Here is a 56902-nt window from a genome sequence, read left to right as displayed (position 1 = left end):
ATGAGGTTGTTTCACTCGATCTGATGGTGTCGGCGGCGCACGGTCCGTCGGCCCTGCCCCCGGAAGGGGTTGAGCGGGTCGATGTTCGCGATGGTGCGGCCCTCGATGGGGTGCTGCGTGGGATCGATGTCGTGTGTCATCAGGCGGCGGTGGTCGGTGCGGGGGTGAGTGCGCAGGACGCACCTGCGTATGCGAGCCACAATGACTTCGGGACTGCGGTTTTGCTGGCGGCAATGGATCGTGCCGGGTGTCGTCGGTTGGTGCTTGCGTCCTCGATGGTCGTGTATGGCGAGGGGCGCTATCGCGGCGAGAGTTGCGGACCGGTCGAGGTCGGTGTTCGTCGCGTGGCCGACCTCGATGCCGGGATGTTCGAGTATCGGTGCCCGGCGACCGGCGAGACGCTCACCTGGGACTCGGTGCATGAGGATGCGCCGTTGCGTCCGCGCAGTCTGTATGCGGCGAGCAAGCTCGCGCAGGAGAATTACGCGGCGGCGTGGGCGGCGGTGACCGGGTCCAGCGTCACGGCCTTGCGGTATCACAACGTCTATGGCGACGATATGCCCAGGGACACACCGTATTCCGGCGTGGCCGCCATCTTCCGATCGGCGTTGGAGGCGGGTCAGCCGCCACAGGTGTACGAGGATGGCAGGCAGGCACGGGATTTCGTGCACGTCACCGATATCGCGGCGGCCAATCTCGCCGCCGTCGAACAGCCGCTGTCCGGCTTCGTCCCGCTCAACATCTCCTCCGGTCGGCCCATCACCATCGGCGAGGTCGCGACCGCGCTGGCCACCGCGCGTGGCGGGCCGCAGCCGGTAGTAACCGGTCGCTACCGGCCGGGCGATGTCCGCCATATCGTCGCCGACCCCGACCAGGCCAGGCGCGCTTTGGGTTTCGCCGCGCAGGTGGATCCGATCGCCGGTCTCACCCAGTTCGCCTTCGCACCACTGCGGGACAGCGTCGGGACCTTCGCGCCGACGTTCTGATCGTGCGAATCAGTTGTCCGACAACGGCAGCCGCACCTCGAAGCGGCAACCCTGGTCCAGATTCTCGACGGTGATGTCGCCGTGGTGCGCCTCGACCAACCCGGCGGCGATCGCCAAACCCATGCCGCTGCCGGTGGGTACGCCATCGGCCGCGACCGGCGACCGTGCCGCGGTCCCGCGATAGGCGACCTCGAAGATGCGCGGCAGGTCCGCCTCGGCGATCCCGGGCCCGGTGTCGTCGACGCGAGCCCACGCCTGTCCATCGGACGCGCCCGCGGAGATCGCGACCTCGCCGCCGGGCGGGGTGTGCGCGATCGCGTTGGAGACGAGGTTGGTCAGCACCCGGCCGAGGGCTTGATCGCTGGCCGCCACCACGATTCGGCTGTCCGGCTGTTCCGCGCGCAACGCGACCTGCGCGCGATCGGCGGTCGGCCGGTTGGCGGCCAGCACCTCGTCGATCAGTTCGCGCAGATCCACCGGCTCCAGATCGAGGCGTAGCGCGCCCGCGTTGATCTTCGACATCTCGAACAGGTCGTCGACCATCCTGGCCAGCCGATTGGTTTCACAACCGATCTGCTCGGCATAACGAGCCACATCGGCCTGTCCGGTGACCACCCCATCCGAAAGTGCCTCGGCCATAGCGCGAATACCGGCCAGCGGGGTGCGTAGGTCGTGACTGACCCAGGCGACGAGCTCGCGCCGGGAACGCTCGGCGGCTCGCTCCTGCTCGCGGATCTGTTTCTCCCAGACCATCTTTCGTGCCTGTTCCCGGCCGAGCACGATCGCGGCGGGAACGGTGACCACCGCGACGACCGCGAGTACCACTGCGGTGCGCTGCAATTCGTGGGTGAACATCAGCCCGCTGACCCCGATGATGCCCGCCAGCGTCGACAGCGTCGGGATCAACACCAGCACAGCCATGCTCGTGGTGATCGAGCGATTCCTGGTGGCGCGCAGGATCACCGCGCCGACCAACACCACGGGCACCGAGCAGGCCAGCGTGTAGGCGATGAGCTGGGTGGTGTCCTCAGGCATCGGTGGCTCCGTTTCCGGCGTCGGTGCGCGCCCACGCATAGCCGCGGCCCCACACCGTCTCGATGCGGTGGCGGGTGCCGAGTTTCGCGCGTAATCGCTTGATGTGCACGGTGACCGTGGAGAGGTCGCCGAAATCCCAGCCCCACACCTGGGCGAGCAACTGCTCGCGGCTGAAGACCTGCTGCGGATGTTGCAGCAGGAAGACCAGCAGATCGAACTCGCGTGGCGTGAGGTCCACCGGCACGCCGTCGACCAGCGCGAGCCGGAAGGCGGGGCGCACTTCGATCGCGCCGTCCCGCAGCGTCGGATGGACGTTGTCGCGCACCACCTGCGCGCGCCGCAGCACCGACGCGACCCGCAGCGCGAGCTCGCGCGGACTGAACGGCTTGGTGACGTAGTCGTCGGCGCCCGCCTCCAGCCCGAGCACCCGGTCGTCCTCGTCGCCGAGCGCGGTGAGCAGGATGACCGGCGTCTGCGGGCGCGGCCCCGAGCGGATCGCGCGGCAGATCGCGATGCCGTCCGGCGCGGGCATCATCACGTCGAGCACGGCCAGCTCGATCGGGTCGTCGGTGTCCGCCAACGCCGCCAAAGTAGCTGTGCCGTCGGCGGTTTCGCGGACGGTCAGGCCGTCGCGTTCGAGGTAGCGCCGGACCACGTCCCGGACAACGGGATCGTCGTCGGCGATCAGGATGGACATCGTTTCACCAATTCGTCAGGATCGAGTGGGCCAGTACGAGCGTTCCGATGCCCTGCACCGCGAGCCAGCCGCGGGCGGTGGACCGGGGCAGGAACGCGGTGGCCGCGAGCAACCACATATCGAACGGTAACCAGATGCGTTCGGTTTCCGCCTTACTGAGCCCGCTGAGGTCCGCGGCCAGGATCGCGCACAGAGCGGCGGTCACCAGTAGCGCGGTCGGGTCGAGGGCGCGCAGCATGCGCGGGGATAGCGCGCGATGCAGCGCCGCCGCGGTCGCGAGGCCGACCGCGCAGACCGTCGCGGCCAGGTTGCCCCACCACCAATACACGTACGTCCGATCGCTGGCGATGCCCTGGTAGTAGCGCTGCACCACCAGGTGATAGCCGTCCAGCCACCAGAATCCGGCGATGGTGAACGCCGCGACGACCACCAGCGCACCGGCCAGCGCGGGCAGCAGCGGCCGGATGGTGCGGCCCGCGATGAGCACGGCCAGCGCCGGTATCGCCATCAAGACCAACCCGTAGCTGAGATACAGGCTGATCCCGAACAGGAGCCCCGCCGCAACGGCGGCCAGATGATTGGCGGTGGGCCGCACGGCGATGGCGAGCAAGGCGATCGCCCACGCGGTGACACCGGCGAACATCGCGTCGGCGGACACGGCGATCCAGATCGCCGCCGGTGCCAGCGCCAGGAACGGCAGCGCGGCCCGCGCCCGATCCTCGGCGCCGAGCGCCCGCAGCGCCACCGCGACCGCGACCACCGCGCTGGTGCCGATCAGCAGGCAGGCGGTGCCCGCCCACGCACCGCCGCCGAGACCGACCCGATCGAGCAGCACAAAGAACAGCAGCGCGCCGGGCGGATGGCCGGACACGTGCGTGGTCCAGGAGTCCGGCTCGAAATCGAGAATGCGGCCCGAGAAGTCGCGCAGCATCGCGCCGATATCGGTGACCCCGCCCACCTCGTGCAGGTATTCGTTGGAATCGGTGAGCCGACCGGCGAATCCGCGCTGCCAGCCGTCGACCATGGCCAGCGCGAACGCCCACGCGAGCGCGGCACCCCAGGACGCCGCCAGCAACGGCCGCCACGACAGTCGCCGCGCGAGCGTCGGGCCTTGCAGCACAACGAGAGTCGCGATGAGGATGGCGGGCACGGTGCCCCAGCCGACATGGGGCAGGAACACGCCGAAGATCGGCGCGGCACCCGCGAACAGCCTGCTCCGCCATTGTTCGCTGGCAATTCGCGGGACCACGAACGCTGCCAGCACCAATGCGGCGGCGATGCCCGCGCCGACCAGGTCGCCGCGGCTGCGGACACGCGGCGTTGTTGTGGTCGCGACCTCGGAGACGTCATGCACGGCTATCACGATAGGTCGACCATCGTTCTGTTATCGCAGTTCCTAACGCTTTTCTGACGATGTCACTGTTTCGTCACAGGTTTTTCGGCCGCGCGGGGAGTTCCACGGCATAGCGTCGTTGCCGTGACTCGAACCCAGGTTGATCCGGCCGGAGTGACCGTGGTGATTCCGTGCCGAGACGAAGCTGATGCGTTGCCGGATGTGCTCGCCGCCATCCCCGCCGGGTACCACGCCCTGGTGGTGGACAACGGCTCGACCGACCAGACCGCCGCCGTCGCCCGCGCCCGTGGTGCCACGGTGGTGCACGAGGGCAGACCGGGCTACGGCGCGGCGGTCCAGGCGGGCATCGCCGCGGCGCGCACCGAGATGGTCGCGGTGCTCGACGGTGACGGATCGATGGATCCGGCCGAACTGCCCGGCTTGGTCGAATTGGTCCGTGGCGGAGCCGATCTCGCGGTCGGACGGCGACGACCGACCCGATCCGGTGTCTGGCCGTGGCACGCGCGGCTCGGCAATCTGCTCATCGCCCGCAGGTTGCGCCGCAAATACGGTCTGCCCGTGCACGATATCGCCGCGATGCGAGTGGCGCGGCGGGCCAGGATGCTGTCGCTCGGCCCGCTGCACCTGCGCTCCGGGTATCCGCTCGAGCTGCTCGTCGGCGCGGCGGGCGCAGGCTGGCAGGTAGTCGAGCGGGACATCGCCTACCGGCCGCGAGCCGGGGGAGTGTCGAAGGTGTCCGGCTCCTGGCTCGGAACATTGCGCGCCACCAAAGATTTCCTGGCGGTGCTGCGATGAGTCCCTGTGCCACAACCCTGTTGGTGATCGCGAAGGCGCCGATCGCCGGATTCGCCAAGACGCGATTGACACCGCCGCTGACACCGCGAGAGGCGGCACGGGTGGCTGCTGCCGCACTGCTCGACACCCTCGACTCGGTGCTGCGCAGCGAGGTCACCCATCGGGTCGTCGCCTTTACCGGTGACCTCTCCGCCGCCGAGTGCAGTCATGAATTAGCCAGGGAGCTAGCCAAATTCGAGGTGATACCGCAGCGTGGTGCAGGCTTCGGTGCCCGCCTGGCCAACGCGCATGCCGACGCCGCGCGCTTCGGTGCGCCGGTGTTGCAGATCGGCATGGACACCCCGCAGATCGGTCCAGACGTACTGACCAGCGCAGCCAACCAGCTCGTCGACGACGAGGCCGCTCTACTCGGCCCAGCCGAGGACGGCGGCTGGTGGGCCCTCGGCCTGCCGACCCCTCAACCCGCCCGCGTGCTCGTCGACGTACCTATGTCGACTGACCGAACCGGCGAGCTAACCGGGAATGCATTGCAACACTGTGGGTATCGGGTCCGCTTGCTGCCGAAGTTCAGCGACGTCGACACCTTCGCAGACGCCACCCGAGTGGCAGCGCAATCCACCGGACGCTTCGCAGCGACGATCCACGAACTGAGCGACCGCGGGTTGGTGCTCCGATGATCGGCGCGGACTTCGACATCTTCGATCGGGCGCTGGCCGGTGAAAGATGTTGGATGCGTGCGGCGGACGGGACTCGTCAGAGCTTGCCGACTGGGCGTTGGCTCGGGCTCACGGGGGTCGGCGACCGTCGTGCTGATCGTGCGCTGACCCGCTGTTGCGACGGGCCGACTTTGGATCTCGGCTGTGGGCCTGGGCGGTTGGTCGCTGCCTTGTTGCAGCGTGGGGTGCTTGCGCTCGGGGTGGATATCTCGCCGACGGCGGTCGCTATCACCAGGTTTCGTGGTGCGCCCGCGCTACGCCGGGATCTGTTCGGGCCGTTGCCGGGAGCGGGGCGCTGGTCCTATGCGCTGCTGGCCGACGGCAATATCGGGATCGGCGGCGACCCGAAGCGCCTTCTCGCGCGCACTGCGGAACTGCTCGCCGCTGACGGGCTGGCGATCGTCGAATTCGGTCGTCCGGGTACCGGTTTGGTGACCAGGAAGATGCGACTGGAGTCCAGGTCGCACACCGGGGCCTGGTTTCCGTGGGCGTCGGTCGGCATCGAACACGCGGAGGCCCTCGCATCGGCCGCAGGTTTGCGCGTTGTCACCACCGCGGCGGTATCCGGCAGGCACATCGCCTGGTTGCAGCGTGAGCCCAGGCAGGCGGTTGCTTGATGAACGTGCATACTTCCGATGCCGAGGTTCGCGAACCGGCTCCCAGGCCTGCCTGGTATCGCATCTCGGGCGCACGAGGACCCGAGGTGGCCAGCCGCGTCGGCATCGCGCTCGGGTCCGCGATCCTGATCTGCTTCGTCACCGGCCTGCTGAGCCACTGGATCCAACACCCACCGACCTGGTTCTGGTGGCCAGCGCACCCGGTGTGGCTGTACCGGGTAACTCAAGGACTGCACGTCATTTCGGGTGTAGCCGCGATTCCACTACTGCTGGTGAAGCTGTGGGCTGTTTACCCGAAGCTGTTCCAGCGCCCGGTGATCGGATCACCACTGCGAATGCTGGAGCGCGGCTCGATTGCCCTGCTGGTCGGCGCGATCGTCTTCGAGCTCTCGACCGGCCTACTGAACATCGCCCAGTACTACCCATGGAAGTTCTTCTTCCCCACCGCCCACTACGCAATGGCCTTCGTCGCCATCGGCGCCCTGGCGGTGCACCTGGCCGTCAAGCTGCCCGTGATCCGAGAGGCATTGAGTCGTCCGATCGACTCGGACCCGGTGGGTGCCAGCGTCGACAGCACCGCCAAAGCCGGTGCCGATGGCGGTGCTGGTGCTGCTGGTCATGCTAATGCTGGGAGCGTTGCCGCTGGCGGTGGCGAGGTCAGGTCTGTTGCACAGCAGCATGTTTCGCGGCGTACGGTGCTGACCGCAGCCTGGGTTTCCGCGGGGGCGGCCACCTTGGCGGTCGCCGGTCAAACGGTTCCCTTTCTGCGCTGGGCAGCAGTGCTCGCGCCGCGCAGTGGGGAAGGGCCGCAGGGGCTTCCGGTCAACAGGTCGGCAGCGGCTGCTGGTGTCGGCGAGCTCGCGCGAGCTGCCGACTACCGGCTGACGGTGGTGGTGGGTGACCGGCAACGCAGTTTCAGCAGGGACGAACTGCTGGATATGCCGCAGACTCAGGCCCGTTTGCCGATCGCCTGCGTCGAGGGGTGGAGCGCGTCCGCCGAATGGTCGGGTGTGCGGCTGCGGGATCTACTTGCCGCCGTGGGTTCCTACCCTGGCGGCGACGTGCGATTCCGCTCGTTGGAGACCAGCGGGATCTATGCCAATTCGGTTCTGCCGCAACGGCATGCCGTCGATGCAGACACTCTCGTCGCGCTGTCGTTGAACGGGGAGACCCTCGACATCGATCACGGCTATCCGTGCCGTCTCATCGCACCGAGTCGGCCCGGAGTACTTCAGACGAAATGGCTTTCGATGATCGAGGCACGCTCATGACTGCGATCCGAATCCTGCTGGTACTGGCCGGGCTGTGGCTCGGCTGGTATGGAATCACCCTGCTCCTCGACTTCCCCCGAGCCGATCTGCTCTCGATCGCGCTGTGGTTCGCGGGCGGAATCCTCTTGCACGACGGGGTATTCGCGCCACTCTGCGCGGCCGTCGGCGCTACCGCCCGCCGTGTCCTGCCCGGCACCTGGTGGGCGCCAACGGCGTGCGGCGCGGTCTGCACCGTGGCGTTGGTCCTGATCGCCGCACCCGTACTCGACCGCGGCGACGCGATGCCGGACAACCCGACCGTCCTCGACCGGAACTACCCACTCGGCCTCGCCGTGGCCCTCATCCTGATCTGGGCGCTGGTACTCGCGGCAGCTGTGGCGAGGCTGGCCGACCACCACCGATCTCGCAAGCCCGGCACCGCGACACCAAGGAGCGCACCATGACCAGCTACGACGACCTGCGGGCAGTGTTCATCAACTGCACCCTCAAACGCTCGCCGGAGGTGAGCAACACCCAGGGACTCATCGACATCAGCGCCGCCATCATGGCGAAGAACGGTGTGCAGGTCTCGCACATTCGGGCGGTCGACCACGACATCGCCTTCGGCGTCTGGCCGGATATGACCGAGCACGGCTGGCCCACCGACGAGTGGCCCGCGTTGCAACGCCAGGTCATGGATGCCGACATCCTGGTGGTCGCGGGCCCGATCTGGTTGGGCGACAACAGCTCTGTCACCAAACAGGTCATCGAACGCCTCTACGCGAACTCGTCGATCCTCAACGACCGCGGCCAATACGCCTACTACGGCCGCGTCGGCGGCTGCCTGATCACCGGCAACGAAGACGGCGTCAAACACTGCGCCATGAACATCCTCTACAGCCTCCAGCACCTCGGCTACACCATCCCACCGCAAGCCGACGCGGGCTGGATCGGCGAAGTAGGCCCCGGCCCCTCCTACCTGGACCCGGGCTCCGGCGGCCCCGCCAACGACTTCACTAACCGCAACACCACCTTCATGACCTGGAACCTCCTGCACTTCGCCCGAATGCTGAAGGACGCCAACGGCATCCCCGCCCACGGCAACCAACGCTCCGAATGGGACGCAGGCTGCCGCTTCGACTTCCCCAACCCGGACTACCGCTAGCTCGCACCGAACGAGACATAGCGGCGCGACAGTGCGAGTAGCCCCGCCCTCATGTCCCGTTCGCGGCGTCGGTCGGCGGAGCTGGTGACCGCCCACCATCCGTAGGATCGGGACGTGGCTATCGCTCAGTTGAGTTTGATCACTTTGAACTGTGCCGACAAGGAGGAGCTGGCGGGGTTTTGGGCCGCGCTGCTCGGAGGGGAGATCGTTTATCGGGCCGATGATTTGGCCGTGGTGCACACCGAACGGGGGTCGCTGACCGCGCTGACGGTTCCGGATTACCGGCCGCCGACCTGGCCCGGGGGTGATACGCCGATGCACATCCATCTCGAACTCAAGGTGGATGATCTGGACGAAGCGCAGGCGGAGGCCGTTCGGTTGGGGGCGCGGGTCGCCGAGGTGCAACCGGGTCCGGACAAGTGGCGGGTGCTGCTCGATCCGGCCGGCCACCCGTTCTGCGTGGTCCTGAACGCCCCTTTGCTCCCGCTCGGTCCGCAGCCGAAAAAGGAAGAAGGGGCCTGAATTGCCGTTCAGTGGCACATGGTGGCGGCAAATCGCGAGTACGCCCCGCCATGGTGTGCCACTCGATGGCTCAGCGGGCGGTAAGAGTAGCGAAAGGGCCGATGACGTCGTTGTCACCGGCCCTCGTCAGCTTCAGATCAGCCGCGGAACGGGTATCGCTGGTCGAGGTCGAGGTTCAGTTCGACCACGTTGACGCGGGGCTCACCGAGGAAACCGAGGGTGCGGCCGGTGGTGTGTGCGTCCACCAGCTGACGCACCTGGTCGGCAGAGATGCTGCGGGCCTTGGCGATTCGCGCGACCTGGATGTCCGCGTACCTGGGGGAGATGTGCGGGTCCAGCCCACTGCCGCTCGCGGTGACGGCATCGGTCGGCACCGGGGTGTCGACGGGGGCGTCACCGAAGATCGGCACGATCCGGCCTGCCGCGTAATCCTCACCCGGCTTTGCGCACTCCACCTGAACACCCTTGTAGGTGGCCAGGAATGGCGTCGTCGGGCACGCTTCGTTGATGCTCACCACCTGCGTCGGATGCGAAACCTCACCGTCGGCGTCGCGCGGCCCGATCACCGAGAGGACCGCGCCCACACCGTCTTTGGTGCAGAACGGCCGACCGCCGTCGACCCCCTCACGGTCGCCGACCTCCTTGCTGCGTGCGCACACGGTGGACAGCAGGCTCAGCTTCACGTTCGCCGGGTCGGCATCGAGGGTGTCCACGATGCTCTCCGGGCCGAGGTTGCTGGCCGCGGTGGCCAACGGGTCGTAGCCGCTGCTACCCGCCGAGGACGGGCGGCTCTGGAAGTACTGCACCAGCGCCTTGCCGTCCGGATCGGTGAAGGACTGCCCGATCAGGCTGGAGCCGACGACCTTGTCGTCGACTTTGATCAGCGAGCCGTCCGCCTTGTCGTGCAGACCGGGTATCTGGGCGACCGCGAAAACGGCCAGGGGATAGACGATTCCGGTGATCGCGGTGAGCACGAGCAGCGCCCGCAGCGCGGCCAGGTGCTGCCGAATCCAAGTTGAGAACTGCATGTCAGGACATCCCAGGGAGGAGTTGGACGACGAGGTCGATGATCTTGATCCCGATGAACGGCGCGATGATGCCGCCGAGGCCGTAGATCAACAGGTTGCGGCTCAACAACTTCGACGCATTGGACGGCGTGTAGTTGACGCCGCGCAGCGACAGCGGGATCAGCGCCACGATGATGATCGCGTTGAAGATGACCGCGGACAGGATCGCCGACTGCGGGCTGTGCAGCCGCATGATGTTCAGCGCGTCCAGCCCGGGGAACAGCGCGATGAACAGCGCGGGCAGGATCGCGAAGTACTTGGCGATGTCGTTGGCGATCGAGAAGGTGGTCAGCGCGCCGCGGGTGATGAGCAGCTGCTTGCCGATCTCCACGATCTCGATGAGCTTGGTCGGATCGGAATCCAGATCGACCATGTTGCCCGCTTCTTTGGCCGCCGAGGTGCCGGTGTTCATGGCGACACCCACATCGGCCTGGGCCAGCGCCGGTGCGTCGTTGGTGCCGTCACCGGTCATCGCGACCAGCCGGCCGCCGTCCTGCTCCTTCTTGATCAGCGCCAGCTTGTCCTCCGGCGTGGCCTCGGCGAGGAAGTCGTCCACACCCGCCTCGTCGGCAATCGCCTTGGCGGTCAACGGATTATCGCCGGTGATCATGACGGTGCGGATGCCCATTCGACGCATCTCGTCGAAGCGTTCCCGCATGCCCTGCTTGACGACGTCCTTGAGGTGGATGACGCCGAGCAGCCGCGCGGTGCCGCCGCTGACCTCGCCGACGACCAGCGGCGTACCACCGGAGGCGGAGACGCCGTCGACGGTCACGCCGACCTCGGTCGGCACGTTGCCGCCTTGCGCGCGAACCCATTCGATGACCGCGCTGGCCGCGCCCTTGCGCAGCTGATGCCCGTCGTTCAGATCCACACCCGACATGCGGGTCTGCGCGGTGAACTCGACCCAGGTCGCGCCCTTCAGCTCGCCGGGCGTGCGCTCACGCTTGTTGAACGCCTGCTTGGCGTACACGACGATGGAGCGGCCCTCGGGCGTCTCGTCGGCGAGGCTGGACAGCTGCGCCGCGTCGGCCAGCTCGTCGGCCGAAATGCCCGGCATCGGAACGAATTCCGAGGCCTGCCGGTTGCCGAGGGTGATGGTGCCGGTCTTGTCCAGCAGCAGCGTGTTCACGTCGCCCGCGGCCTCGACCGCGCGGCCGGACATGGCGAGCACATTGCGTTGCACGAGGCGGTCCATGCCCGCGATGCCGATGGCCGAGAGCAGCGCGCCGATGGTGGTCGGGATGAGGCAGACCAGCAGCGAGACCATGACGATGCCGGTGATCCCGTAGGCGTTCAGCGCCGAAGTGTCGGGCACACCTGGGTTGTTGGCCTTGGAGAAGATGGCCAGCGGCTGCAGGGTGACCACCGCGAACACGAAGATGATCGTCAGCGAGGCAAGCAGGATGTTCAGCGCGATCTCGTTCGGCGTCTTCTGCCTGCTCGCGCCCTCGACCAGGGCGATCATCTTGTCGATGAAGCTCTTGCCGGGCTCCTGGGTGATCTTGACGACGATCCGGTCGGACAGCACCGTGGTGCCGCCGGTCACCGCGGAGCGGTCGCCACCGGATTCCCGGATCACCGGCGCGGATTCGCCGGTGATCGCCGATTCGTCCACGGAGGCAATGCCTTCCACGACGTCACCGTCACCGGGGATGACCTGTCCGGCCTCGACCACGACATGGTCGCCGCGCTGCAGTTCCGGTGCGGCGACACCTTCCTCGACGACCTGGCCGCCGGGCGTCCAGTCCACCAAACGCCGTGCGACGGTGTCGGTCTTGGCTTTGCGCAGGGTGTCCGCCTGCGCCTTGCCGCGACCCTCGGCCACCGCTTCGGCGAGATTGGCGAAGATCACTGTGAGCCACAGCCACACCACGATCGCCCAGGCGAAGAAGGTGGGATCGGTGATCGCGAGCACGGTGGACCAGACCGCGCCGATCTCGACGATGAACATCACCGGGTTGCGCCACATGGTGCGCGGGTCCAGCTTGCGCACCGCGTCGGGCAGCGAGGTCAGCAGCATCTTCGGATCGAGCGCGCCGCGCGGGACCCGGCCGGACTTGCTCTCCAGCTGCTTCTTCGACTCGTTGAACTCGTCCGGAACGGTGATTTCGGTAGTGGGAGTGGTCATTTCAGTGTATTCCTTCGGCGAGCGGCCCGAGCGCGAGTGCGGGCAGGAAGGTGAGCGCGACCAGGATCACGGTGGTGCCGACGACCATGCCGATGAACTGCGGCCGGTGCGTCGGCAGCGTGCCGATCGACTCGGGGGTGTTGCCCTGCTTGGCCAGCGAACCGGCGAGCGCGAGCACGAAGATGATCGGCAGGAACCGGCCGAAGACCATGGCCAGACCCAGTGCGGTGTTGTACCACTCGGTATTGCCGGTCAGACCCGCGAACGCGGAGCCGTTGTTGTTCGCCGCGGAAGTGAAGGCGTACAACACTTCCGAGAGGCCATGCGGTCCGGAGTTGGCCATTCCGGCGCGTTGTCCGGGCATGGCCATCGCAATGGCGGTGCCTATCAACACGATCAGCGGGCTGACCAGGAAATAGGAAGCGGCGAGCTTGATTTCGCGCGGCGTGATCTTCTTGCCGAGGTATTCCGGTGTGCGCCCGACCATCAGGCCCGCGACGAACACGGTGATCACCGCGAGGATGAGCATGCCGTAGAGCCCGGAACCCGTTCCGCCAGGGGCGACTTCGCCGAGCTGCATGTTGAACATCGTCATCATGCCGCCGAGGCTGGTGTAGGAGTCGTGGAACGAGTCGACGGCACCGGTGGACGTCAGCGTGGTCGCGCCGGAGAACGTCGCCGAATCGGCCACGCCGAAGCGGGTTTCGACGCCCTCCATGGAGGCGCCGATCGCGGTGGGCACGGTGCCGTGGTGCGCGAGCTGGAAGACATTGCTCAACGTCACGCTGATGATCGCGATGGTGCCCATCACGGCGGCGATGGCGACACCCTGCTTCTTGCTGCCGACCATCCGGCCGAAGGTGCGCGGCAGCGAGAAGCTGATCACCAGGATCAGGAAGATCTCGAGCCAGTTGGTCCAGGTGGTGGGGTTCTCGAACGGATGCGAGGAGTTCGCGTTGTAGAAGCCGCCGCCGTTGGTGCCGAGCTCCTTGATGACCTCCTGGCTGGCCACCGGCCCGCCGGGGATGGTCTGCTCGGTGCCGTTCAGCGCCTGCGCGACCTGGTCGTGCAGGTGGAAGTTCTGGATCACGCCACCGGCGATCAGCACGATCGCGAACACGAACGCGATCGGCAGCAGGATGCGGATGGTACCCCTCACCAGGTCCACCCAGAAGTTGCCGAGATCGCCGGTGTGCCTGCGGGCGAAGCCGCGCACCAGGGCGACCGCGACGGCCATACCGACGGCCGCGGAGACGAAGTTCTGCACCGCGAGCCCGGCCATCTGCACCAGGTGCCCCTGGGTGGACTCGCCGGAGTAGTTCTGCCAGTTCGTGTTCGTCACGAAGCTGACCGCGGTGTTCCAGGCCAGCGCCGGGGTCATCTCGGTGCCGGGGTCGTTCAGGTGCAGTGGCAGCTTGCCCTGGACCAACTGCAAGAAGAACAGGAACAGAATGCTGACTCCGGAGAACGCCAGCACACTGCGGGCATACACGCCCCAGGTCTGCTCGACCTCGGGCTGCACGCCGATGGCCTTGTAGAGGACGCGCTCGGCGCGGGAGTGCTTGGTGTTGTTGTAAACCCGGAACATGTAGTCGCCGAGCGGCACATGCACCAGGGCGAGCGCGATGATCAGGGACGCCGCGAACGCGATCCCCGCGGTAGTCGTGTTCACCTAGAACCTCTCGGGGAAAAGCAGCGCCGCGACCATGTAAACCGCGACGGAGATGGCGAGAACCAAACCGATCAGGTTCGCGATCACAGCTTCTCCACCCCTCGCTGGATCAGCCCCAACAGGGCGAAGATCGCCACGGTAAGCACCGTGAACACCACGACAGACATGATTGACCAACCTCCATCAAGCGCTCGTGTTGTGGAGCGCGCCTTGGCGAGTCAAGTCTTCGATCAGGCGCGTGCCGAGGTTCCTTACGACTCCTTAGCGCGAGGAATGCTTGCCTTTGCGCTTCGTTTACACCCCGGCCTGGGATAGCTGAAAGGATGCCGTCAAAGTGGGCGGCGATACCGTCAACACACCGTAAAGATCGGTCTGATCTTTCGCTGCGGCGGTATTAGTGGAGGGCCGGCCAGGCGGACGATTCCAGCGCAACCGGTTGTTCGGGTCGGTTGGAGAAAGGAACGTCATGTCGGCTGTCACCGTCGCCCTTCTTGTCGGGTTCGTGTGCTGCGCGCTGCTCATTCGCGCGCTGCGGACCCCGGGCGATGAGCTGGAGACACAGAGCGTTGTCATCGACAACGACCGTGTCCGGGGAATGCACGGCACGGAGCCGGTGCCGTTCGATGCCTGAGGTTCGAGCGCAGCGCGCCGCTACGTCCGAGGGGTACTCGGTTCCGGGGCCGCGACGCGCAATGATGGACGAGTGAAACGCGGACAACTCCGCATCTACCTCGGCGCCGCGCCGGGAGTCGGCAAGACCTACGCCATGCTCGGCGAGGCGCACCGGCGGATCGAGCGTGGCCGTGACGTGGTGGCTGCGGTAGTGGAGACACACGGGCGGGCCAAGACGGCCGCCCTGCTGGAGGGTATCGAGCGGATTCCACCCAAGCTGGTGGAGTACCGCGGTACCCAGCTGCCCGAGCTCGACGTGGACGCGGTGCTGCGCCGCCATCCGGCGGTGGCTTTGGTCGACGAGTTGGCGCACACCAACGCGCCGGGCGGCAGGAACGAAAAGCGTTGGCAGGATGTCGAAGAGCTCCTGGATGCGGGCATCGACGTGATCTCGACGGTCAATGTGCAGCACTTGGAAAGCCTCAACGATGTCGTCGAGCAGATCACCGGCATCCAGCAGCGCGAGACCGTGCCGGACGCGGTGGTGCGCGGCGCGGACCAGGTCGAGTTGGTCGACCTCACGCCGGAAGCGTTGCGGCGCAGGCTGTCTCACGGCAACGTGTACGCCGCCGACAAGGTGGATGCCGCGCTGCGCAACTACTTCCGACCCGGAAACCTCACCGCGCTAAGAGAATTGGCTTTGCTGTGGCTGGCCGATCAGGTCGACGCCGCGCTGGCGAAGTACCGGGCCGACCACAAGATCACCGATCTGTGGGAGGCCCGCGAACGCGTCGTCGTCGCGGTGACCGGGGGACCGGAGTCGGAAACGGTGGTGCGCCGGGCCAGCCGCATCGCGAGCAAGGCCAGCGCCGAACTCGTCCTGGTGCACGTCGTGCGCGGCGACGGGTTGGCCGGTGTGTCCACCGAACGGCTGGCCAGGCTGCGTGAACTCGCCGCCAGTCTCGATGCCTCGCTGCACACGATCACCGGCGACAATGTGCCGACCGCGCTGCTGGAATTCGCCCGCGAGGTGAACGCGACCCAGCTCGTCCTGGGCACCTCCCGCCGCTCCCGGTGGGCCCGCATGGTCGACGAGGGCATCGGCTCCACCGTGGTGCAGCAGTCCGGCAAGATCGACGTGCACATGGTCACGCACGAGGAAGCGCATCGTGGCCTGCGCAAGGGTTCGCTCATGCCGCGCCAGCCGATCCGGGCCTGGCTCGCGGCTGTTCTGGTGCCGTTGGTGGTGTGCGCGATCTGTGACGCGTTCCTCGACGGCTACCTGCAGCTCGGCGGACTCAGCGCGGTGTTCTTCATCGGCGTCGTCGCGGTCGCATTGCTCGGTGGTGTTGTCCCCGCGGCCTTTTCGGCGCTGCTGTCCGGGCTGCTGCTGAACTGGTTCTTCGCCGATCCGCGCTACAGCCTGACTATCGCCGCGCCAGACAGCTTCGTCACGGTGGTGGTGTTGCTGTTCGTCGCGGTCGCGGTGGCGGCGCTGGTCGATGTGGCCGCGCGGCAGACCCGGCAGGCACGGCGGGCCTCGCAGCAGGCCGAGTTGCTGACGCTGTTCGCCGGTGCCGTGCTGCACGGGGCGGATCTGCCGAAGCTGCTGGAACAGGTCAGGGAGACCTACGGGCTGCGCGCGGTCAGCATGGTCTGCGGCGAGCAGGTGGTCGCCGCGGTGGGGACGAACCCGCCGGAACGCGCTGCCGATGCCGAGACCGCGATTCAGGCGGGCGACGCGACGAGCTGGCTGCTGCTGGCCGGACGGCCGTTGGCCGCCGCGGATCGGCCGGTGCTCAACGCGGTCGCCAACCAGGCGGCTGGGCTGGTGCGCCAATCCAGGCTCGCCGAGGAGGCCAGCGCCGCCGCGGCACTGCTCGAGGCGGACCGGTTGCGCCGCGCGCTGCTCTCCGCGGTGAGCCACGACCTGCGCACGCCGCTGGCCGGGGCCAAGGCCGCCGTGTCCAGCCTGCGCAGCGACGACATCGAGTTCTCCGCCGAGGACACCACCGAATTGCTGGAAACCATCGAGGAATCGGTGGATCAGCTGACCGCGCTCGTCGGCAATCTGCTCGACTCGTCCCGGCTGGCCGTCGGCGTGGTGAAACCACAGCTGCACCGGGTGTACATGGACGAGGTGGTGCATCAGGCGCTGGTGAGCGTCGGCATGGGCGCGCGCGGGCTGCGGCGGGCGGCGATGGATCGGGTGAAGGTGGAGGTCGGCGACGTCTCCGTGCGCGCGGACGCCGGGCTGCTGGAACGGGTGGTGGCCAACCTGATCGACAATGCGCTGCGGCACGCCACCCGCGACACGCCGGTGCGGGTCACCGCCGAACGCGAGGGCGACCGCGTATCAATCGCAGTGGTGGATATCGGTCCCGGTGTGCCGCAGGGCACCGAGGAGCAACTGTTCGAGCCGTTCCAGCGGCTCGGCGACCGCGACAACACCACCGGCGTCGGGCTCGGCCTGTCGGTGGTGCGCGGTTTCGTCGAGGCGATGGGTGGCACCGTGCACGCCGAACCGACCCCTGGCGGAGGATTGACGATGATCGTGGACCTGCCTGCCGACGAAACGGAAGCGAGCAGCTGATGATGGATACATCGACAGTGGGAGCACCGCAGCCCCGGACCACACAGGAAGCCGTGATGACCGACAAGAAGCAGGACGCCCCGGCGATCAAGGTGCTGGTGGTCGACGACGAACCGCAGATCGTGCGTGCGCTGCGGATCAATCTGTCGGTCCGCGGGTACGAGGTGATCACCGCGGGGACCGGCGGCGCCGCGCTGCGTGCGGCCGCCGACAAGCACCCCGACGTGGTCATCCTCGATCTCGGGCTGCCCGACATCGACGGCATCGAGGTGCTGGCCGGGTTGCGCGGCTGGACCTCGGCGCCGGTGATCGTGCTGTCGGCGCGCACCGACTCGGCGGACAAGGTCGAGGCGCTGGACGCGGGCGCCGACGACTACGTCACCAAGCCGTTCGGGATGGACGAGCTGCTGGCCCGGCTGCGCGCCGCGGTCCGGCGCGGGGCCGCCGATACCGACTCGTCCGATCCGGTGGTGGTGACCTCGTCGTTCACCGTCGACCTGGCCGCCAAGAAGGTGACCAAGAACGACGAGACGGTGCATCTCACACCCACCGAGTGGGGCATGCTCGAGATGCTGGTGCGCAACAAGGGCAAGCTGGTCGGGCGCAAGGAGCTGCTACGCGAGGTGTGGGGTCCGTCGTACGCGACCGAAACCCATTACCTGCGGGTGTATTTGGCTCAACTGCGGCGCAAGCTCGAGGACGATCCGTCGCATCCCAAGCACCTGCTGACCGAGGCGGGAATGGGCTACCGCTTCCAGGAGTGAGTGGCCGGGATCGCGCTCTGTGCCGGAATGAGCGACCGCCCTCGCCGCGTTCCACGCGTGAGTGGACACCGACGAGAAATGGCAGGATCGAGCGCATGGCTGAACAGACACCCGCGACTGCGGCACAACAACCGACCGAACTATGGGTCGAGCGCACGGGAACGCGGGCGTACACCGGTCGCAGCTCGCGCGGCGCCGAAGTACTGATCGCTTCGCAGGGCGTGCCGGGCGCTTTCACCCCCGGCGAGTTGCTGAAGATCGCCCTGGCCGGTTGCTCGGGATTGAGCGCGGACTTCTCGATCGCGCGCAAGCTCGGTGATTCCTTCGACGCGACCATCCGCGTGTCCGGTGACGCGGATCGGGAGAACGAGCTGTACCCGCAGCTGGACGAGACGTTCCAGCTCGACCTCAGCGAACTGGACGACGAGGCGAGGGAGCGGTTGCTGGTTACCGTGCAGCGCGCAATCGACAAGGCGTGCACGGTGGGCCGGACGCTGCAGGCCGGGACGAAGGTGACTTTGTCCTTCGATATCGAGGCCTGATGGGCGAAACCGCTGAGCTGGTCAGGCTGAGCGCGTGGGTGCACGGCCGCGTCCAAGGTGTGGGATTTCGCTGGTGGACGCGGTCGCGGGCATTGGAGCTCGGGTTGACCGGGCACGCGACGAACGCCCGTGACGGGCGGGTACACGTCGTCGCGGAGGGGCTGCAGGACGACTGTGCGCGGTTGCTCGAACTGCTACGTTCCGGTGATACACCTGGTCGGGTGACCTTGGTTGTGGAAAGCTGGGAGCCCGCGCGGGGTGATTTGACCGGATTCGAGGAGCGGTAGTTGTGGGCCGGGATAGGACGAGGACTCGACAGTGAGCACGCACAATCCCGGTGACGAGCGTCCGGGAAACGAGCCGAATGAGCATTCCGCCGCGGCGGAGCAACCGTCGAGCACGGGCGGGGCGCACGAGGTAACAACTCCTCGGCCGGGCGATACGGCCGAATTCGCTATCAACGATCCGAACCCGGCGGTTCCCGGTCTGCCCACTGTCTTTCCGGAATCGTCCGCGCCGCAACCGGTCCCGCCACGGCAGGGGAGTGTGCAGCGGCAGGAGCCGGGCGTCACCCAGCCGCGCCCGCCGACGGTGGCCGAGGCGCGGGCCAGGGACAAGGCGCGTAAGCGGGCCGAGGAGGCCCAGCAGGCGGCTGTGGCGGCAGGCGAGGCCAAGAAACGCACGCGTAAGCGGGTGATGATCGGCGGAGTCGCCATCGTCGGTGTTGCGGCGCTGGTCGGCGGCGGGTACCTCGCCTACCGGGCGATCTCCGCGCCCGACAAGGTCACCGCGTCGTGTGTGAAGACCGAGAACGGTCAGGAAATCGTCGTCGATGACAGCTATTGCGGCGACGGTCGGCAGGGCTTCGTCAACGACGGTGGCATCGGACCGGGCCTGATCATCCTCGGCGGCGGCCCGCAGTACCGGTACTACTACGGCGGCACCCCCACCATCGGCAAGCCGCCGACCGGTGGCACCACCGTCAAACCCAAGAGCGCCGAGATAAAGACCAAGAGCGGCACCACAGTTCAGCGCGGCGGACTGGGTAGCAAGAGCACCGGCGGAGGATCGTAGTGCGGCGAGTGCGCAGTACGCCCCGGCCGGATTGGCAGCAGATCACCGAGAGTCAGGGCCTCGTCTACGGTGTGCCCGGTCGCGATGCCAGCGGGCAGCCGCGGCCGTACTGGGACGAGTCGGTGTACTACGAGTTCGAGATGGACGAAATCCTCGCGCTGGAAGCCGATGTCGAGCTGCTGCATTCGATGTGCCTGAACGCCGTCGAGCACGTCGTGCTGACCGGGCGGTTCAAGGATTTCGGTCTGCCCGAATGGAGTTGGGGGCCGATCGCCGAATCCTGGCGGCGCAGTGACCCTTACGTGTACGGGCGATTCGACCTGCGCTACGACGCGCGGCGGCCGGCGAAACTGCTGGAGTACAACGCGGATACACCGACCTCGCTGCTGGAGGCGGCGATTGTGCAGTGGCACTGGCTGACCGCGCTCTATCCCGGCGGCGATCAATGGAATTCGTTGCACGAGAAGCTCGTCGAGCGCTGGACCGAGCTGCGCGACACCCTGCCGACCGCGCAGCTGCACTTCAGCTGGTCCGGCGCGGACGCCACCGGTGAGGACAACGTCACCACCGCCTACATGCAGGAGACCGCGGCCGAGGCCGGGTTCGACACCATCGCGCTGCCGATCGAAGAGGTCGGATTCGACACGGAGCTGGCACGTTTCGTCGATCTGGCCGAGGCGCCGATCGAGGCGATCTTCAAGCTCTACCCGTGGGAGTGGGCGCTCGACGACGAGTTCGGCAAGCGGGTGGTGGGCAGCCTGCCGCAGACCATGTGGATCGAACCGTTGTGGAAGACGTTGCTCAGCAACAAGGCGATCCTCGCAGTGCTGTGGGAGATGTATCCGGGGCATCCGAATCTGTTGCCCGCCTACCTGGATCAGCCCAACGAGCTCACCGAGTACATCCGCAAGCCGAAGCTCGGCCGCGAGGGCGCCAACATGACCATCGTCGGCGCCGGCCTGGAGACCGCCACCGGCGGTGTCTACGGCGAAGAGGGCTACGTCTACCAATTGCTGGATCCGCTACCGGAATTCGACGACATGCGCCCCGTGCTCGGCGCCTGGATCGTCGGCGACACCGCCGCGGGCCTCGGTATCCGGGAGACCGCCGGACTGATCACCGACGACGGTTCCGCCTTCGTCCCGCACCGCATCGCCCAAAACACTCCGGAAGGATCATGATGACCACAGTCGCCCTCGAATCGGGGTACTGGAGCTCGCTCGGCGAGGGTGTGGGAGCGATCATCCTCTACGCCCTCATCGGTCTGGTGCTGATGCTCGTCGGGTTCTACGCCATCGACCTGACCACGCCGGGCAAGCTGCGCGCGCTGGTCGTCGAGGGCAAGCCCAACGCCATCATCGTCGCGGCCGCGGGCATGATCAGCATGGCCTTCATCGTCGTCCTCGCCATCCTCGCGGTAGGCAGTGGCGGCAAGCTCTCCGAGGGCCTCATCGCCGCCCTCATCTTCGGCCTGGTCGGCATCATCGCCCAGGTGATCTCGGTCCGCGTCATCGAAAAGGCCCTCGGCATAGACATCGGCGCCACCCTGCACGCCGACACCTACACCACCGAAGTCCTCGTAGTAGCCGCCGCCCACTTCGCCCTCGGCCTAGTAGTAGCCTTCGCCATCCTCTAGCCGCTACCTCCCGGCGGCGCTCGTCGCTGCTGGTCAAGCGCTACTTGTCGGACCCACGACCTAACCTGCAACCGCATTCGCTCGAGCAATCCTTGTTAAGGAAATCCTTGAATCGCGGACCAAGGGGAGGTACCGTCAATGGACGAGTGGGAGATCTTCATAACCGACGAGGTAGAGCAGTTCCTCGACACGTTATGGCAGACCGACCGCGCAACACACACGCTGGTGAACCAAGCGATTCTGCTGCTAGAGCGAACGGGGCCCGCACAGGGCAGGCCGCTTGTGGACAGCATCGTCGGATCGCGAATTGCGAACCTGAAGGAGCTGCGGCCGGGGTCCGCGGGCAACAGCGAGATCCGAATACTGTTCGCCTTCGACCCATGGAGATCGGCCATCATGCTGGTAGCAGGCGACAAGTCCGGCGCGTGGCAGCGGTGGTATCGAGACGCGATACCACGAGCCGAAAGACTGTACGACGCTTACCTGTCCGAGCGAGCTGAGGAGTTGCACCAATGACCACACATCGTCGCTGGCGCGACACCGGACACCTCGAGCGCGCAATCGACGCCGCGGGTGGGCCGGAAGCATTCGAAGAAGGCGTCGACCGTCTGAAAGACCGAGCCCGCGGTTGGCGGTTGGCGGAACTCCGCAAGCGCCGAGGCCTCAGTCAGAAGCAGGTCGCGGAGCAGATGGGCATATCCGTGGCGCGGGTGTCGCAGATCGAACAGGGCGAGGTTTCCACCCGAGACGTGTTGGACCGGTACGTATCCGCCCTCGGCGGCGTGCTGAAGCTCGTCGCCGACTTCGGTGACGAGCAACTGCGCGTGGGTTGACCGTGGGTGGTCCACACCATGGTGTGGACCACTTGGGCTGGGTCTGGACGCCTCTGGAGAAGTCGCGGGAGTCAGTGCCCGCGGGCTATCCAGTCTGCGAGAGAAGGCTTCTCGGTGCCGATGGTGGTGGTGTCGCCGTGGCCGGTGTGGACGGTTGTTTCGTCGGGGAGGGTGAGTAGGCGGTCGCGGATCGAGTCGATGATGGTGTCGAAGTCGGAGTAGGAGCGGCCGGTCGCGCCGGGGCCGCCGGAGAAGAGGGTGTCGCCGGTGAAGAGGGCGGCGGCTTCGGGGAGGTGCAGGGAGACCGAGCCGGGGGAGTGGCCGGGGGTGTGCAGGATATCGATGTCGGTGTCGGCCACGGTGATTCGGGGGGTGTCGGCCAGGGAGCGATAGTCGACGTCGGGGTGGGTCATGCGCCACAGCGGGTCGTCGGCGGGATGTAGGAGGATCGGGGCGTCGAGGCGGGTGCTCAGTTCCGGTGCGACGGTGACGTGGTCGTTGTGGCCGTGGGTGCACAGGATGGCGACGACGTTGCGGGTGCCGACGGCGTCGGCGATCGTGTCGGCGTTGTGCGCGGCGTCGATGACGAGGACTTCGTGGTCGTCGCCGATGAGCCAGACGTTGTTGTCGACGTCCCAGGTGCCGCCGTCGAGGGAGAAGGTGCCGGAGGTGACTACGCGCTCGATCTTCACAGGACCACCACCGAACGCAGCACGTCGCCCGCGTGCATCGCGGTGAACGCCGCCTCCACCTGATCAAGCGAAATGCGTTCGCTGACAAAGCGTTCCAGCGGCAGTCGACCCTGGAGGTGCAGGTCGATCAGCGTCGGGAAGTCGCGCTCGGGCAGGCAGTCGCCGTACCAGGAGGACTTGAGGGCGCCGCCGCGGGAGAACAGGTCGATCAGCGGCATCTCGATGGTCATGTCGGGCGTGGGGACGCCGACCAGGACCACGGTGCCCGCCAGGTCGCGGGCGTAGAACGCCTGCTTCCAGGTTTCCGGGCGGCCGACCGCCTCGATGACGACGTCGGCGCCGAAGCCGTCGGTGTACTCCTGGATCTTCTCGACCACGTCCTCGCTGGTCGCGTCGATGGTGTGGGTCGCGCCGAAGTCCTTGGCCCAGGCCAGCTTTCGGGCGTCGCGATCGACCGCGATGATGGTCTTCGCACCGGCCAGCCGGGCCCCGGCGATGGCCGCGTCGCCGACACCACCGCAGCCGAGCACCGCGACGGTATCGCCGCGGGACACGTTGCCGGTGTTCACCGCCGCGCCGATGCCCGCCATCACGCCGCAGCCGAGCAGCCCGGCCACCGCGGGGTCGGCCGCCGGATCGACCTTGGTGCACTGTCCTTCGTGCACGAGCGTCTTGTCGACGAAGGCGCCGATGCCGAGCGCGGGGCTCAGTTCGGTGCCGTCGGTGAGGGTCATCTTCTTGCTCGCGTTGTTGCTCGCGAAGCAGTACCAGGGGCGGCCGCGCTTACAGGCTCGGCATTCGCCGCACACGGCGCGCCAGTTCAGGATGACGAAATCGCCGACCTCGACGTGGGTGACCGCATCGCCGATGGTTTCCACGATGCCCGCGGCCTCGTGCCCGAGCAGGAACGGGTACTCGTCGTTGATGCCGCCCTCGCGGTAGTGCAGGTCGGTGTGGCAGACGCCGCAGGCCTGCACCCGCACGACCACGTCGTGGGCACCGGGGTCGGGGATCACCACGTCGACGATCTCGACCGGCGCGCCTTTGCTACGGGCGATGACACCGCGCACGGTTTCCGACACCTATGCCTCCTAGGAGTTTTCGTCGACGCGGACCCTGAGCGTCCGCGATCTGAGCACCGTCCATACTGCCGCGCCCGAGGTGGTGGCACCAGCGCCGGGTCTGGCCGGGTCGCCGATGGGTTGACATTCCACAGTGGAGGATGCATTCTGTGTGAACATTCCACTATGGAGGGTGGAACCGTCGACAAGGAACATCAGATGGAAATCTCGACTGGTACCCGCGCCTCGAACGCCGAACGCGACAAGGTGGTGCGCCTGCTCGCCAGGCACCTGGAGGACGGGCGAATCGACCTCGCCGAATACGACCAGCGCGCCGCTCAGGTGTACGCGACCACCACCACGGACGAACTGCAGTTGGTCCTGTCCGATCTGCCCAAGCTGTCGAAAGAGCCTGTCGGAAAGGCGGGCTCGGGCGCGCGCATCCCGATCTGGCAGAAGATCGAAGGCACCAGCTGGCTCGGGGTGAGCGTGCTGGTCGTGCTGATCTGGGGTGCGATCTCGCTGAGCGTTGGCGAATTCACCTACCCGTGGCCGATCTGGGTGATCGGGCCGTGGGGCGCGGTGCTCGTGTTCCGGATGCTGACCGGGTTCGAGTCCGGCCGGTATTCACGCCACATGGGCTGAGTGGCGGGTTGCCTTGAGCGGGTGCGCGAACCGCCTACTGCCAAGGCGGCGTTGCGCCCTGCGATGCTGAATGGCGGCCAGAGTCTGCCGAATTCGGTGGCTGGCTCGACCGACGGCGGCGAGCGGGCGGCGATTCGTCGTACTCGGCGGGCTGGTCGGTCCATGACCGGGGGTATTCGTCACGTTGGCGCGGTGGCTGAGCCGGGGGTGCCTCCCGCCGACGGGGCATGGATCGCTCGGGCCAGGACGGCTCGGCGGTCGGCGCGGGTCGTTGCCGAGGCGGCGAAAGTTGCTCGTATCGCCCCGCTTCCGCGTAATCGTGTGGCACCGCCGAACTGCCTCTGCGCTGCAAGGGCAGATCGGGTTCGCCGCGGCGCGAATCATATTGGGGCTGCGCGGCTTCCCTGCGGTACGACCGTGACGGCGGTTCCGCCGGTGCGTGTTGCTCCAACTGCGACTGGATGGCATCGAGGCGCTGACGCCGTGCCCAAGCATCCGCTGGATCCTCATAGGACGCCTGTGCGGGTTCGGACTCGTCGTGGCGGGACCACTCGTTCGCCGGTTGCGCGTGCGTAGAACGCTTCCGCCGCTCGAGCGGGGGTCGCGCGTTTTCGTCCCGGACCGGCCATCGGGGTTCGGGATCCGCATAGTGCGGTGCGGGCTCGTCCTCCCGCGGTGACCGGGCCGGTTCCTCGTATGTTGATCTGCCGCCTCCGAAGTCCTCGCGGAACGAGCGTGCGGGCGCGGCGTACTCCTGCTGCGAGCGTGCAGGTTCCGGCACACCGTGCGGCAACCGGTCAGGTACGGGATCTTCGTACGGCGATCGGGCGGGCCCGAAATCCTGGTGCGACGAACGGGCCGGTGCGCTGGAACGCCATTGTGCGCGCGCCGGTTCCGGCTCGTCGTGCGGTGACGGGGCGGCGTCCTCGTACGGTGACCGTGCAGGTCCGAAGTCTTCGGGTGACCAGCGCGCTGGCGCGGAGGAGTACCGCTGTGCGGGTGCCGGTTCCGGCTCTTCGTAGGGTGACGGCTCGGGCTCCTCGTGCCGGAACCTGGCGGGTGCAATCGGATCACGCCGCGACCGTGCCGGTTCCGGCTCGCCGTATGGTAACTGCGCCGATGCGGAATCTTCGCTCCGGAATCTGCTCGGTGCGACCGGATCTCGCCGTGGGCGTGAGCGCGCGGTCGGGATGGGGGCCGACTCTTCGTCTATCGGCGCGGCATTCCGATTCTTGCGATGGGAGTGGTTGGCCGGTGGCTCGTTTCGATGCGACCGTGCCGAAACAGGGTCGCTGCGCCGAGGTGTCGGGCGGGGGAGACCGGGCTGCATGATCGGGAGCTCGCGGGTCTGCTGGGTGGCGCTGACACCCTTCTCGCGGTAGGTCGCGGGGATGTCGTGGGTGCGGAGCCAGGCGCCCGGGTCGTGCCGTCCGTGTCGATCCAGTTGCGGGACAACGTCTTCGAGCAGCTCGAGGATCTCACCTTCGTCATCGCCGAGGGCGGCGCGGATGTCGGGGAAGGTCTCGGGGTGGAATACCCACATCCACTCATAGGCGGGGTAGGTGCCACCGAGATCGTGGCCGTGGAAGACGAGGTCGCCGGAACGGGCGATCTTGGCGCGCATCGACCAGCCCTCGGATTCGACCAGGAACTCCCGGATTTCGTCTCGATCGGCGCGGGGTTCGTCGTCGGCGAGAGTTAAGCCGGGTATCCATCGACTCATACGGGTGCGGACCTGCGTTTTGCCCCGATCGCCACGGACATCCGCACGACCTTTGGCGTGGCCGCCGCGAGCCGCACGGCTTTCGGCCCGCACCGGCCGGAGCTCGTCCTCGTCGTCGTAAACGCGATAGTCGGTCAGCTTGACCTCGAACCAGGCCACCCCCAACCCGGCTGCCAACAACCCGCCCGAGATGGCGACCTCGACCCACTTGTCCGCCAGCATCGCACTCTTGCTGTTCTCGCACGCGTAGAGAAACAACAGACTGCCGAGCACCAGCGCCGCGATTCGGGCAAGCCGGAACGCCGTACTGGTCCCGGCTGGGGTCGGCATCCTGTGGCGCTCCAAACATTCCCGCTGGCGAATCAGAGTGGATCGTATGCGGCGACATGGCCCGACGTCAGTGCGTGCGCCGAGTCCGTCGGTCTATTGGTGTAAAGGTTCCGCTGAGGTCGAAGAAGATGCCCGAGTTCGTTACCTGCGGGCAGCAGCGTGCTCGGTCTGGGCGCGCTATCGTCCTGCGTGTGGTGGGCGCGTCGGTCGCGCCACCGGATGCGGTGGGGTAGACACTAGGGCGACGCGTCCGGCAAACCTCGGGCACATTGAAATACGCGATATTGCGGGATGACTCGATAACCTACGTGTATCGCCGAACCACCACTCGGTCACGTGGGCCGTCCCGCATCGGGGGTATTCGACACACGACGGATACCATGGCTGGTCGCCCGCGTCTGCTGACCAGGCAGAAGACGGCGGCGTGCGCGATGAGCCCGGCGACGGGCGAGGTTGCGGAAACCGACGAAGGCCGCCAATCGGAACCGGCGACGTGAGCGTTCGGCCCGGAGGCGGCAGCTTGCGTAACCACGGAGGGGCGGCGAAGGTCGCCAATCCAACACGGAAAGGGTCGTCGACTTGCATCTCAAGAGCCTGACGTTGAAGGGCTTCAAGTCCTTCGCGTCCGCGACGACGCTGCGGTTGGAGCCCGGTATCACCTGCGTGGTCGGTCCGAACGGATCCGGCAAGTCCAACGTGGTCGACGCGTTGACCTGGGTGATGGGCGAGCAGGGCGCGAAGGCGCTGCGCGGCGGCAAGATGCAGGACGTGATCTTCGCGGGCACCGCGGGACGGGCCGCGCTCGGCCGCGCCGAGGTCACCCTCACCATCGACAACTCCGATGGCGCGCTGCCGATCGACTACGCCGAGGTGTCCATCACCCGGCGGATGTTCCGGGACGGTGCGGGCGAATACGAGATCAACGGCAGCTCCTGCCGATTGATGGATGTGCAGGAGCTGCTCAGCGACTCCGGCATCGGCCGCGAGATGCACGTCATCGTCGGGCAGGGTCAGCTCTCGGCCATTCTGGAATCGCGCCCGGAGGATCGGCGCGCGTTCATCGAAGAGGCCGCGGGCGTGCTCAAGCACCGCAAGCGCAAAGAGAAGGCGGTCCGCAAGCTCGAGGCCATGCAGGCCAACCTGGCCCGCCTCACCGACCTCACCACCGAACTGCGCCGCCAGCTCAAGCCGCTCGGCAGGCAGGCCGAGGTGGCTCGTCGCGCGCAGACCGTGCAGGCCGACCTGCGCGACTCGCGGATGCGCCTGGCCGCCGACGACCTGGTGACCCGCCGCGGCGAGCTGGAGAGCCAGCAGAGCAAGGAAGCCTACGCCCGCGAGCAGCACATCAACGTGCACAGCGAACTCGACGCCGCCAATGCCGCACTGGCGCAGCAGGAATTCCAGCTGTCCCGGCTGACGCCGAGCGCCGAGGCCGCCGCACAGATCTGGTTCCAGCTGTCCGCGCTGGCCGAGCGGGTCAACGCGACCATCCGGATCGCCCAGGACCGGGCCCGCCATCTCGACACCGAAACCCCGGTCGGCAGCGGGCGCGACCCGGAGCAGCTGGAGGCCGAAGCCGAGCGGGTGGAGGCCGAGGAGGCCGAGCTGCGCGAGGCGGTCGAGATCGCGACCGAGACCCTCGAGGCGGCCAGGGACGCGCTGGCCGAACGCGAGCACACCGCCAAGGCCGCGGAGCAGGCGCACCTGGCCGCCGTGCGGGCGATCGCGGATCGTCGCGAAGGCGTGGCGCGGCTGGTCGGCAAGGTCGACACCTTGCGCACCAGGGCACAGTCTTTCGATGGTGAGATCGCCCGGCTGACCACCTCGATCGCCGACGCCAGGCAGCGTGGCGACGCGGCGCAGGCCGAATTCGACACGGTGCAGACCGAACTCAGCGAGCTGGACGCCGGCGAGGCGGGCCTGGACGCGCAGCACGAACACGCGGTGCAGGCGCTCGCGCTCGCCGATCAGCGGGTCACCGAACTGCGCGAACAGGACCGTGAGGCGAGCAAGCGGGTCGCGTCGCTGTCGGCGCGGATCGAGGCGCTCAGTATGGGTCTGGCCCGTCGCGACGGTGCCGCCTGGTTGGTGGAGCATCGGTCGCAGGGACTGCTCGGACCGCTGTCCGGACTGTTGCGGGTGCACGGCGGGTTCGAGGCCGCGGTCGCCGCCGCGCTCGGTCCGCTCGCCGATGCCGTCGCGGCGGACACCGGCGAATCGGCGCACGACGCCATCCGCGCGTTGAAGGACGCCGACGGTGGTCGTGCCGCACTGGTATTCGGCGCGGGTGGCGGTAGCCGCCCGCAGCTCGGCCAGCTGCCGGGTGCCGCACGTTGGCTCGCCGATGTGGTGGAGTGCCCGGACAGCGTGCGTGCCGCGATCTCGGCACTGACCACCGGTATCGCGGTGGTCGACGACTTGGCCACCGCCCGCTCGGTGGTGGCGGCCCGACCGGACGTGCGCGTGGTCACCCGCGACGGCGACCTCACCGGATCCGGTTGGCTGCTGGGCGGTTCCGACCGCGCGCCGAGCCAGCTGGAGATCCAGGCCGACATCGACGGCGCCAAAGCCGATCTCGTCGCGGCACAACGGCGGGCCGAGGAACTCGAGGCGGCACTGTCCGGCGCGCTGGCCGAACAGACCGATCGCAAGGACGCCGTCGACCAGGCGCTGCTCGCGCTGCACGAATCCGATCAGTCGCTGGTCGCCATCTACGACCGGCTCGGCAGGCTCGGCCACGCGGCCCGCACCGCACAATCCGACAGCGAGCGGCTGCTCTCGCAGCGCACGGAAGCCGAAGCGAGCCGGGAGGAATCACTCACCTCGCTGGCCGAAATCGAGGACCGGCTGCGCAATGCCGAACTCGAACAGTCCGAGATCGACTCCGACGGCACCTCTGCGGGCACCGAGACCGCGGGCCGCGAACGCGAGGAGGCCGCCGCCGCGCTGGCCGAGGCACGGTCGATGGAGGTGGAGGCGCGCCTTTCGGTGCGCACCGCCGAGGAACGCGCGGAATCGGTTCGCGGCAAGGCGGATTCGTTGCGTCGGGCCGCGCGCGCCGAGCGCGAGACCCGCGCCCGCGCCGAACGCGCCCAGGCCTCGCGCAAGAAGGCCGCCGAAGTCGCTGCGGCAGTGGCGGAATCCGGCGCTCGCGTTGCCGCGGAGCTGGAAAAGGTTGTCGCCGAAGCGGGTACCCGCCGCGACGACCTGGTCCGCCGTCGTGGCGAGGCCGCCGCCCAGGTCGAGCAGGTCAAGGAGCGGGTGCGCGCGTTGTCCACCCAGCTGGCCCAGCTCACCGACGCGGTGCACCGCGACGAGGTGGCGAAAGCCCAAGCGGCGCTGCGCATCGAGCAGCTCGAGACCACCATCTCCGAGCAGTTCGGCATCGCGCTCAGCGACCTGATCGCCGAGTACGGCCCCGACGTGCCGCTGCCGCCGACGGACCTGGAATGGCAGGAGTACGAGCAGGCTAAGGAGCGTGGCGAACAGGTCACCGCGCCCGCGCCGATGCCCTACGACCGGACCTCCCAGGAACGTCGCGCCAAACGCGCCGAGAAGGACCTCGCCACCCTCGGCAAGGTGAATCCCCTTGCACTGGAGGAGTTCGCCGCGCTCGAGGAGCGCTACAACTTCCTGGCCACCCAGCTCGAAGACGTCAAGAGCGCGCGCAAGGACCTCCTCGAGGTGGTCGCCGAGGTGGACGCCCGGATCCTGCAGGTGTTCACCGAGGCGTGGGAGGACGTCGAGCGCGAGTTCGTCGGCGTCTTCGCCAAGCTGTTCCCGGGCGGCGAGGGCAGGCTGATCCTCACCGACCCGTCCAACATGCTCACCACCGGCATCGAGGTGGAGGCCAGGCCGCCGGGCAAGAAGGTCAAGCGGCTGTCGCTGCTGTCCGGTGGCGAAAAGTCGCTCACTGCGGTGGCGTTGCTGGTGGCCATCTTCCGCGCCCGCCCGTCACCGTTCTACGTGATGGACGAGGTCGAGGCCGCGCTCGACGACACCAACCTGCGCCGCCTGATCGGGCTGTTCGAGCAGCTGCGGGAGAAGAGCCAGCTGATCGTCATCACCCACCAGAAGCCGACCATGGAGATCGCCGACGCGCTCTACGGCGTCAGCATGCGCGGTGACGGCATCACCCAGGTCATCTCGCAGCGCCTCCGGGGCGAGAACCTCGCCCCGGTCGGCGCCGCGTAGTTCAGCCGCTAACTCTCGCGGACGACCCTGAGCACGACCACGCCGGACGTCAGATCCACCAGCGGATCGTCGCCGGACTCGCGATCGTCCACCTTGGCGACCGCGATCCACTCCTTGCGCTCGTGGATGTGCTTGCGCGATGGCCCGAACAGCTCGTCCACCTCGGCGCTGATCGGGTTCCGCAGTTGGCGGTTGGTCCGCCGTCGTCCCCACTTCACCTGATCGACGGTACGCCGCCGCCGTTGGTCAGTGCGGTGCGCTGACCTGGTCGTTGTTCAGCAGAGTCGTGATCTGGGCGGCACCGGTTTCGGTGAGCCAGGTGTCGAATGTGCGCAAGCCGGGATGGATTTCGCGGACAGCCACGATGTCGGCGCGCCAGCCGCCGGTCGCGCGCATCAGGCGCCAGGTGTGCGCGATCGAGTCGCCGAGTTCGGCGGCGGCCGCCTCGTCGAGTTCCTGGTAGCGGACCGGGTGGCCGGTGGCCTTGGTGATGGCTTCGGCCGCGGTCGGTGGCGTGATGGCGTCGCCCGCGAGTTCGAGGGTCTTGCCGTGCAGGCGGTCCGGGTCGGCGAAGGCCAGCGCGGCGATGTCGGCGATGTCGGCCAGGGCAATGACTTTCATCGGCCGATCGGCGGGGAAGAGGTGCCGGTGCACGCCGTCGACGATGCCGTCGACCGGGAAGCCGCGCATGAGGTAGTTCTCCATGAAGCGGACCGGGCGTAGCAGGGTGTAGCGGAGGCCGCTGTTCGCGATGGCGTTCTCGATCTGGCTCTTGCCTGCGGCGCCCCAGGTGTTGTCGCCACTGAACGAGGCGATGCCGGTGAACACGATCTGCTCGACCCCGGCGCGGCGGGCCGCGTCGACGAGTGCGATTCCGCGTTGGGCTTCGAGGTCGACATCCCAGCCCTGCGGGCCGTGGGCCGCTGGTGGCACCGCGAAAAGCGCTGCGGCACCGGCGAGTGCGGCGGGAAGTGTGCCTGGGTCGTCGAAGTCGCCGACGACGAGTTCCGCGCCTGCACTGGCCAAGGCCTGGGCGGCGGGTGCGTGTGGGTCACGGACCAGCGCCCGCACCGCCCTGCCGTCCGCGAGCAGCCTGCGGGCGGTCGTGCCGCCCTGCTTGCCGGTGGCGCCGGTGACCAGGACGAGGTTGTGCTGAGGGGACATGCGTGCCTTCTCTGTCGATAGAATCGGGTCGGACAACCCGCATTTCGGACCATACGGGTGCCCTGACCCGGTTGACCAGGTCGCGCAAGGGAAGGCCGTAACGAAATGACCGCTTCTGTCGAGGCTCCGTCCAACACTGCCGCGCGAGCCGATGCCAGGCGCAACCGCGCGCTGGTGCTGGCCGCCGCGCAACGGGCGTTCGCCGAGCACGGCCCCTCGGTGTCGCTCGCCGAGGTGGCCCGCCGGGCCGGGGTCGGCGCGGGCACCGTCTACCGGCACTTCCCGACCAAATTCGATCTGCTGGAAGCGGTTATGCAGCAGCGCGTCGATCGGCTGGCCAAGCTGGCCGCCGACCACCTCGATGCGCCGGATCCCGGTGCGGCGTTCTTCGACTTCTGCACCGAGGTGGTGGCCTCGACGCCGGGCAACGAGGCGCTCTGTGAACTGATGCAATCCGACGACGGCTGGCCGCGCGCCCTGATGATGAGCGCGGGGGCGCGCTTCCATAAGGCGCTGGGGGCATTGCTGCAGGCCGGGCAGCGTCAGGGCGCGGTGCGCGGCGATATCGAGGTGTCCGATGTGCTGGCCATCTTCACCGGATGCGTTGCCATCCAACGCCTTCAGCAGTCCAAAGGACGGATCGACCGCACCGCGGCGATTGTGCTCGACGCAATGCGTGCCGTACCGGGCGTAACGAATCGTGCTCCCGAAGCCAATGTGCGTAACGAATCGTCGGATCGTAACGAAACCGGTGACCACCGCTGCCCGGTCTGCGACGCGACGATTCGGCACACCGGAACCGGACGTCGCGCCCGCTACTGCTCGGCGGCCTGCCGCCAGAAGGCGCACCGCCAACGCACCGCCGCCCGCCGATCATGATCACCCCCACTGCCGCACCCTGTCTCGGGATCCGCACCGGCTTTAGGGCCCTATTCCGAGTGCGGATCCCGAGAGCAGGTGCAGATCTGTGACACGGTCCGCGCGGCGGGCGGGGCTGTGATCTGAATCGCATTGTGCGAGGACGGGATCGGATGGCGCAAAAGCGACGCGGGTCGAAACTGGACGTGGCCCGAACGGGTCGGGGACAGAGCCGGTCGGCAGCCGTGGCGCGGGCCGCGGGCTGCCGCCGGGGGATGGGCGGGTTACAACAGGTCGCTGACGTCGTTGGGCACGTCCACGGCGTACTTGCGCAGGATGTCCATCGAGATCACTTCCAGGGCGTTTTCGTGGGTGGCGGCCAGCACTACGGGTGCGGCGACACCGTCCTCATGCGCGTGTAACCACCGCACGGCCACCACGCACCACCGGTCCCCTGGTTGTAGGCCCGGGAAGTTGTTCTCCGGGCGCGGGGTACTCAGATCGTTGCCGATGGACGCCTGGTGTTCCAGGAATTCGGCCGTGACGACGGTGCACACGGTGTGGCTACCGAGATCCTCCGGCCCGGTGCTGCAGCAGCCGTCCCGGTAGAACCCGGTGAGAGGATCGGCGCCGCACTCTTCCAGCGGCCCCCCAAGCACGTTTCGATCGGTCACGTCGCCGATCCTATTGCCACCTCGCGAGAAGTTCCGCAGGACAAGAAATCTCGGGGGTTGTGTCTCGGCCTCGGGGCGGCGTGGTAAAGCGGGCCGCTTCGTTCTGCAAGGATGGGCGCGTGAGTTCCGCAGCCTGGATCCTGATCGTCGTCGTCGCCGCCTTACTGCTGGTGGTGCTTGTTGTCGGATTTGTCCGGTACAAGCGCTCCCGGGTATCGCTGACGCCGCCGCCTGCCGACAAAGAACTGACCGACAAGTCCGGTGGTTATGCGGCGTCGGGCGGGTTCAACTTCAGTCGAGGCGGTGCGGCGACCAAGGAGCCGCAGCCGGTCGAGCGCACCGACACGGACGGCCAGCCGCACGTCGGCGACGACGCGGCCATCCCGCGCGACGCGCCGAAGCGGGGGATCACGAATGTCGCGCTGCCGGAGACCGACGTCGTCGAGGCGCCGGAAACCGAGTCCGGCTCGGACACGGCGGCTGCGCCGAAGAGCACGGACACCGCGGAGTCTGTAGAGACGGGCACGACTCCGGCTCCGGGCACGGCTGACACCGCATCGGATGAATCCGGCACTGCCGAATCCGGCACTGTGTCCCCTGAGTCCGGTAGTGCGTCTGTTGAATCGGCCCCGGCCGAGACCGGAACGCCCCCCGTCAAGCCGGGCACATCGCCGACCGGGAAGGGCGCAGCGCCGTCCGGACCAGCCGGAGCGCTGAGCGGCAGGGACACGGCCCCGACCGAAACCGCCGCTCCCGACACCGCTGCGGGCGCCGAAGCCCCCATCCCTCTCGAAGACATCGACCCCACCGCGGGCCGCCTCGTCCGCCTCCGCGGCCGCCTGTCCCGTTCGCAGAACGCGGTCGGCAAGAGCCTGCTCGGCCTGCTCGGCGGCGGCGACCTCGACGACGACTCGTGGGAAGAGGTAGAGGACACCCTGGTGCTCGCCGACCTCGGCACCGCCAGCACCGCCGCCGTGGTCAAGCGGCTGCGCGAGGAAATGGCCTCGCGCAGCGTCCGCACCACCGACGAGGCCCGCGCGGTCCTGCGCGACGTGCTGATCGAGGCGCTGCGCCCGGAACTCGACCGCTCGATCCGCGCCCTGCCGCACGCCGACCACCCGTCGATCCTGCTCGTCGTCGGCGTCAACGGCACCGGAAAGACCACCACCACCGGCAAACTCGCCCGCGTGCTCGTCGCCGACGGCCGCCGCGTGCTGCTCGGCGCGGCCGACACCTTCCGTGCCGCCGCCGCCGACCAGCTGCAGACCTGGGGCGAGCGCGTCGGCGCCGACACCATCCGCGGCAAGGAATCCGCCGACCCGGCCGCCGTTGCCTTCGACGCGGTGACCGCGGGCATCGAGCGCGGCGTCGATGTGGTGATGATCGATACCGCGGGCCGCCTGCACACCAAGACCGGCCTGATGGACGAGCTCGGCAAGGTCAAGCGCGTCGTAGAGAAGAAGGCCGCCGTCGACGAGGTACTGCTCGTGCTCGACGCCACCGTCGGCCAGAACGGCCTGATGCAGGCCCGGGTGTTCGCCGAGGTCGTCGACATCACCGGCGTGGTGCTCACCAAGCTCGACGGAACGGCCAAGGGCGGCATCGTCTTCCAGGTCCAGCACGAGCTGGGCGTCCCGGTGAAGCTGGTCGGCCTCGGCGAGGGCGCCGACGATCTGGCGCCGTTCGAGCCGGGCGCCTTCGTGGACGCACTGCTCGGCTGATCCGCAGACTCGATTGATCCGAAGGCTCGGTACCGGTCCGCGCCCATGGGATGTTTTCGTGTTTTTGCGAGGAAAGCTGTCGCAAACGGAATGTTTGCTGTGCATACTCGTCAGTAACCGCATATCCCTTTTGTCCGAAACTAGCTTTCCGTGCGCCCGGAAAGTCGCGGCGTAAACCACGAAACGTGGAAGCAACACAACTGGCCCATCCGTTCACGCAGGTGAAACACGCCAGCTCTGTGGATGAAACACCAAGTGAGGACCCTTCTGTGCAGGTCCATTTGCCGGAGTCGGCAGGGCCCGAGATGAGGAGGACTTTAAGGTGGCTTTTCCCCTTACCGGTGCACCGGACACTGGTGACACCGCATGGATGCTGGCGAGTTCAGCGCTTGTGTTGTTGATGACGCCCGGTCTGGCATTCTTCTACGGCGGCATGGTCCGTTCGAAGAACGTGCTGAACATGATCATGATGAGCATCAGCGCCATGGGACTCGTCGGCGTGCTGTGGTCGCTGTACGGATACTCGATGGCGTTCGGTGACAACAAATTCGGCGTAATCGGCGATCCCGCGCAGTTCTTCGGACTGAAGGGATTGATCGGCGGTAACGCCGTTCCCGAAGTCAAGGACGCGAGCGGCGCCGTCACCACGGCGGCGACGAATATCCCACTCCTCGGCACGATTCCGATGACCGTGTTCGTCGCATTCCAGCTGATGTTCGCCATCATCACGGTCGCCCTCATCTCGGGCGCGGTCGCCGACCGCCTCAAGTTCGGTTCCTGGCTGCTGTTCGCCGGCATCTGGGTCACCGTCGTGTACTTCCCGGTCGCGCACTGGGTCTTCGACTTCGACGCCAAGGACGCCAACGGCACCGTCGTGCACGAGGGCGGCTGGATCGCCAACAAGCTGCTCGCGGTCGACTTCGCCGGTGGTACCGCGGTGCACATCAACGCCGGTGCGGCCGCGCTCGCGCTCGTCCTGGTCCTCGGAAAGCGTAAGGGGTGGCCGACCACCCCGTTCCGCCCGCACAACCTGCCGTTCGTCATGCTCGGCGCCGGTCTGCTGTGGTTCGGCTGGTTCGGCTTCAACGCGGGCTCCGCGCTCACCTCGGGCGGCCTGGCCGGCTCCACCTTCATCACCACCGCCATCGCGACCGCTGCCGGTCTGCTCGGCTGGATCCTGGTGGAGAAGTTCCGCGACGGTAAGCCGACCTCGCTCGGCGCGGCCTCGGGCATCGTCGCGGGCCTGGTCGCGATCACCCCGTCCTGCTCCTCGGTGAACGTGCTCGGCGCGCTCGCCATCGGCGCCGTGGCCGGTGCGCTCTGCGCCCTCGCGGTGGGTCTGAAGTACAAGTTCGGCTTCGACGACTCGCTCGACGTGGTCGGCGTGCACCTGGTCGGCGGCATCGTCGGCACCCTGATGGTCGGCCTGGTCGCCGCGCCCGAGGCGGGCGCGGGCAAGACCGGTCTCTTCTACGGCGGCGGCATCGATCAGCTGTGGCGTCAGGCGGTGGGTGCCGGTGCGGTGCTTGCCTTCTCCTTCATCGCCAGCCTGATCATTGCCTATATCGTGAAGTTCACCATTGGGCTGCGCGCGAGCGACGAAGCCGAGTCGGTGGGCTTGGACGAGTCCGAGCACGCGGAAACCGCCTACGATTTCGCCGCTGTGGGCAACACGGCACGTTCGGCCGTCAAGGAGGCATGACGAACATGAAACTGATCACCGCAATCGTCAAACCGTTCACACTCGAGGACGTCAAGACCGGGCTCGAGCAGGCGGGCGTGCTCGGCATGACTGTCAGCGAGGTCCAGGGTTACGGCCGCCAGAAGGGTCACACCGAGGTCTACCGCGGTGCCGAGTACTCCGTGGATTTCGTGCCCAAGGTTCGGGTCGAGGTGGTCGTCGACGACGCGTCCGTGGACAAGGTCGTCGAGGTGATCGTCGAGGCCTCGCGCACCGGCAAGATCGGTGACGGCAAGGTCTGGGTGACTCCGGTCGACACGATCATCCGAGTGCGGACCGGCGAACGCGGTACCGACGCTCTGTAACGAATATCGATCGAGTGGCGGCCCCGCCTCCCACCGGAGCACCGGTCGGGGCGGGGCCGCATCGTATGGATGGGTGGTGGGTAGTGAGCGAGCGCCAGCGAGCGAACCAAGAAGCCAGCGCGCTGCGGCGCATGCCGGGACCGAGCGTCAGCGAGGGGTCGGCATGAGCAGCAACGAGCACGGCGCCGGAGAAGCTAACGGCGGCAAGGTATCCAATGGAGCGGCCGACTTGGTCCGCGCTAGAACCCAATTGCTCGATGGCGGCATGCCACGCAACCCTCGGCTCGACGCCGAATCCTTACGACAGGCCCTGGTCGATCTCTACGAGCTGTGGCTCACCAGCAAGGGCACCGAGCTCGGCATCACCAGGGACAGTGGCCTCGCCGTGGTCGCCGTCGGCGGGCTCGGTCGCCGGGAGATGCTGCCGTACTCCGATCTGGATCTGGTGCTGCTGCACGACGACGTCGACCCGGCCAGGGTCGCCGAGGTGGCCGACCAGCTCTGGTATCCGCTGTGGGACGCCCACATCAAGCTCGACCACAGCGTGCGGACCGTGCCGCAGGCGCTGCGGGTGGCCGCCGACGATCTCATCGCCGCGCTCGGCATGCTCGAGGCCAGACACATCGTCGGCGATCATGACCTGAGCAACCTGCTGATCGGCGGGGTGCGCCGGGAATGGCGGACCGGGATTCGTACCCGGTTCGACGAGCTGATCGCGCAGGCCGAGGCGCGGTGGCAGCGCAGCGGCGAGATCGCGCATCGCGCCGAACCCGATCTGAAGAACGGGCGCGGCGGGCTACGGGACATCCAGTTGCTCGATGCCCTGGCCATTGCCCAATTGACCGATGCCATGCCAGGACTCGGTCCCGAGGTGCCCGGAGGTGGCCTGAAACAGGCACACCGACGGTTGCTAGATGTTCGCACGGAGTTGCATCGGGTGGCCGGTCGAGCCCGTGACCAGCTACGAGCCCAGGATGCCGACGAGATCGGCGCGGCGCTGCGCATCGGCGACCGCTTCGATCTCGCCCGCACACTGAGCGACTCCGCGCGGACGGTCAGCTACTCGGTGGATGTCGGATTGCGTACCGCGGCAAACGCTTTGCCGCGGCGCGGTCTGGCCCGCCTCCGCCGCATGCCAGTGCGTCGGCCGCTCGATGAGGGGGTGGTCGAGCACGCGGGGGAGGTGGTGCTGGCCAGGGACGCGCGGCCACAGCGCGACCCCGGCCTCATCCTCCGAGTGGCGGCCGCGTCGGCGCAGACCGGGCTGCCGATGTCGGCCACCACGCTGAACCGACTATCCGAAGACGCGCCCGAGCTACGTGAGCCGTGGCCCAAGGACGCCCTCAACGACCTGCTGGTCCTGCTGGGCGCGGGCCGCGGCGCCATCGACTCGATCGAGGCCCTCGACCGAACGGGCTTGTGGGGCAGGCTACTTCCGGAATGGGGCGCCGTCCGTGACCTACCGCCGCGCGACGCCCTGCACACCTGGACCGTCGATCGTCACCTGATGGAGACGGTCTCCTACGCCAGCGCGATGAGCACCCGCGTCGCCCGGCCGGACCTGCTCGCCCTCGGCGCATTGCTGCACGACATCGGCAAGGGCCGCGCGGGCGACCACAGCGTCGTCGGCGCCGAACTGGCCACGCACATCGGCCGCCGCCTCGGCCTCTGGCCATCGGACGTACGCACCCTGAGCGCCGTCGTACGCCACCATCTGCTGCTCCCGGACACCGCGACCCGCCGCGACCTGGCCGACCCCGCCACCGTCCAGCACGTGGTCGACGCGCTCGGCGGCGATCCGGAACTGCTGGAACTGCTGCACACTCTGGCCGAGGCGGATTCGCTGGCCACCGGCCCCGGCGTGTGGGGCGACTGGAAGGCCTCGCTGATCGGCGATCTGGTCCGGCGTTGCCGCCTGGTGATGGCGGGCGGCGAGTTGCCGACGCCGGAACCGATCGCACCGGAACTGGTCGCCAAGGCCAAGGCGGGCGGCGTGCACGTCGAACTGAAGCCAGGGGAGGGCAAGTACACCTACACGGTCACCGTGATCGCGCCGGACAGCGCGGGCCTGCTCTCCGACGCCGCCGGGGTGCTCGCACTGCATTCGCTGCGGGTGCTCTCGGCCTCGCTCGGCGTCGAAGGCGATTCCGCCATCGACACTTTCGTGGTGTCGCCGAAGTTCGGTGATCCGCCGGACGCCGGACTGCTGCGTCAGGAATTGATCCGCGCCATCGCCGGTGACCTGGACGTGCCCGCTGTGCTCGCGAAGCGCGAGCGCGAGGCGAGCGGCGTCGGACCGAGCCAGTACGCGCAGGCCCAACCGCGAGTGCTGTGGTCCAGTACGTCGGTGCCCGGACAGGTGCTGCTGGAACTGCGCGCCGAGGATCGGATCGGTGTGCTGAGTCGGCTCGCCGCCGCGCTGGAGGACGGCGGCGCCGACGTCCGCTGGGCGAAAGTGGTGACCATGGGCTCGGCCGTCGTCGACACCTTCTGCCTCGACCTGGGTTCCGCCGACAGCCCAGACCGCCGGGCGGACCTCGAAAAGGCGATCCTGGCCGTCGTCCCGCGGCCGGCGCCGAAGAAGCCCGCGGACGGTATGCCGGGGCCAGAGATCATCGGCTCCTGACCTTCGCTATCGAGTAACCAATCTGTTGCACATCATTTGCTGGAACCTATATCTCGAGGCTCCCTCACGTTCTACTATCAGAGCGTCTGGCTATCGCTAGCATGAGGGGAGCACGTCGGTGGCAATTGAAGTTGTTTCGGCGTCGATGATGACGAGCGACGAAACCACGCACATGGCGCGGTGCGTCGGCGGGGATCGCTGGGTTGTTTCCTGGCTACCGGGTCGCACATTGACCGGACAACAGGCTGTGACCGCCATGACCATCGCCTCCACGGTCGCCAACTCACGAATCCCCACCACCACGGAATGGGCCATCCTCGATGACCTGGCACTCGAGCTGGGACTGACCGCCCGCGAGGCGGTGTACATGGTGGCCAAGGAGAATCACGACTATCGCAAGACGGCCAAACCGCGTCGCCGTTCGCTCGAATAAGACCTGCTGTTAGCGTGGGAAATCCAGCGACCGGGAAGCGAAATGCCCCGGTCGCTTTCCCGCGCGTTCATCCCCGTGCGCAGAGTTGTCGGCTATCCCATTACCCTGGGAGGCAATTGACGTCCCCCGAGATCAGGAGCGCGATCGGTGTTCGAATCCCTGTCCGACCGGCTTACCGGTGCCCTCAAGGATCTGCGTGGTAAGGGGCGTCTGTCACCGGCCGACATCGACGCCACCTGTCGTGAGATCCGGCTAGCCCTGCTCGAAGCCGACGTCGCGCTGCCGGTGGTGCGCGGTTTCATCGCCCGAATCAAGGAGCGCGCCAAGGGCGCCGAGGTCTCCGCGGCGCTGAATCCCGCCCAGCAGGTCGTCAAGATCGTCAACGAGGAACTCGTCGGCATCCTCGGCGGCGAGACCCGCCGGCTGACCCTGGCCAAGAACCCGCCGACCGTGATCATGCTCGCCGGTCTGCAGGGTGCCGGTAAGACGACCCTCGCGGGCAAGCTCGCCAAATGGCTGAAGGGACAAGGACATCAGCCGTTGCTGGTGGCCTGCGACCTGCAGCGTCCCGGCGCTGTCACCCAGCTGCAAGTGGTCGGTGAGCGCGCGGGCGTGCCCGTGTTCGCGCCGCACGGCGGCACCTCCATCGGCGGCGGCGACAACGCGCTCGGTGTCTCGGCCGCCGACCCGATCGAGGTCGCCCGCAGCGGTATCGAAGAGGCCCGCAGCAAGCAGTACGACGTGGTCATCGTCGACACCGCCGGTCGCCTCGGCATCGACGAAGAGCTGATGCGGCAGGCCGCGGGCATCCGCGACGCCGTGCAGCCGGACGAGACGCTGTTCGTGCTCGACGCGATGATCGGTCAGGACGCGGTCGCCACCGCACAGGCCTTCCGTGACGGCGTCGGCTTCACCGGTGTCGTGCTCACCAAGCTCGACGGCGACGCCCGCGGTGGTGCCGCGCTGTCGGTGCGCGAGGTGACCGGTGCGCCGATCATGTTCGCCTCCACCGGTGAGAAGCTCGAGGACTTCGACGTCTTCCACCCGGACCGGATGGCCAGCCGCATCCTCGGCATGGGCGACGTACTCAGCCTGATCGAGCAGGCCGAGCAGATCTACGACCAGGAACAGGCCGAGGAAGCCGCCCGCAAGATCGGCAGCGGCGAGATGACGCTCGAGGACTTCCTCGATCAGATGCTCGCCATCCGCAAGATGGGCCCGATCGGCAACCTGCTCGGCATGCTGCCCGGCGCGGGTCAGATGAAGGACGCCCTCGCGGCCGTCGACGACAAGTCGCTGGACCGGGTGCAGGCGATCATTCGCGGTATGACGCCGGCCGAGCGGGACAATCCGAAGATCATCAACGCGTCTCGTCGGCTGCGCATCGCCAACGGTTCCGGCGTGCAGGTGTCGGAGGTCAATCAGCTCGTCGATCGGTTCTTCGAAGCCAAGAAGATGATGGCGATGATGGGCCGTCAGATGGGCATGCCCGGATCCCGTCGCGGCAACAACAAAAAGGGCAAGAAGGGGAAGAAGGGCGGCCGCGGGCCGACTCCGCCGAAGTTGCGCGGTGGTATGCCGGGCATGCCCGCGGGGATGCCCGGGATGCCTGCGGGCATGCCGGATATCTCGAATATGCCCCCCGGTCTGGACCAGTTGCCGCCCGGGCTCGAAGGTTTCGATATCTCGAAGCTGAAGTTCCCCAAGAACTGACACGTTTACGCCGCCCCGCACCGAGATCGCCGGTGCGGGGCGGTTTTTCATGGGTCACGTCAAGCTGCGATGAGCCCCGCGCGCGGTGATGAGCCCCGCGCGCGGTTTGGCGCCCCGCGGACGAATTCGCCAGCAGTTTCGTGCGCGGCGGGAGAATGCGTGCGCGGCGGCCTCGCGCGGGTCAGGGCGTGACGAGTCGGCGCGCGGTGGTTTCCAGCCAGACATTCAGGGTGCCGCAAACGCAGCGGGTGTAGACGATCACGCCCTCCGAGGTCCGATGGCTCGACACGGTGGCGCTGGGCTGATCGACCGGCCAGCCGCACTGTCGGCAGCCGTGCTGGTCGGCGGGTTCGGTCGGTGCGGCGGCTGAAGCGGTCATACCTCGAATGGTTGCCGGAGATCACGTTCGAATCCATCAAAAGATTTCGCACCGAATCATGTTGAATAAGTGCATGATCGACCCCCGCCTGCACACCCTCCGGTTGTTGCGTGAACACGGAACGGTGACCGCGGCCGCGGCAGCGCTGCACCTCACACCCTCCACGGTGTCCCAGCAATTGCGTTTGCTCGCAAAGGAACTGGACGTGCAGCTGCTGGAGCAGATCGGCCGCCGAGTGCGCCTGACCTCCGCCGCGCACACCCTGCTGCGGCACGCCGACGAACTGTTCGCGCAGGCCGAGCGGGCCAGGGCCGAGCTCGCCGCACACCGCACCGGCATCAGCGGCGTGCTGCGGATCAGCGCCATGCCGACGGCACTTGTCGCGCTGGTCGCACCCGCCGCGGCTCGGCTGCGCGACGCCAACCCGCTGCTGGCGATCGAGATGAGCGAGGACGAAAGCAGGCACTGCTTCGACCTGCTGCTCACCGGCGACAGCGATATCGGCGTCCTGATCCCGACGCCGGGCAGCCCCGCCCCCCGACGATCCCCGTTTCGAACAGCGCCAGCTGATCGACGAGCCACAAGACCTGCTGGTCCCGGTCGGCCACCGCCTGGCCGACTGCCGCAGCGTCGCGCTGGCCGAGGCCGCCGAGGAGCCCTGGGTCGGCGCCCCGGACCGAGTCGCGCACTGCGCGCTCCAGCTGGGCGCCTGCGCCGCCGCCGGTTTCATGCCCCGCATCACCCAGCGCGGCGTCGACTGGATCGGCATCTCCGCCATGGTCGCCCACGGCTTCGGCGTCAGCCTGATCCCCCGCCTGGCCACCCTCCCCGCCGACCACGCAGTCATCCGCATCCCACTACACGGCGACGCCGCCCCCACCCGCCGCCACATTATCTGCATCCGCCGAGGAAGCGCCGCCCAACCAGCCATCGCGGCCGGGCTCGCCGCAGTCCGCGAGGTCTGCCGCGAACGCACCGACATCACGCTGGTCGACCCCGCCTAACCAGCCCCAACCGAGCGTCCCGCGCACGTTGTGTCCCGCCGCGCGTGAATTCGCCAGCTGTTCCGTGCGCAGCAGGAGAATCGGTGCGCGTGATGGCGGTCGGTTTGCCGCCACCCGGCGGGTGACGACTCCAGCTGACGCCTCCCGCCGGGGGACCGGCCTGCTGCGCCCAAGCTCGACGGTGCTCCTCGCGCGCGTTGTGTGTCGCCGCGCGTGAATTCGCTGGCTGTTCCGTGCGCGGCAGGAGAATCGGTGCGCGGGATGGGGCCGCTTGCCGCTGATCGGAGGAAGCGTCGACAGCGCGGCAGTCGTCGGCGGGCCGGGCGTGTGACGGGCTGGGGGATGGGCGTTAGGTTGGAGGCAGCCGACGACGTCCAGGAGGTTGCTGTGCATCTGCGAGGTGTGGTTCTCCCTGGGGAGGAAGTCCGCGATCTGTGGGTGCGGGATGGGCTGGTGTCGTTCGAGCCGGTGCCTGGCGCCGAAACACTGTGTCGCACAGGCTGGATCGTGCCGGGGCTGGTCGACGCGCACTGCCACGTCGGGATCCGGTATGGCGGGGGAGACGAGGATCGCGACGGGGCCATCGCGCAGGCGGAGACCGAACGTGATGCTGGCGCGCTGCTGTTGCGCGACGCCGGTTCGCCCATCGACACCCGGTTCATCGATGACCATGAGGAACTGCCGCGGATCATCCGTGCGGGCCGCCATATCGCCCGCCCACGTCGCTACATCCGTGAGTTGGGCATCGAGCTCGACGATGAACGCGACCTGCCGGAGATCGTCGCGGAACAGGCTCGCTTCGGTGATGGCTGGGTGAAGATCGTCGGTGACTGGATCGACCGCTCCGTCGGCGATCTGCGCCCCCTGTGGAGCGACGCCATCCTCAAAGAGGCCATCGACGCGGCCCACGCCAACGGGGCCCGTGTCACCGCGCATGTCTTCGGCGAAGACGCACTCCCCGGCCTGATCGACGCGGGCATCGACTGCCTCGAGCACGGCACCGGCCTCACCGACGACACCATCGAGATGATGGTCGAACACGGCACCGCCCTCGTGCCGACCCTCGTCAACATCGATACCTTCCCCGAAATCGCCGACAGCGCAAGCAAATTCCCCACCTACGCCGCGCACATGCGCGACCTGCACCGCCGCGTCCGCACCACCGTCGCCAACGCCCACGACGCGGGCGTCCCCATCTTCGCGGGCACCGACGCGGGCGGTTCCATCCGGCACGGCCGCATCGCCGACGAGATCACCGCCCTGTCCGGCGCTGGCCTGTCCGCCCACGACGCCCTCGGCGCCGCCTCCTGGAACGCCCGAACCTGGCTCGGCCGCCCCAGCATCGAACCCGGCGCCCCCGCCGATTTCGTTGTCTACCACGAGGACCCACGCACCCACCCCGAGGTGTTGATCACCCCCCACGCCGTAGTCCTACGCGGCCGCCTGTACGCCCACCACGACCCCGTCACTGGCCACCGGTAGCGCACCGCCGCCCGGCCCGGCGTCCCCGCCGAGGTCGAGGGGGAACTGGTGCTGTTGGCCTCTCGCGATTTGCCTGCACCAGTTTCCCCTGATCATGAACGCGCGTTCGGGCGTCACGGGGGCGCGCGTATCGTCGGGCGGTATGAGCATTCGTCTCGGCTATCAGATGCCCAACTTCAGCTATGGACAGCCGGTTCGTGAGCTGTTCCCGACGGTGGTCGCGCAGGCCAGGGAGGCCGAGGCGGCGGGGTTCGACACCGTGTTCGTGATGGACCACTTCTATCAGCTGCCGGGGATCGGTAATCCGGACGATCCGATGCTGGAGTCCTACACCGCGCTGTCCGGGATCGCCGCATCCACCGAGCGAATTCAGTTGTCGGCGTTGGTGACCGGCAACACCTACCGCAATCCGGCACTGCTCGCGAAGACCGTCACCACGCTCGATCTGGTCAGCGCGGGTCGTGCGATCCTCGGCATCGGCGCGGGCTGGTTCGAGCTCGAGCACAAGTCGTTCGGCTTCGAATTCGGTACGTTCACCGATCGTTTCGAGCGCCTCGACGAGGCATTGCAGATCATCAAGCCGATGCTGCGCGGCGAGCACGCCACCTTCGACGGCAAGTGGTACCACACCGACAACGCGATCAACGAGCCGCGCCTGCGCGACGATCTGCCGATCATGCTCGGCGGCGCGGGCGAGAAGAAGACCTTCGCGCTGGCCGCCCGCTACGCCGACCACCTCAACATCATCTGCAATGCCTCGGAACTGCCGCAGAAGATCGCGGCCCTGCACCAGCGCTGCGCCGAGGTCGACCGCGACCCGGCCACCCTGGAGGTCAGCTACCTGTGCTTCCTGATGGTCGACGAGGACGGCGATCAAGCCCGTAAGGAGCAGCGAGACATGCTGCGCGGCATCGGTATCGACGTGGACGCCCTCTCCGATGAGGAGCGCGCGCAGAGCATCGCCGATCGTCAATTCGTCGGCGCGCCCGACGAAGTAGCCGAGCAGTTGCAGACCAGGGTTCTCGATCAAGGCGTGCAAGGGATCATCGTCAATATGATCACCAATGGCCACCAGCCCGGCGCGGTCGATCTCGCCGGACGCACCCTCGCTCCGCTGGTCCGCTGAGCATCGAAGCCCTGAAAAGTGTTGGGGCGCGAAATTTCTCGATCTCGCTAGAATCGGCATTGTGACGACGACCACACCGCGGCGAGCGTCCTACGGCTTCGACGCGCCGCCGATCATGCTCATGCTCGGCGTTCTCGCGGTCGGCTTCCTGGTCGCCGCGGTCGCCAACGCGCTGGTCGGCAACACCGCGCCGGCCTGGCTGGCGTTCCTGATCGGCCTCGCCATGGCCGCCCAGTTCGGACTGTTCCTGCATGCCACCCGCCGCGGTAAGTTCCGCGCCTGGGACGGTCTGCTCGACGACCTCGGCCTGCGCGGCGACGAACGCCTGCTCGACCTGGGCTGCGGTCGGGGCGCGGTGTTGCTCGCCGCTGCCAAGCGTTTGCCCGAAGGCAGGGCCGTCGGCATCGACCTGTGGCGCTCGGTCGACCAGTCGGGCAACAGCCGCGCCACCACCGAGCGCAACGCCGTCGCCGAAGACGTCGCCGACCGAATCGAATTGCACACCGGCAACATGACCGCGCTGCCGTTCCGCAACGGCGAATTCGACGTGATCGTCTCCAGCCTCGCCATCCACAACATCAAAGCGTCCGCGGGCCGCGCCGCCGCGGTGCGTGAGGCGCTGCGCGTGCTGCGGCCCGGTGGCCACCTCGTGCTGGTCGATATCGGCCGGACCGGCGAATACGAGACCACCCTCACGGCCAACGGTGCCCAAACCCTCACCGCGCGTTCGCTCGGCTGGCAGCTGTGGTGGGGCGGACCGTGGACGCAGACCCACGCGCTCACCGCCGCGGCTCCTGCTGCGGCATCGGAGGGGTGAGCCGGTTCCCGAGGTACCGATGAATTCGGTTGGCGCGCCGCGTCTTCAGTAGTGGAGGTTTCCGACCGAAGGAGCAGCGATGCGGGATCTGATTGTTACCGAGAACATCACGCTGGACGGGGTGATCGAGGCAGCGGAGTGGTTCAACGTGGCCAATGCCGAAGGGGTGGATCAGTCCGACATCAACGAGGCCTTGGGCGCGCACATGGCGAGCTCCGACGCGGTGCTGCTCGGGCGGGTCTCCTTCGAGCAGATGCGCGGGTACTGGCCGAAGCAATCCGACGACACGACCGGCGTCACCGACCACCTGAACAAGGCGACGAAGTACGTCGTGTCCAGCACACTCGACGACCCAGAGTGGGAGAACACGGTCATCCTGCGCGGCATCGACGAGCTCCGCGCCGTGCAGGACCAGCCGGGCAAGGACATCGTGGCGACCGGCAGCATCCAGCTGGTCCACGCGCTCAGCGCCGCCGATCTGGTGGACGAGTACCGGATGTTCGTCTATCCGGTGGTCCGGGGTGCGGGTAAGCGACTGTTCGCCGACGCCCTCGAGATCCCGAAGCTGAAACTCGTTGAGACGCGCCCGTTCGACTCTGGGGTGGTTTTACTGCGCTACCGCAGGTCGTAGCGCGAGCCGCGCAGGCTGCGTTTCGGCGACAAGCGAAATGTATCCGGAGTCCCCGACGAGCCGTGGACACGTGCGAAATCAGCTGCTGACTCAGGTGAGGATGTGCACGATTCCCGAGACGATCCCGCGCAGCACGTGGAACAGACCGGTAGCGGCATACTCGACGGCGACGTCAGTGCCCACATCAGCCACGACCTCTCGGGTCGTGCTCTGATTGCGCCTGCGGCGACGGAAGATCCCCATGCCTCGTTTATAGCCGCGCGGCGCCGGTTCGCAACGTGCCAGGCGGGCGATTTCAGGTGAACGCTGCCCGTCTGGCAGAATGGACCACCGTCCTTCCGGACAAGTGTCAGCCCGTCTCCGGTCACGTACCGCGCGGCGGTCACACACTCCATGCGCTAAACCGGGCTCGCAGACCGTGCGGGTCGCTGAATTGCGCCGTGACCAACCTACGAAAGAGGCAGAACAAGCATGGCTGTTCGCATCAAGCTCACCCGCTTGGGCAAGATCCGCAACCCGCAGTACCGCATCGTCGTCGCCGACGCGCGCACCCGCCGGGACGGCCGGGCCATCGAGTCCATCGGCCTGTACCACCCGAAGGAAGAGCCGTCGCTCATCGAGATCGATTCCGAGCGCGCTCAGTACTGGCTGGGTGTCGGCGCGCAGCCGACCGAGCCCGTGCAGCGCCTGCTGGAGATCACCGGCGACTGGCAGAAGTTCAAGGGCCTGCCGGGCGCCGAGGGCACGCTGAAGGTCAAGGCCGAGAAGACGTCCAAGCTGGACCTGTTCAACGCCGCGCTGGCTTCGGCCGACAACGGCCCCACCGGCGAGGCCACCACCCCGAAGAAGAAGGCCGCCAAGAAGGAAGAGGCCGCCGAGGCGCCCGCCGCTGCTGAGGCCGCCGAGTAACCGTGAGCGAGCGTAGCGAGCGAACCACAGGCACAGCGCCCACGGCATTCACGACGGAGCCGAGCGCTAGCGAGGTGGAGTCGTGAGTGCTGTCGTCGCCGATGCCGTCGAACATCTTGTTCGCGGCATCGTCGCGAATCCCGATGACGTCCGCGTCGAGCTGATCACCGGCCGTCGCGGACGCACCGTCGAGGTGCATGTGCACCCCGACGACCTGGGCAAGGTGATCGGTCGCGGTGGTCGTACCGCGACCGCGCTGCGCACCCTCGTCGCCGGTATCGGCGGCCGGGGTATCCGGGTCGACGTGGTCGACACCGACCAGTAGATGGAACTTGTCGTAGGACGGGTCGCCAAGTCGCACGGCGTGCGCGGTGAACTGGTCGTCGAGATACGCACCGATGAGCCGGAGGCCCGGTTCGCGCCGGGCAGCACGCTGCGCGGTCGGCTGGCCCGATCCAAGGAAGTCCGCGACTTCACCGTGGAGTCGGCCCGAGAGCACTCGGGCCGGCTTCTGGTGTTTCTCGCCGGAGTCGGCGACCGGGACTCGGCCGACGCACTGCGCGGCACGCTGTTCTTCGTGAACAGCGAGGATCTGCCGCCGGGCGATGACCCGGACGAGTACTACGACCACGAACTCGAGGGGCTGACCGTCCAGCTCACCGACGCCACCGTGGTCGGCACCGTGCGTGAAGTGCTGCATTCCGCTGCGGGAGAACTACTTTCGGTGAAAGCCGCCGACGATGGCCGGGAGATCCTGATCCCGTTCGTCAACGCCATCGTGCCCACCGTGTCGCTCGCGGACCGACTGATCGTCATCGATCCGCCCGAAGGACTCCTCGATCCGGAATGAGGTCGGCGTGAAACTCGATGTCGTCACGATCTTTCCGGAATACCTGGAGCCGCTGCGAACGGCGTTGCTGGGCAAGGCAATCGATAAGGGGCTGATCTCCCTCGACGTGCACGACCTGCGCGGCTGGACGCATGACGTGCACAAGTCCGTCGATGACTCGCCGTATGGCGGGGGGCCGGGCATGGTCATGAAGCCCACCGTGTGGGGCGATGCTCTCGATGCGGTCTGCCCGGACGACGCGCTGCTCGTCGTCCCCACGCCTGCTGGCGTCCCGTTCACCCAGGAAACCGCGCACCGCTGGGCCAATGAAGAGCACCTCGTCTTCGCCTGTGGCCGCTACGAAGGCATCGATCAACGCGTCTTCGATGACGCGGCCCGCCGAGTTCGCGTCGAGGAAGTCAGCATCGGCGACTACGTCCTGATCGGCGGCGAGGCGGCCGTCCTCGTCATGACCGAAGCCGTCGTCCGCCTGCTCCCCGGCGTTCTCGGCAATCAGCAATCGCACCAAGAGGATTCGTTCTCCGACGGCCTGCTGGAAGGCCCGAGCTACACCCGCCCGGTCACCTGGCGCGACCTCGAAGTCCCTCCGGTCCTACTCTCCGGCGACCACGCCAAGGTAGCTGCCTGGCGTCGCGAACGATCCCTCGAGCGCACCCGGGAACGCCGCCCGGATCTCCTCCCCGACGCGGACTGAACCCTAAGTACGCCAACAACATTCGCTCCTGACGCAGGCTGCTGCCTCCGTCAGGAGCATCTTTGGTACTAGGGCAGCAAACCGTGGCGGCGAGCGGTGGTGACGGCTTCGTGGCGCGAGTGCGCGTCGAGCTTCGTCATAGCGTTGCGGAGGTAACTCTTGACGGTCTCCGGAGCGAGCGAGAGCCGTTGGGCAGCTTCATGATTGGAACAACCCAACGCGATCTGTGAGAGGACGTCGAGCTCACGCCGGGAGAGGTGCGGGGCGTCGGGGAGGGGTTCGCCGACCATGACCCGGGTGAGACGTTCACAGACGGTGTGCAGACGGGTGCGGAGGAGATCGTCGCCCGCGGAGCGAGCCATGCCGCGGAGCTCGGCGTGAATGTCGCGGAGTTCCTCGGCCACAGCCGGGGCGGTGTCGGAGGTCGGGATCGTCGACTCGAGCAGCCGCAGCCGACGATCGACCTCGTCACGAATGGTGATCTCGGTGGCGAGGCGCCGACCGGCCTGCACGACGAGGTCGGCGGTGCGGTCGCCGAGCGGGCTCGCGCTGCGGGTGGCGGCATAGAGGACAGCGCGGGAGCGCTTGTCGACGACCACCGGCACCGCGACGATCGAGCGCAGTCCCTCACCGGAGACCGGCCCGTCGTAGTGGTGCGTGATGGTGGAGGTGTTGACGTAGTCGGTGACCGAGGCGGGGCGCCCGGAATCCATCACGCGCCCGCCGAGGCCGGAGGTGCGCAGGACGGTCAGGCCGCGCAGTCCGTTGGTCAGTGTGCCGACGAATTCCGACAGCAACAGCGCGTCATCGTGCACTTCGCCGCCGAACGTCACCGGCACCCCGGCCGCGCTCGCCACCCAGCGGATTTCGGCGCGCAACGCGTCGGCGTCGCGCGGGCGCAGCAGTGCGGTGTGGGTCAAGGGAGACTCACCCCTTTTCGGGGGTAGTAGCGAACTCGGTGTGACCCACATCCTATTGGGTGAGCTGGATCACGATGAGGAGTGGCGAAGATGGGTACCGACCTGAATCCCCGGGTGCGCGAACTGCTGGACATGTACGACCGGCCCGAGGCGTCCGCGGCGAACCTACTGTGCGATCGGCATCCGGCGGATGCCATTGCGTTCACCATCATCGAGCGCGATCTGTCCTCGATCGACCTCACCTACGGCGAACTCCGGGACCGTTCGACTCGTTTCGCCACGGGGTTGGCCGAACTCGGGGTCAAGCAGGGTGACCGGGTCGCGACCTTGATGGCGAAGTCCACGGATCTCGTGGTGGCGTTGCTCGGGATCTGGCGGCTCGGCGCGGTGCATGTTCCGCTGTTCACCGCGTTCGCGCCGCCCGCCATCGCGTTCCGCCTGGAAGCGAGCGGCACGTCGATCGTCATCTCCGACGCCGACCAGGCACCCAAGCTGGCCCCCGGCCCCGACATGCCCGCGGACGCACCGTGGCAGGTCATCGTCAGCGGTGACGCACCCGAGGGCACGTTGGGCATGGCGGACGTGCTTGCCGACGACTCGCCACGTCAACCGGCCGCGGTGGTCGGCGGCAACGGCCTGCTGGTCGAGCTGTTCACCAGCGGCACCACCGGGACCCCGAAGGGTGTGCCGATTCCGTTGCGCGCGTTGGCTGCTTTCCAGGCGTATCAAGAGTTCGCGCTGGACGTCCGCGCCGACGACGTCTTCTGGAACGCGGCCGATCCGGGCTGGGCGTACGGCCTGTACTGGGCGATCATGGCCCCCTTGGCCAGCGGTGTCCGCAGCATCCTGTTGCACGCCGCGTTCTCGCCGACCCTCACCTGGCAGGTGCTGGAACGTTTCGGCGTCACCAACTTCACCGCCGCCCCGACGGTCTACCGCGCGCTCCGCGCCGACCCCACCGCACCGCCGCTGCACACCACGCTGCGCCGCGCCTCCTCCGCGGGCGAGCCGCTGACCCCCGAGGTCGTCGCCTGGTCGCGGGAGCATCTCGGCGTCGCCGTGCGCGATCACTACGGCCAGACCGAGCACGGCATGCTCATCTGCAACTCCTGGCACGACGCGCTCGATGCCGACGTCCCCGCAGGTTCGATGGGCCGATCGCTGCCCGGCTGGACCTGCGCGGTGCTGTCCGACAACGCCGACACCATCGCGCCGACCGGTGAGCTCGGCCGCGTCGCCATCGACACCGAGAACAGTCCGCTGCTGTGGTTCCTCGGCTACCTCGACGCCCCGGAACGCACCGCCCAGCGCTACACCCCCGACGGCCGGTGGTACCTCACCGGGGACGCGGGCTCGCAGGACGAGAACGGCTTCTTCCGCTTCTCCGCCCGCGACGACGACGTGATCATCATGGCCGGTTACCGCATCGGCCCGTTCGAGGTAGAGAGCGTGCTGGTGCTGCACGAGCTGGTCGCCGAGGCGGCCGTCGTCGGCATGCCGGACGAACTGCGCGGCGAGGTACTGGAGGCGTTCGTGGTGTTGCGCGACTGTTCCCGGGTCGGCACCGCGTTGGAGGCGGAGTTGCAGGAACTGGTGAAGAAGAAGTTCGCCGCGCACGCCTACCCGCGCACGGTGCACTTCGTGACCGAGCTGCCGAAGACGCCGAGCGGCAAGGTGCAGCGATTCGTGTTGCGGCAGCGGGGAAACAACTGATGCCGGACCCGAGCTATGCGTCCGGCACCTCGGACACCCCGCTACTAGGTGACACCATCGGCGGCAATCTCGACCGCGCCGTCGCCGCCTACCCGGACCGGGAAGCGTTGGTGGACAAGTACTCCGACCGACGCTGGACCTACCGCGAGCTCGGCGCCGCGATCGACGCGCTGGCCACCGGACTGGCCGCGCGTGGCATCGGAAAGGGCGACCGGGTCGGCATCTGGGCGCCGAACTGTGCGGAGTGGTTCTTCGTGCAGTACGCGACGGCGAAGATCGGCGCGATCCTGGTCAACATCAACCCGGCTTACCGCACCAGCGAGCTGGCATACGTGCTGCGCCAGTCGGGTGTCCGAATGCTGGTCGCGGCACCGGAATTCAAGACGTCGAACTACGTCGCGATGATCGACGAGGTCCGGCCGGACTGCCCTACGCTGGAGCAGGTGCTGGTGCTCGGCACACCGGACTGGGATGAGCTGTCGCGGACGGTGATCGACGCGGATCGCTTGGCCGAGCTTGCGGCGGAACTGTCCATCGACGACCCGATCAACATCCAGTACACCTCGGGCACAACAGGTTTCCCCAAGGGTGCCACGTTGAGCCATCACAACATCCTGAACAACGGCTTCTTCGTCGGCGAGCTCTGCGGCTACACCGAACAGGACCGGATCTGCGTGCCGGTGCCGTTCTACCACTGCTTCGGCATGGTCATGGGCAACCTGGCCAGCACGAGTCACGGTGCGACAGTGGTGATTCCGGCACCGGCGTTCGATCCGAAGGCGACCCTGGCCGCCGTCGAGTCCGAACGCTGCACCTCGCTCTACGGCGTGCCGACCATGTTCATCGCCTTGCTCACCGAATTGGATTCCGCCACACCGGATCTGTCCACCCTGCGCACCGGCATCATGGCGGGCTCACCGTGCCCTGTCGAGGTGATGAAGCGGGTGATCGACCGGATGGGCATGCACGAGGTGTGCATCTGTTACGGCATGACCGAGACCTCGCCGGTCTCCACCCAGACCCGCCGCGACGACGGCATCGACCGGCGCACCGCCACCGTCGGCCGGGTCGGCCCGCACCTCGAGGTCAAAATCGTCGACCCCGCAACGGGTCTCACCGTGCCGCGCGGCGCGCCCGGTGAACTCTGCACCCGCGGCTACTCGGTGATGCTCGGCTACTGGAACGACCAGGCCAAGACCGCCGAGGCCATCGACACCGCGCGCTGGATGCACACCGGCGACATCGGCGTGATGGACGACGACGGCTACCTGGCGATCACCGGCCGGATCAAGGACATGGTCATCCGCGGCGGCGAGAACGTCTACCCGCGCGAGATCGAGGAGTTCCTCTACACCCACCCCGACATCGTGGATGCCCAAGTGATCGGGGTGCCCGACCCGAAATACGGCGAGGAACTGATGGTCTGGGTGCGGATGCGCGAGGGCGCGACACCGTTGGACGCCACCGCCGTCCGCGAGTTCTGCGCGGGCAAGCTCGCGCACTTCAAGATTCCGCGCTATGTGCACGTGGTGGACGAATTCCCGATGACCGTGACCGGCAAGATCCGCAAGGCCGAAATGCGTGAGCTGTCCCGTGCACTCCTAGGGCTGCCGGACGAGACGTGATATCAGGTGCCCCGATTACTGCGGTCATGTGACACACCGATGTAACACATAGGGTGGGACAAGGTCGTTTCGTCGGGGATCTGGTTTATCTGGTCGCGAAAGGTCTTACATGCAAATCGGTTCGTTTTCACGTGTCCTTGGTTGTGTTATCGCCAGTGCCGCACCACTTCTCGTGTTGGCACCGGCCGCAGTTGCCGCACCGGACAGCCCGTACAGCTGCTCGGGGGTATTTCTGACGAGCGATGGCTCGGCAGAAGTGGAGTCGTGCGTTTACGCCGAGAACGGGGCAGCGCCCGACAGCAAGGTAATTCGGGCATTCGGCGGCCTGACGATAAAGAACGACACAATAACGCGCGACAATTGCACCATGGTGGTGACTGTCGTGGATAAAGACGCATACCGCGACAACACCAATGAACAGGTCGGCACCAGTGGCCCGTTCCCGTGCTTGAACGGCAGGTACCCCTCGCCGCCACTGACAGTGGAGGGCGCGAAGCCGGGGCACCGGTACGTCAGCTTCACCGCCGTCACCAAGAACGGTCAGACGTTCAGTCCTATCTACAGCCCGGAACTGGTCCTGTAAGTGGGCGATTCGGCATATGCGTAGGAACTACCGAACCCGGTCGAGCGTGCTCGGCCGGGTTCGGCGCGTCGCGGGGCACCGGTGGCGAGGTCGGCCGGATCGGCGGATGATGCGGCACGCGCGACCCGGTTCGACTGGGTGTGAGCCTCATGTCGGGCGGTCCCGGTAGTGTCTCCGGACGTGACGACAGCGCCCGAGACCGCCAGTGCAGAGTCCGACCCCGCCGTGCTTCCACCCGTGACGTCCTCCGGTGTCGCGAGCCAAGCCAGCGTGAACCGTCGCATCGCCGACGAGCTCGCGGTGCGGGAGAGCCAGGTGCGTGCCACCGTCGAGCTGATCGACGGCGGCTCGACCGTGCCGTTCATCGCGCGATACCGCAAGGAGGTCACCGGCGGTCTCGACGACGCCCAGTTGCGCCTACTGGACGAGCGTCTGCACTACATCCGCGAACTCGACGAGCGCCGCGGCGCGATCCTCGAATCCATTCGCGGCCAGGGCAAACTCGACGACGCGCTGCACCAGCAGATCATGCTGGCCGAGACCAAGGCCCGGCTCGAGGACATCTACCTGCCGTACAAGCCGAAGCGGCGCACCAAGGCGCAGATCGCGCGCGAGGCCGGCCACGAACCGGTCGCCGACGCGCTCATCAACGACCCGACCACCGATCCCGCGCAGTACAACGCCGAGCAGCTCGACGGCGCGCGGTCGATCCTGGTCGAGCGTTTCGCCGAGGACGCAGACCTGGTCGGTGAGCTGCGCGAGCTGATGTGGAACCGCGGTCAGATCAAGTCGACCGTGCGCGCGGGCAAGGAGGAGGCGGGCGCCAAGTTCGCCGACTACTTCGAGTTCGACGAGCCGTTCACCAAGCTGCCCTCGCACCGGATCCTCGCGCTGCTGCGCGGCGAGAAGGAAGACGTGCTCTCGCTGCACCTCGAGCCCGATACCGAAGAGCTCGAGCCGGGCGAACGGTCCATCTACGAGGGCCGGATCGCGATCAAGTTCAACATCGCCGAGAAGGGCCGCGCCGCCGACACCTGGCTGCTGGACACCGTGCGCTGGGCCTGGCGGACCAAACTGCAAGTAAGCCTTGGCATCGACACCAGGATGCGGCTGCGGCAGGCGGCCGAGAAGGACGCTGTCGACGTGTTCGCGGCGAACCTGCGCGACCTGCTGCTCGCCGCGCCCGCGGGCACCCGCACCACCATGGGTCTCGACCCCGGCTACCGGACCGGCGTGAAGGTGGCCGTCGTCGACGCCACCGGCAAGGCCGTCGCCACCGAGGTGATCTACCCGCACAAGCCGCAGGGCCAGACCGAGAAGTCCCTGGCTGTGCTCGGCGCGCTGGTCGCCCGGTTCGGGGTGGAGCTCATCGCCATCGGAAACGGCACCGCCTCGCGGGAGACCGATGCCCTTGCCACCGAGCTGATTTCGCGCATTCCGGAGAACAAGCCGACCAAGATCGTGGTATCCGAGGCGGGCGCCTCGGTGTACTCCGCCTCGGCGTACGCCACGCAGGAACTGCCCGACATGGACGTGTCGCTGCGCGGCGCGGTGTCCATCGCACGCCGCCTGCAGGATCCGCTCGCCGAACTGGTGAAGATCGATCCGAAGTCGATCGGCGTCGGCCAGTACCAGCACGACGTCTCCGAGACGCTGCTGGCGCGTTCGCTGGGCGCGGTGGTCGAGGACGCGGTGAACGCGGTCGGTGTCGACGTCAACACGGCCTCGGTGCCGCTGCTGTCGCGAGTGTCCGGCATCGCCGGCTCGGTCGCGGAAAGCATTGTCGCGCACCGCGATCAGAACGGCCCGTTCCGCAGCCGGACCGCGCTGCTCGAGGTGCCGCGGCTCGGCCCGAAGGCGTTCGAGCAGTGCGCGGGCTTCCTGCGGATCCGTGGCGGCGACGACCCGCTGGACACCTCCTCGGTGCACCCCGAGGCGTACCCGGTGGTCCGGCGGATCATGGAATCGACCGGACGCGACATCACCGAGGTCATCGGCAACACGACCGTGCTGCGCGCGTTGCGCGCCGACGAGTTCACCGACGAACGCTTCGGTGTGCCGACCGTGACCGACATCATCACCGAGCTGGAGAAGCCGGGCCGCGACCCGCGACCCGAGTTCAAGACCGCGGAATTCGCCGCGGGTGTGGAGAAGGTCGCCGACCTCGAACCGGGCATGGTGCTCGAAGGGGTCGTCACCAACGTCGCGGCCTTCGGCGCGTTCGTCGA

At 67.6% G+C, this 56902-nt stretch carries 55 protein-coding genes and 2 pseudogenes (2 of these 57 cut by a window edge); 41 read left to right on the top strand and 16 right to left on the bottom strand.

Translation table 11 applies throughout. The features are described from left to right. Positions 1–986 carry the 3' portion of an NAD-dependent epimerase/dehydratase family protein gene (locus tag ACQPW1_RS36790; protein ID WP_433657026.1) on the top strand. 82 nt of this gene lie to the left of the window's left edge, so the window shows 986 of its 1068 coding nt (coding positions 83–1068); its start codon lies off the left edge, out of view; its stop codon occupies positions 984–986. A gap of 9 nt (positions 987–995) precedes the next feature. Here ACQPW1_RS36790 and ACQPW1_RS36785 read toward each other — a convergent pair whose 3' ends face one another. Genes ACQPW1_RS36785 through ACQPW1_RS36775 form a run of 3 tightly spaced genes read right to left on the bottom strand, consistent with a single transcriptional unit; the run spans position 996 to position 4072 of the window. Further along, the gene (locus tag ACQPW1_RS36785) at positions 996–2021 is read right to left on the bottom strand and encodes a sensor histidine kinase (RefSeq protein WP_433657024.1); all 1026 of its coding nucleotides are present in this window, start codon (positions 2019–2021) and stop codon (positions 996–998) included. Beyond that, positions 2014–2718, bottom strand: coding sequence for a response regulator transcription factor (locus tag ACQPW1_RS36780; RefSeq protein ID WP_433657022.1), 705 nt, complete (start codon positions 2716–2718; stop codon positions 2014–2016). The genes ACQPW1_RS36785 and ACQPW1_RS36780 overlap by 8 nt, the downstream gene beginning before the upstream one ends. A gap of 4 nt (positions 2719–2722) precedes the next feature. Continuing rightward, positions 2723–4072 carry a hypothetical protein gene (locus ACQPW1_RS36775; RefSeq protein WP_433657020.1) on the bottom strand — a complete coding sequence of 450 codons (1350 nt, stop codon included), beginning with the start codon at positions 4070–4072 and terminating at the stop codon, positions 2723–2725. A 123-nt stretch (positions 4073–4195) separates the two neighbouring features. Between ACQPW1_RS36775 and ACQPW1_RS36770 the strand changes: the two genes are divergently transcribed. The 7 genes from ACQPW1_RS36770 to ACQPW1_RS36740 all read left to right on the top strand — a co-directional run bounded on the left by ACQPW1_RS36770 (position 4196) and on the right by ACQPW1_RS36740 (position 9137). After that, on the top strand, positions 4196–4867 hold the full coding sequence (locus ACQPW1_RS36770) for a glycosyltransferase family 2 protein (RefSeq protein WP_433657018.1): 672 nt from the start codon (positions 4196–4198) through the stop codon (positions 4865–4867). Next, the gene (locus ACQPW1_RS36765) at positions 4864–5544 is read left to right on the top strand and encodes a TIGR04282 family arsenosugar biosynthesis glycosyltransferase (protein WP_433657016.1); all 681 of its coding nucleotides are present in this window, start codon (positions 4864–4866) and stop codon (positions 5542–5544) included. The genes ACQPW1_RS36770 and ACQPW1_RS36765 overlap by 4 nt, the downstream gene beginning before the upstream one ends. Continuing rightward, positions 5541–6200, top strand: a complete 660-nt coding sequence (locus ACQPW1_RS36760) for a methyltransferase domain-containing protein (RefSeq protein ID WP_433657014.1) — start codon at positions 5541–5543, stop codon at positions 6198–6200. Before ACQPW1_RS36765 ends, ACQPW1_RS36760 begins: the two co-directional genes overlap by 4 nt. After that, complete coding sequence (locus ACQPW1_RS36755; protein WP_433657012.1) at positions 6200–7471, top strand: molybdopterin-dependent oxidoreductase; 1272 nt, start codon at positions 6200–6202, stop codon at positions 7469–7471. The genes ACQPW1_RS36760 and ACQPW1_RS36755 overlap by 1 nt, the downstream gene beginning before the upstream one ends. Then, positions 7468–7914 (top strand): hypothetical protein, encoded by a 447-nt coding sequence (locus ACQPW1_RS36750; protein ID WP_433657010.1) that lies wholly within the window; start codon positions 7468–7470, stop codon positions 7912–7914. Before ACQPW1_RS36755 ends, ACQPW1_RS36750 begins: the two co-directional genes overlap by 4 nt. Then, positions 7911–8615 (top strand): flavodoxin family protein, encoded by a 705-nt coding sequence (locus ACQPW1_RS36745; RefSeq protein ID WP_433657008.1) that lies wholly within the window; start codon positions 7911–7913, stop codon positions 8613–8615. The genes ACQPW1_RS36750 and ACQPW1_RS36745 overlap by 4 nt, the downstream gene beginning before the upstream one ends. Positions 8616–8729: 114 nt before the next feature. Next, complete coding sequence (locus ACQPW1_RS36740; RefSeq protein ID WP_433657006.1) at positions 8730–9137, top strand: VOC family protein; 408 nt, start codon at positions 8730–8732, stop codon at positions 9135–9137. A 137-nt stretch (positions 9138–9274) separates the two neighbouring features. On the opposite strand, the gene ACQPW1_RS36735 is transcribed toward ACQPW1_RS36740, so the two are convergent. From ACQPW1_RS36735 to ACQPW1_RS36720, 4 genes are all read right to left on the bottom strand, one after another. After that, positions 9275–10165: a potassium-transporting ATPase subunit C gene (locus ACQPW1_RS36735; protein ID WP_433657004.1), complete on the bottom strand. Its 891-nt coding sequence runs from the start codon at positions 10163–10165 to the stop codon at positions 9275–9277. Between the two features lies 1 nt (position 10166). Then, the gene (kdpB, locus tag ACQPW1_RS36730) at positions 10167–12227 is read right to left on the bottom strand and encodes a potassium-transporting ATPase subunit KdpB (RefSeq protein WP_433665442.1); all 2061 of its coding nucleotides are present in this window, start codon (positions 12225–12227) and stop codon (positions 10167–10169) included. Positions 12228–12336: 109 nt separating this feature from the next. Continuing rightward, positions 12337–14007, bottom strand: a complete 1671-nt coding sequence (gene kdpA / locus ACQPW1_RS36725) for a potassium-transporting ATPase subunit KdpA (RefSeq protein WP_433657002.1) — start codon at positions 14005–14007, stop codon at positions 12337–12339. After that, positions 14008–14094, bottom strand: coding sequence for a potassium-transporting ATPase subunit F (locus ACQPW1_RS36720; protein ID WP_223885482.1), 87 nt, complete (start codon positions 14092–14094; stop codon positions 14008–14010). 379 nt (positions 14095–14473) lie between these two features. Here ACQPW1_RS36720 and ACQPW1_RS36715 point away from each other — a divergent pair, with 379 nt between their 5' ends. The 10 genes from ACQPW1_RS36715 (at position 14474) to ACQPW1_RS36670 (ending at position 22061) form a co-directional block, all read left to right on the top strand. Further along, positions 14474–14638, top strand: a complete 165-nt coding sequence (locus tag ACQPW1_RS36715; RefSeq protein WP_433657000.1) for a hypothetical protein — start codon at positions 14474–14476, stop codon at positions 14636–14638. A gap of 72 nt (positions 14639–14710) precedes the next feature. Further along, positions 14711–17212, top strand: a complete 2502-nt coding sequence (locus ACQPW1_RS36710; protein ID WP_433656998.1) for an ATP-binding protein — start codon at positions 14711–14713, stop codon at positions 17210–17212. Between the two features lie 56 nt (positions 17213–17268). Continuing rightward, a complete protein-coding gene (locus tag ACQPW1_RS36705) occupies positions 17269–17976 on the top strand; it encodes a response regulator (RefSeq protein ID WP_150405534.1) in 708 nt (235 codons plus the stop codon). A 95-nt stretch (positions 17977–18071) separates the two neighbouring features. Further along, on the top strand, positions 18072–18518 hold the full coding sequence (locus ACQPW1_RS36700) for an OsmC family protein (RefSeq protein ID WP_433656995.1): 447 nt from the start codon (positions 18072–18074) through the stop codon (positions 18516–18518). Further along, on the top strand, positions 18518–18805 hold the full coding sequence (locus ACQPW1_RS36695) for an acylphosphatase (RefSeq protein WP_433656993.1): 288 nt from the start codon (positions 18518–18520) through the stop codon (positions 18803–18805). Before ACQPW1_RS36700 ends, ACQPW1_RS36695 begins: the two co-directional genes overlap by 1 nt. A gap of 31 nt (positions 18806–18836) precedes the next feature. After that, entirely contained in the window at positions 18837–19592 is a 756-nt protein-coding gene (locus ACQPW1_RS36690; protein ID WP_433656991.1) for a hypothetical protein, read from the top strand. Beyond that, the gene (locus ACQPW1_RS36685) at positions 19592–20773 is read left to right on the top strand and encodes a glutathionylspermidine synthase family protein (RefSeq protein ID WP_433656989.1); all 1182 of its coding nucleotides are present in this window, start codon (positions 19592–19594) and stop codon (positions 20771–20773) included. Before ACQPW1_RS36690 ends, ACQPW1_RS36685 begins: the two co-directional genes overlap by 1 nt. Further along, positions 20773–21228: a DUF350 domain-containing protein gene (locus tag ACQPW1_RS36680; RefSeq protein WP_433656987.1), complete on the top strand. Its 456-nt coding sequence runs from the start codon at positions 20773–20775 to the stop codon at positions 21226–21228. Before ACQPW1_RS36685 ends, ACQPW1_RS36680 begins: the two co-directional genes overlap by 1 nt. A 138-nt stretch (positions 21229–21366) precedes the next feature. Then, positions 21367–21744 carry a type II toxin-antitoxin system RelE/ParE family toxin gene (locus ACQPW1_RS36675; RefSeq protein WP_433656985.1) on the top strand — a complete coding sequence of 126 codons (378 nt, stop codon included), beginning with the start codon at positions 21367–21369 and terminating at the stop codon, positions 21742–21744. Further along, a complete protein-coding gene (locus tag ACQPW1_RS36670) occupies positions 21741–22061 on the top strand; it encodes a helix-turn-helix domain-containing protein (RefSeq protein ID WP_433656983.1) in 321 nt (106 codons plus the stop codon). Before ACQPW1_RS36675 ends, ACQPW1_RS36670 begins: the two co-directional genes overlap by 4 nt. Positions 22062–22132: 71 nt before the next feature. Here ACQPW1_RS36670 and ACQPW1_RS36665 read toward each other — a convergent pair whose 3' ends face one another. Beyond that, positions 22133–22753, bottom strand: a complete 621-nt coding sequence (locus tag ACQPW1_RS36665) for an MBL fold metallo-hydrolase (RefSeq protein ID WP_433656981.1) — start codon at positions 22751–22753, stop codon at positions 22133–22135. Then, a complete protein-coding gene (locus tag ACQPW1_RS36660) occupies positions 22750–23835 on the bottom strand; it encodes an S-(hydroxymethyl)mycothiol dehydrogenase (protein ID WP_433656980.1) in 1086 nt (361 codons plus the stop codon). Before ACQPW1_RS36660 ends, ACQPW1_RS36665 begins: the two co-directional genes overlap by 4 nt. Before the next feature lie 198 nt (positions 23836–24033). On the opposite strand from ACQPW1_RS36660, the gene ACQPW1_RS36655 reads away from it, so the two are divergent. Beyond that, the gene (locus ACQPW1_RS36655; protein ID WP_433656978.1) at positions 24034–24459 is read left to right on the top strand and encodes a DUF1707 domain-containing protein; all 426 of its coding nucleotides are present in this window, start codon (positions 24034–24036) and stop codon (positions 24457–24459) included. A 34-nt stretch (positions 24460–24493) separates the two neighbouring features. Here ACQPW1_RS36655 and ACQPW1_RS36650 read toward each other — a convergent pair whose 3' ends face one another. Further along, complete coding sequence (locus tag ACQPW1_RS36650) at positions 24494–26512, bottom strand: hypothetical protein (protein ID WP_433656976.1); 2019 nt, start codon at positions 26510–26512, stop codon at positions 24494–24496. 579 nt (positions 26513–27091) lie between these two features. On the opposite strand from ACQPW1_RS36650, the gene smc reads away from it, so the two are divergent. Then, entirely contained in the window at positions 27092–30706 is a 3615-nt protein-coding gene (gene smc, locus ACQPW1_RS36645; RefSeq protein WP_433656974.1) for a chromosome segregation protein SMC, read from the top strand. Between the two features lie 8 nt (positions 30707–30714). On the opposite strand, the gene ACQPW1_RS36640 is transcribed toward smc, so the two are convergent. Both ACQPW1_RS36640 and ACQPW1_RS36635 read right to left on the bottom strand, forming a co-directional pair. Then, on the bottom strand, positions 30715–30924 hold the full coding sequence (locus ACQPW1_RS36640; protein WP_433656972.1) for a hypothetical protein: 210 nt from the start codon (positions 30922–30924) through the stop codon (positions 30715–30717). Positions 30925–30952: 28 nt separating this feature from the next. Further along, on the bottom strand, positions 30953–31870 hold the full coding sequence (locus ACQPW1_RS36635) for an NmrA family NAD(P)-binding protein (protein ID WP_433656970.1): 918 nt from the start codon (positions 31868–31870) through the stop codon (positions 30953–30955). 105 nt (positions 31871–31975) lie between these two features. Here ACQPW1_RS36635 and ACQPW1_RS36630 point away from each other — a divergent pair, with 105 nt between their 5' ends. After that, entirely contained in the window at positions 31976–32749 is a 774-nt protein-coding gene (locus tag ACQPW1_RS36630) for a TetR/AcrR family transcriptional regulator (RefSeq protein WP_433656968.1), read from the top strand. 263 nt (positions 32750–33012) lie between these two features. Here ACQPW1_RS36630 and ACQPW1_RS36625 read toward each other — a convergent pair whose 3' ends face one another. Next, the gene (locus ACQPW1_RS36625) at positions 33013–33402 is read right to left on the bottom strand and encodes a DUF2237 family protein (RefSeq protein WP_396992204.1); all 390 of its coding nucleotides are present in this window, start codon (positions 33400–33402) and stop codon (positions 33013–33015) included. Positions 33403–33521: 119 nt separating this feature from the next. On the opposite strand from ACQPW1_RS36625, the gene ftsY reads away from it, so the two are divergent. The 6 genes from ftsY (at position 33522) to ffh (ending at position 41941) form a co-directional block, all read left to right on the top strand. Continuing rightward, complete coding sequence (gene ftsY / locus ACQPW1_RS36620) at positions 33522–35123, top strand: signal recognition particle-docking protein FtsY (RefSeq protein WP_433656966.1); 1602 nt, start codon at positions 33522–33524, stop codon at positions 35121–35123. Positions 35124–35445: 322 nt separating this feature from the next. After that, positions 35446–36825, top strand: coding sequence for an ammonium transporter (locus ACQPW1_RS36615; RefSeq protein ID WP_433656964.1), 1380 nt, complete (start codon positions 35446–35448; stop codon positions 36823–36825). A 5-nt stretch (positions 36826–36830) separates the two neighbouring features. Beyond that, positions 36831–37169, top strand: coding sequence for a P-II family nitrogen regulator (locus ACQPW1_RS36610; RefSeq protein WP_040737447.1), 339 nt, complete (start codon positions 36831–36833; stop codon positions 37167–37169). Between the two features lie 163 nt (positions 37170–37332). Next, positions 37333–39795: a [protein-PII] uridylyltransferase gene (locus tag ACQPW1_RS36605; RefSeq protein WP_433656962.1), complete on the top strand. Its 2463-nt coding sequence runs from the start codon at positions 37333–37335 to the stop codon at positions 39793–39795. A gap of 118 nt (positions 39796–39913) precedes the next feature. Further along, positions 39914–40228, top strand: coding sequence for a hypothetical protein (locus ACQPW1_RS36600; protein ID WP_357378324.1), 315 nt, complete (start codon positions 39914–39916; stop codon positions 40226–40228). Between the two features lie 147 nt (positions 40229–40375). Further along, positions 40376–41941 carry a signal recognition particle protein gene (gene ffh, locus ACQPW1_RS36595; protein WP_433656960.1) on the top strand — a complete coding sequence of 522 codons (1566 nt, stop codon included), beginning with the start codon at positions 40376–40378 and terminating at the stop codon, positions 41939–41941. Positions 41942–42122: 181 nt separating this feature from the next. On the opposite strand, the gene ACQPW1_RS36590 is transcribed toward ffh, so the two are convergent. After that, entirely contained in the window at positions 42123–42320 is a 198-nt protein-coding gene (locus ACQPW1_RS36590) for a hypothetical protein (RefSeq protein WP_433656958.1), read from the bottom strand. 7 nt (positions 42321–42327) lie between these two features. Here ACQPW1_RS36590 and ACQPW1_RS36585 point away from each other — a divergent pair. From ACQPW1_RS36585 to ACQPW1_RS36560, 6 genes and pseudogenes are all read left to right on the top strand, one after another. Continuing rightward, positions 42328–42843, top strand: a pseudogene (locus tag ACQPW1_RS36585) (LysR family transcriptional regulator); the annotation flags it as partial. A 40-nt stretch (positions 42844–42883) separates the two neighbouring features. Next, positions 42884–43324: pseudogene (locus tag ACQPW1_RS36580) on the top strand (LysR substrate-binding domain-containing protein); the annotation flags it as partial. Between the two features lie 342 nt (positions 43325–43666). Then, a complete protein-coding gene (locus ACQPW1_RS36575) occupies positions 43667–44806 on the top strand; it encodes an amidohydrolase family protein (RefSeq protein ID WP_433656956.1) in 1140 nt (379 codons plus the stop codon). 142 nt (positions 44807–44948) lie between these two features. Further along, a complete protein-coding gene (locus ACQPW1_RS36570; protein WP_433656955.1) occupies positions 44949–45932 on the top strand; it encodes an LLM class F420-dependent oxidoreductase in 984 nt (327 codons plus the stop codon). A 61-nt stretch (positions 45933–45993) separates the two neighbouring features. Continuing rightward, entirely contained in the window at positions 45994–46749 is a 756-nt protein-coding gene (locus tag ACQPW1_RS36565; protein WP_433656953.1) for a class I SAM-dependent methyltransferase, read from the top strand. Between the two features lie 79 nt (positions 46750–46828). Next, positions 46829–47380, top strand: coding sequence for a dihydrofolate reductase family protein (locus ACQPW1_RS36560; RefSeq protein ID WP_433656951.1), 552 nt, complete (start codon positions 46829–46831; stop codon positions 47378–47380). A 90-nt stretch (positions 47381–47470) separates the two neighbouring features. Here the strand turns inward: ACQPW1_RS36560 and ACQPW1_RS36555 are convergent, their stop codons facing one another. Continuing rightward, positions 47471–47623 (bottom strand): hypothetical protein, encoded by a 153-nt coding sequence (locus ACQPW1_RS36555; protein ID WP_433656949.1) that lies wholly within the window; start codon positions 47621–47623, stop codon positions 47471–47473. Positions 47624–47851: 228 nt separating this feature from the next. Here ACQPW1_RS36555 and rpsP point away from each other — a divergent pair, with 228 nt between their 5' ends. The 4 genes from rpsP to trmD all read left to right on the top strand — a co-directional run bounded on the left by rpsP (position 47852) and on the right by trmD (position 49833). Next, positions 47852–48289: a 30S ribosomal protein S16 gene (gene rpsP, locus ACQPW1_RS36550; RefSeq protein WP_433656947.1), complete on the top strand. Its 438-nt coding sequence runs from the start codon at positions 47852–47854 to the stop codon at positions 48287–48289. A gap of 82 nt (positions 48290–48371) precedes the next feature. Next, positions 48372–48614 (top strand): RNA-binding protein, encoded by a 243-nt coding sequence (locus ACQPW1_RS36545; RefSeq protein WP_011210690.1) that lies wholly within the window; start codon positions 48372–48374, stop codon positions 48612–48614. Then, the gene (gene rimM, locus ACQPW1_RS36540) at positions 48615–49139 is read left to right on the top strand and encodes a ribosome maturation factor RimM (protein WP_433656945.1); all 525 of its coding nucleotides are present in this window, start codon (positions 48615–48617) and stop codon (positions 49137–49139) included. 7 nt (positions 49140–49146) lie between these two features. After that, entirely contained in the window at positions 49147–49833 is a 687-nt protein-coding gene (gene trmD, locus ACQPW1_RS36535) for a tRNA (guanosine(37)-N1)-methyltransferase TrmD (RefSeq protein ID WP_433656943.1), read from the top strand. Between the two features lie 68 nt (positions 49834–49901). Here the strand turns inward: trmD and ACQPW1_RS36530 are convergent, their stop codons facing one another. Further along, entirely contained in the window at positions 49902–50753 is an 852-nt protein-coding gene (locus ACQPW1_RS36530; RefSeq protein WP_433656941.1) for a LuxR C-terminal-related transcriptional regulator, read from the bottom strand. Between the two features lie 90 nt (positions 50754–50843). Between ACQPW1_RS36530 and ACQPW1_RS36525 the strand changes: the two genes are divergently transcribed. From ACQPW1_RS36525 to ACQPW1_RS36510, 4 genes are all read left to right on the top strand, one after another. After that, on the top strand, positions 50844–52466 hold the full coding sequence (locus tag ACQPW1_RS36525) for an AMP-binding protein (RefSeq protein ID WP_433656939.1): 1623 nt from the start codon (positions 50844–50846) through the stop codon (positions 52464–52466). Further along, positions 52466–54091, top strand: a complete 1626-nt coding sequence (locus tag ACQPW1_RS36520) for an AMP-binding protein (RefSeq protein WP_433656938.1) — start codon at positions 52466–52468, stop codon at positions 54089–54091. Before ACQPW1_RS36525 ends, ACQPW1_RS36520 begins: the two co-directional genes overlap by 1 nt. 367 nt (positions 54092–54458) lie before the next feature. Beyond that, a complete protein-coding gene (locus ACQPW1_RS36515; protein WP_433656936.1) occupies positions 54459–54674 on the top strand; it encodes a hypothetical protein in 216 nt (71 codons plus the stop codon). Between the two features lie 225 nt (positions 54675–54899). Beyond that, positions 54900–56902, top strand: partial view of a Tex family protein gene (locus tag ACQPW1_RS36510; RefSeq protein WP_433665441.1) — the 5' portion only. It continues 403 nt past the right edge of the window; only the first 2003 of its 2406 coding nucleotides appear in the window; it begins with the start codon at positions 54900–54902; its stop codon lies off the right edge, out of view.

The sequence above is a fragment of the Nocardia sp. CA-128927 genome (assembly GCF_050955855.1).
Classification (GTDB): Bacteria; Actinomycetota; Actinomycetes; order Mycobacteriales; family Mycobacteriaceae; genus Nocardia.
The sequence above is the reverse complement of the archived record's forward strand: the minus strand, read 5'-3'. Positions and strand labels throughout refer to the sequence as shown.

What these genes read in the sequence shown, in the direction of transcription:
- ACQPW1_RS36785 (WP_433657024.1), bottom strand. Translation starts at nt 2,021, where the DNA reads ATGCCTGAGGACACCACCCAGCTCATCGCCTACACGCTGGCCTGCTCG.
- ACQPW1_RS36780 (WP_433657022.1), bottom strand. Translation starts at nt 2,718, where the DNA reads ATGTCCATCCTGATCGCCGACGACGATCCCGTTGTCCGGGACGTGGTC.
- ACQPW1_RS36765 (WP_433657016.1), top strand. Translation starts at nt 4,864, where the DNA reads ATGAGTCCCTGTGCCACAACCCTGTTGGTGATCGCGAAGGCGCCGATC.
- ACQPW1_RS36760 (WP_433657014.1), top strand. Translation starts at nt 5,541, where the DNA reads ATGATCGGCGCGGACTTCGACATCTTCGATCGGGCGCTGGCCGGTGAA.
- ACQPW1_RS36755 (WP_433657012.1), top strand. Translation starts at nt 6,200, where the DNA reads ATGAACGTGCATACTTCCGATGCCGAGGTTCGCGAACCGGCTCCCAGG.
- ACQPW1_RS36750 (WP_433657010.1), top strand. Translation starts at nt 7,468, where the DNA reads ATGACTGCGATCCGAATCCTGCTGGTACTGGCCGGGCTGTGGCTCGGC.
- ACQPW1_RS36745 (WP_433657008.1), top strand. Translation starts at nt 7,911, where the DNA reads ATGACCAGCTACGACGACCTGCGGGCAGTGTTCATCAACTGCACCCTC.
- ACQPW1_RS36735 (WP_433657004.1), bottom strand. Translation starts at nt 10,165, where the DNA reads ATGCAGTTCTCAACTTGGATTCGGCAGCACCTGGCCGCGCTGCGGGCG.
- kdpB (WP_433665442.1), bottom strand. Translation starts at nt 12,227, where the DNA reads ATGCTGCTGACCTCGCTGCCCGACGCGGTGCGCAAGCTGGACCCGCGC.
- ACQPW1_RS36715 (WP_433657000.1), top strand. Translation starts at nt 14,474, where the DNA reads ATGTCGGCTGTCACCGTCGCCCTTCTTGTCGGGTTCGTGTGCTGCGCG.
- ACQPW1_RS36705 (WP_150405534.1), top strand. Translation starts at nt 17,269, where the DNA reads ATGACCGACAAGAAGCAGGACGCCCCGGCGATCAAGGTGCTGGTGGTC.
- ACQPW1_RS36700 (WP_433656995.1), top strand. Translation starts at nt 18,072, where the DNA reads ATGGCTGAACAGACACCCGCGACTGCGGCACAACAACCGACCGAACTA.
- ACQPW1_RS36695 (WP_433656993.1), top strand. Translation starts at nt 18,518, where the DNA reads ATGGGCGAAACCGCTGAGCTGGTCAGGCTGAGCGCGTGGGTGCACGGC.
- ACQPW1_RS36680 (WP_433656987.1), top strand. Translation starts at nt 20,773, where the DNA reads ATGACCACAGTCGCCCTCGAATCGGGGTACTGGAGCTCGCTCGGCGAG.
- ACQPW1_RS36675 (WP_433656985.1), top strand. Translation starts at nt 21,367, where the DNA reads ATGGACGAGTGGGAGATCTTCATAACCGACGAGGTAGAGCAGTTCCTC.
- ACQPW1_RS36670 (WP_433656983.1), top strand. Translation starts at nt 21,741, where the DNA reads ATGACCACACATCGTCGCTGGCGCGACACCGGACACCTCGAGCGCGCA.
- ACQPW1_RS36655 (WP_433656978.1), top strand. Translation starts at nt 24,034, where the DNA reads ATGGAAATCTCGACTGGTACCCGCGCCTCGAACGCCGAACGCGACAAG.
- ACQPW1_RS36650 (WP_433656976.1), bottom strand. Translation starts at nt 26,512, where the DNA reads ATGCCGACCCCAGCCGGGACCAGTACGGCGTTCCGGCTTGCCCGAATC.
- ACQPW1_RS36635 (WP_433656970.1), bottom strand. Translation starts at nt 31,870, where the DNA reads ATGTCCCCTCAGCACAACCTCGTCCTGGTCACCGGCGCCACCGGCAAG.
- ACQPW1_RS36630 (WP_433656968.1), top strand. Translation starts at nt 31,976, where the DNA reads ATGACCGCTTCTGTCGAGGCTCCGTCCAACACTGCCGCGCGAGCCGAT.
- ACQPW1_RS36610 (WP_040737447.1), top strand. Translation starts at nt 36,831, where the DNA reads ATGAAACTGATCACCGCAATCGTCAAACCGTTCACACTCGAGGACGTC.
- ACQPW1_RS36605 (WP_433656962.1), top strand. Translation starts at nt 37,333, where the DNA reads ATGAGCAGCAACGAGCACGGCGCCGGAGAAGCTAACGGCGGCAAGGTA.
- ACQPW1_RS36590 (WP_433656958.1), bottom strand. Translation starts at nt 42,320, where the DNA reads ATGACCGCTTCAGCCGCCGCACCGACCGAACCCGCCGACCAGCACGGC.
- ACQPW1_RS36575 (WP_433656956.1), top strand. Translation starts at nt 43,667, where the DNA reads ATGGGCGTTAGGTTGGAGGCAGCCGACGACGTCCAGGAGGTTGCTGTG.
- ACQPW1_RS36570 (WP_433656955.1), top strand. Translation starts at nt 44,949, where the DNA reads ATGAGCATTCGTCTCGGCTATCAGATGCCCAACTTCAGCTATGGACAG.
- ACQPW1_RS36560 (WP_433656951.1), top strand. Translation starts at nt 46,829, where the DNA reads ATGCGGGATCTGATTGTTACCGAGAACATCACGCTGGACGGGGTGATC.
- ACQPW1_RS36555 (WP_433656949.1), bottom strand. Translation starts at nt 47,623, where the DNA reads ATGGGGATCTTCCGTCGCCGCAGGCGCAATCAGAGCACGACCCGAGAG.
- rpsP (WP_433656947.1), top strand. Translation starts at nt 47,852, where the DNA reads ATGGCTGTTCGCATCAAGCTCACCCGCTTGGGCAAGATCCGCAACCCG.
- rimM (WP_433656945.1), top strand. Translation starts at nt 48,615, where the DNA reads ATGGAACTTGTCGTAGGACGGGTCGCCAAGTCGCACGGCGTGCGCGGT.
- ACQPW1_RS36525 (WP_433656939.1), top strand. Translation starts at nt 50,844, where the DNA reads ATGGGTACCGACCTGAATCCCCGGGTGCGCGAACTGCTGGACATGTAC.
- ACQPW1_RS36520 (WP_433656938.1), top strand. Translation starts at nt 52,466, where the DNA reads ATGCCGGACCCGAGCTATGCGTCCGGCACCTCGGACACCCCGCTACTA.
- ACQPW1_RS36515 (WP_433656936.1), top strand. Translation starts at nt 54,459, where the DNA reads ATGGTGGTGACTGTCGTGGATAAAGACGCATACCGCGACAACACCAAT.